The sequence below is a fragment of the Halorubrum sp. ARQ200 genome, assembly GCF_005435115.1.
Lineage (GTDB): Archaea > Halobacteriota > Halobacteria > Halobacteriales > Haloferacaceae > Halorubrum > Halorubrum tropicale.
In genome coordinates, this window is sequence record NZ_SGTZ01000004.1 from 1 (window position 1) to 55,342 (window position 55,342).

Sequence of the window (55,342 nt, forward strand, 5' to 3'; positions counted from 1 at the left end):
CTTTCGAGAAGTAGAACGACGAACCTCTTCGTTTTCAAACTGTTTTAGCCACGTCGATCCACCGACCGCGGAAACGTGGTTGCAAGCCCACGCCGTCTGGTGGAATCATGCTTAAGTTAACACGACGGATCGGCGGGCAGTGTTCAGATAAGCTGGTTCCATGCGAAGGCGAACGATCTCAGCCACTCGTTTGCTGTTTCTGCGTCGGCGTTGCTAAAACAGTTTGAGAAACAGATAGTTCTGCGTTTTACCTCACGAAAGACACGTTCAACGCTGTTCCGATTTCCATGTCGTTCGTATCTAAAATCGAGGTCATGTCTTCGACAGGCTCGCTGGAGTGGAGCTGCGCCATCAACGAGAATGATCGCGTCATCTACGTCGTGTTTCTCGCGGAGATCTGCGAAAAACTGATCTGCGATCGCATTGTTTCTTGTCGGTTCAAGCTGCGTGTGGAGCAGATCGTTCGTTTCTGGATCGACAGCAGCGTACAGCCAATATTGTTCATCGTTAAGTCGAATCACCGTCTCATCGACCGCAACGTGATTCGGGCTTCGCCCAGACTCTGGCTGTAGATCGGCCTTATGAACCCAGTTATGAACGGTGGAGCGAACTCTTTCAACACCGAATACATCAAGAAACGAAACAGTATTGGAAAGCGATAATCCAGCCAAATGAAGCTGAATACTGAGCTTCATCAACAGCCTCGGTGTTGCTTCTCTCTCCACAAACTCTAAGTTGATCTCGTCTAAACAGCCGCTGAGGCGGTCGTTTTCTGGCATAGAACACTTTGAAAACGCACCGCCTCACTTTCAAACCTTATCTGAACACCGCCGATCGGCGCCCGTCGTCGACGCCGTGGTCGCGATTGGCGAGGCCGTCTACGACCGGCTCGACGACGACGGCGAGGCCGCCGTCTCCGGCGACGAGGCGCTCGCCCGCTCGGTTATCGAGACCGACCACGAGATCGACGAGACGTACCTGGCCCTGGACGACGAGTGTACCGAGCTCTTAGCGCTCCAGCAGCCGGTGGCCGGCGACCTCCGGCTCGTCGCCGCCTCGGTCAAGATCATCACCGACCTCGAAAGCGCGGCCGACCTCGCGACGAACGTCGCGGCGCGGACGCTGTACACGATCGAGAACGACGGCGAGCTGATCTACTGAACGAAGCGCTCGCGGCTCGCCCCGTCGCGGGCGGTTCCCGGCCTCGTGACCCGTGACGAGACCGAACGCCGCGCGGTGACGGTCTTCGACGAGCGGTTCCGTGAGGGCGACGGCGGACGACGGGCGAGTGGGAGGGGACTCTCCGGATCGAGGGGCGCCCACCGATCGAAAAATCGCCCGGTCGCCGGCCGGATTCGACGGCCGGCCGGGCGTTCGGGGCGGCGTCCGGCGTCTCGGAGAGCGCTACGCGTCCGTGATGCTGATCAGCCGGGTGAAGTGCGAGTCGATGTAGTCGGTGTCGTACTCCCAGTTCGTCGACGGTCCCCTTCCGCCGCCGGCGGGGTTGAACGCGCGGCTGACGCCGCGGAGTCGGATCCGGTACGCGCCCTGTTGGTAGCCGGCCGGCACTTCGAACACGACCGTCTGTCTGTGGCTCCGGTCGCCGACCGACTCGTGCCAGTACGAGTAGCGGTTCGACCGGCCGCTAGACGAGGGCTGAACCAGCGTCGGATTCCGTCCGCAGCCGTGCGCCGACGCCTCCACGCTCCGGAAGTGTTTCCCCCACGCCCTGAACGTCACCCTGATACCGATGTCCTCACCCGACGGGCGTTCGATCCGCGGGCACGACTCGGTGATTTCGTTGTCCCACTCCTCGGGCGGCTCCGACGTCGGTCCCCAGACGATACCGCCGATGTCGAGGTTCGGCGCCCGGTTGTCGACCGTGATCGTCGAGGACGGCGACGTCACCGACAGGGGATCCATGTCCGAGTCACCGAGTTGGAGTCGCACCTCGTAGCTCCCGTCCCGGTAGCCGCGGGTGTTCCAGTTCAACACCCAGTACGGGAACAGAAGCGGGTTGTCGTTGAGATTCTCGCCGTAGTAGGACTCTAAGTACGGCACGTCGAGGATCGGATACCAGCCGTCGGTCGCGCTGGGCTGGACGTGAACCGGGTCGCGGCCGATCGCCGGCACGTGCCACTCGTGGCCGGTGAAGGGCCGCTCGGGGCCGCCCTCGTAGGAGTACAGCACGCGGTAGTACGACGCCTCCTCGAAGCGGTGACAGCCGTGCAGCTGTAGCGTGCCGGCGAACGGCGCGGTGCCGTCGGGGCGGGTCGACGAGCCGGGCGGTTTGGGTCGGTTGATCCGCCGAGCGTACCCGGTGGCGTCGTCGTAGATCGGGCTTCGGGTCGGCAGCAGGCCGATAGACTCGATCGAGGGCGTCTCGCACTCGACGTTCTCGGGGGTGAGCCCGTCGCAGGTCGGAATCGAGTTCGCGGCGTCGTCCGCCACGAGGTCGACGTCCAGGGACTGCTCCTCGTTCCAACGGACGTCGAAGAACCCCTCCGAGTAGATCGTCTCCTGCGTCCCGTCCCCGTCGAAGTCCTGCGTGACGCGGAAGGTGATATCGGGGACGTCGACGAAGGTCCGCCACTCGGGCACGAACACGTCGCGGCACCGGAGGAAGGGGCCGACGAGCCGGTCGGGGTCAACCGCGGCGATAACCTCGGGGTCGACCGGGAGTTCGTCGCCGAGCAGTTCGAGCCGCTCCTCGGGGTCCGGACGCAGGAAGCCTTCCGGCAGCGGCGGCTCGGGCGGCTCGGGGAACGCCGGCCGGTCGAGGAGCGTCGTCGCCTCGGGCTCGAGGTCACCGAAGTCGCCGCGCTCGGTGCCCGCGCCCAGCCGCAGCGCGACGTCCTCGCCGACCAGCTCGGCGGTGCGCTCGAAGACGCCCGGGTCGAACAGCCGCCCGAACCCGGGGTCGGGACGCGGTTCCGGCCGCGGCTCCGGCGGGTTCACCGGGTCCGGGAACTCCTCGGGTCGTTCCAGCACGTCCCGGATCCGGGGCCGGACGATCTCGGGGAGGCAGACGCGCTCCCGGCGGAAGTCGAGAACGCGATCGATGTCCCACAGCGGGACGTAGACGCAGAACTCCCCGCACTCGTTGGTCGTCGTCGTCGCGACCGTCTCCCGCGTACAGTCGAACGGGAAGAACCAGCCGTAGCCGAGGTCAGACGGGAACCGAGAGAGGAACGAGCAGTCGGTGTCCTCGACGTGGACGGTCGCGTTCGGAACGGGGTGGTACTCGCCCGTCGCCGAGTCGTGGGTGACGACGCGCCCGCAGACCTGCCGGAAGCCGAGCAGCTCGGGGGCCATCGCGAACTCCAGCTGGTCGCGGACGTCGAGCGCCGTCGTCCCGACCAAGTCCGACGGGGCGTCGTCGGTCAGCGTTCGAATGTGCGCCAGTTGCCGCTCGGTCACTCGCCAGTCGTCCGGCGTGACGACGTTGGGCTGTTTCACCGGGACGACGTCGTCGGCGTCCCGATTGAGCATCGCTTTGATGTCGCGAGCGAGGATGTCGTCGAACATCGCGACGTCCCGGAGGTCGGCTTCCGTCGCCGCCTCCAGGTCGTCGAGCGTCTCGTAGCCAGCAACGCGGAGCGCCTTCGCTCGCTTGGGGCCTATTCCGGGGATCTGCTCCAGTTCGGATGGGTCGTTCGTGGACATTGCTGGCACCCTTGGTCCTGTATCCGACAGGACAATTTAGTAATATATTTTAATGATATATATTTTTAACCCAAAATTTGACTTACAACATACCGAGCGTTCGAAGTTGTGACGGCCGGACTGCCGGGACCGCACCGCAGCGATCGGCCGGCGCGGCGGGAACGGCCGATCGGCTCCGGGCGCGATACCGGACTCCGGAAGCACTAATCCCCTCCGCGCACACCGTCACACCGTGACGTTACTCGGGGAGCTCATCGGCGACCAGTCGCTGTTCGTCTGGGTCCCGATCGGTCTCGTCGGGTTCCTGCTGACCTGGAAGGGCGCGAACGTCGTCGAGTCGACGACCTCGAAGATCAGCGACCACTACGGCGTCTCGCAGGCGATCCAGGGCGGGCTGATCGTCGCGGCCGCGACCTCGTTCCCCGAGCTCGCGATCATCGTCATCTCGGTGCTGGTCCTCGGCGAGTTCGGCGTCGGCGCCGGGGCGCTCATCGGGACAGCGGTGTTCAACATCTTGGTCATCCCGGCCGCCGTCGCGGTCACGAGCGGCGACACGACGACGACGCAGGGGATCGTCTACCGCGACGCCATCTTCTACATGGTCGCCGTCCTCGCGCTCTTCGGCGTGATCGCCTTGGGCGTCCTCGGCACCGACGGACGGGAACTCGCCCGGATCACCCCGCAGATGGGCGTCGGACTGTTAGTGTTGTACGGCGTGTACGTGATCCTGCTCGTCGGGGGCAAGAGCGGCGCGTCGGACATGGAGCGGACCGAGTCGACGAACGTTCCGAAGCAGCTCGGCCTGTTCGCGGCCGGGCTTGCCGTCGTGCTCGTCGGCGTCGAGTCGATGATCGGGATGACGCTCGAAGTCTCCGACGCGCTCGACGCGCCCCCGTTCCTGATGTCCGTCACCGTGCTGTCGGTGATGAGTTCGTTCCCCGACCTCCTCGTCGGCGTGAAGATGGGGCAGGCCGGCGACAAGCGCGCCGCGGTCGCCAACGTCTTCGGGACGAACACGTTCAACCTCGTCGCCGCGCTGCCGATCGGCGTCGTCCTCGCCGGCGGCGTCTCGATCGGGTTCCTCACGTCCGTCCCGCTCATGCTGTTCCTGTTTTACACCACCCTCGTCGTCGTGGTGATGGCCGCGACGGACTTCGAGATCACCACCGAGGAGGGGTACGTGTTCCTCGCGATGTACCTGATCTTCCTCGCGTGGATGACGACCGAGGCGGTCGGCGTCACCACGCTCCTGACCGAGTCGACGCTCCGGACGATCGTCGGGTGACCGGTCGGTGACTCGACCGGGGCCACCTCGGCGCCGGAACCTTCCCAATCGTCCGTTAGAATCAAACCCGCACGCGACCCAGTGTGGGACATGAGCGCCGAACAGCAGGAACGCGCGGTGCGGTGTCTGGTCGCGAAGGTCGGGCTCGACGGTCACGACCGGGGCGCACACGTCATCGCGCGGGCGTTCCGCGACGCCGGCTTCGAGGTCGTCTACTCCGGGCTCCACCGGGCGCCGGAGGACATCGTCCAGGCGGCGGTCCAAGAGGACGTCGACGTCCTCGGGATCTCGATCCTCTCCGGCGCGCACAACACGCTGGTCCCGAAGGTGATCGAGGGGCTGAAGGAGTACGACGCGTTCGACGACACCCTCGTCCTCGTCGGCGGGATCATCCCGGACGAGGACGAGGACGACCTGAAGGAACTGGGCGTCGCCGAGGTGTTCGGACCCGGGACCCCGATGGAGGAGACGATCGAGTTCATCCGGAGCAACGTCCCGGAGCGCGCGTAGATGGCCGGGCCGGACGCACCGGCGTTCGCGGACGCGCCGTCGCTCACCGACGCGGACGCCGCGCTCGTCGAGGACCTCCTCTCGGGGAGCCACCGCGCGCTCGCCCGGGTCATCACCAAGATCGAGAACCGAACGCCCGGGTACCGGGCGATCGTCTCCGCGCTCCACGAGCACACCGGCGGGGCGGACGTGATCGGGGTCACCGGCTCGCCGGGCGCCGGGAAGTCGACCCTCGTCGACAAGCTGGCGGCCGCCTACCGCGACCGCGGCGACACGGTCGGCGTGATCGCGGTCGACCCCTCCTCGCCGTACACCGGCGGGGCCGTCCTCGGCGACCGGATCCGGATGGGGTCGAACGTCGGCGATATGGACGTGTTCTTCCGCTCGATGAGCGCCCGCGGCCAGCTCGGCGGCCTCTCGACCGCGACCGCGGACGCCGTGAAGGCGCTCGACGCCTTCGGGAAGGACGTGGTCGTCTTAGAGACCGTCGGCGCCGGGCAGAACGAGGTCGACGTGGTCCGGACCGGGGACACGGTCGCCGTCCTGGTCCAGCCCGGCTCCGGCGACGACGTCCAGACGCTGAAGGCCGGCATCTTAGAGATCGGCGACGTGTTCGTCGTGAACAAGGCCGACATGGACGGCGCCCAGCGGACCGTCGCCGAGCTGGAGGAGATGGTCCACCGCCGCGAGGGGACGACGACGGCCCGCGACGCCGGCCACCACGGCGCGGCCTCGATGGCCTCGACCGGCGGCGCCGCGGGACAGCGCGACGGCGCCCGGTCGGGCGGTTCCGGGAGCGACGAGCCCGACGCGGACGACTCGGGGGGCGACGAGTCGTGGACGCCGGACGTGTTAGAGACCGTCGCGAACACCGGCGAGGGGGTCGAGGCGCTGATCGAGGCGTTCGACGCGCACGCGGCGTACCTCCGCGAGTCCGGCGAGATCGAGACGACCGAGCGCCGGCGGTACGCCGCGGAGATCCGCACGCTCGTGCGGGCGGACGTGGGAGGGCTCGCGACCGCCGAGATCGAGCGGCACGGCGGGATCGACCGCCTCGCGGAGCGGGTCCGCGACCGCGAGACCGACCCGTACGCGGTCGCGGAGGCGATCGTCGGACCGATCGCCGACTGCGTCGAGGAGGCGGCCGACCGGGACCGCGACGACTGACTGCGACGCCCCGCCGTCGCGGCCGCGGTCCGCCGGGCCGCGTCCCACGAGTATAAGTCGCCAGCGAACCAACAGTATTCCATGAAGCTCAGGAACCTCCTCGGCAGCGCCGTCCTCGGCGTCGGCGCGCTCGCCGCGCTCAACACCGGCCTCCGCTACGAGGGCGAGCTAGAGTCCCCGCTCGACGGCGACGACGGCGTCTTCCGCTGGCGCGGGATGGACGTCGCGTACACCGAGGCGGGCGACCCGGACGACCCGGACCTCGTCCTGCTCCACGGGATCAACGCCGCCGGCTCATCCGGCGAGTGGCGCGCGGTGTTCGGCGACCTCGCCGCCGACTACCACGTTATCGCGCCCGACTTCCCCGGGTACGGCCGGTCCGACCGGCCGCCGCTCCGCTACTCCGCGGCGCTGTACGAGGACTTCGTCCACGACTTCCTCGCCGCGTTCGACGAGCCCGCGGTGGTCGCCTCCTCGCTGTCGGCCGCGTACGCGGTCGCGGCGACCGACGGCGACGGCGAGGACGGCGTCGAGCTGCGCGGCTTCGTCGCCGTCTGTCCGACGGCGACCGCGGGCCCGAGCCCGGCGAAGGGGTGGCTCCGCGAACTGCTCCGCGCCCCCCTCGTCGGACGGGCGCTGTTCAACGCCATCACGGCGAAGCCGTCGATCCGCTACTTCAACGCCGACCACGGCTACGACGACCCCGCGAACCCGAGCGCCGAGTGGACCGACTACGAGTGGCGGACCACCCACGTCGAGAACGCCCGGTTCGCGCCCGCGTCGTTCGTCTCGGGGACGCTCAACAGCGAGGTCGACCTCGCGGCCGCGCTCGCCGACCTCGACGTGCCGCCGACGATCGTCTGGGGGCGCGAGGCGACGGTCAGCCCGCTCACCGAGGGCCGTGAGCTCGCCGACGCGGCCGACGCCCGCCTCGTCGTCTTCGACCGCGCGCGGCTGCTCCCGCACGTCGAACACCCGGACCGGTTCGTCGAGACGGTCGAGGAAGCGCTCGTCGCCGGCGCGACGGCGTAGCCCGGCGACGGTCCCGGTCGGCTACTCGTCGCGGCGCACGTACAGCGTCTTCTCGCAGGCCGCGTGGACCTCTCCCCCCTCGTCGACGAGCGAGACGAGGTACTCGCGGTCGGTCGACTTGCCCGGCCCGAGCGCCTCGCGGATCGCCGCCGTCTCCCGGGTGGAGAGGTCGAACTCCGCGTACAGCGTGTCGCGGCCGGGCTCGATGAACTCCAGCGCGGCCGACTTGTCCCAGACCGTGAAGCGGTCGCCGAGGACTCGCCGCAGCATCATCATGTACACCGGGTCGATCGCGCCGTAGATGCTGCCGCCGAAGACCGTCCCGACCGCGTTCCGGGTGCGCCAGTTGAGCGGGACGCGGATCCGGACGTAGCGCCAGTCGGCAGCGATGTGGTCCACGCGGGCGCCCGTCCCCCGGTACGCGGGCATGAGGTTGAACCCGAGGCGCCAGAGCCGCGTCCGACGGCTCTCCGCCGGGGGGTCCTCGCGTAAGGGTCGCGGGTCGGGGTCGCGGTCGACGCCGGTCGGGGAATCGCTCACGGCGATCCGCGACGGGCCGGCGACAAACCGGTGTCGGAACGGGCGACAACGCGCCCGGGGTTGTCGACGTTTACCGCTCGTTTACGCGGGTCTCATCGCGCGTGCCCGCGAGCGCTCGCCCTCGGTCCGTCCCGGTTCCGCGGCCCTCCTCGCGTAGGCGGCCCGAAACGGGTATCCCCGCGCGAGCGCAACCGGACACCGATGGAGTGCGACAAGTGCGGAGCCGACGCGATCCACCACGCCGCCTACTCCGGGGCGCACCTCTGCGGCGAGCACCTCCGGCTGTCGGTCGAGAAGCGCGTGAAGCGTCGGGTCCGCGAGGACGGTCTCCTCGACCCGGACGCGACGCCCGACGACCCCGACCGCTGGGTGATCGGCCTCTCCGGCGGGAAAGACAGCGTCGCCCTGACCCAGATCCTCGACGACGTGTTCGGGAAGGACCCTCGCGTGGAGATGCTCGCCCTGACGATCCACGAGGGCATCGAGGGGTACCGCGACGCGAGCGTCGACGCCTGCGTCGAATTGGCCGACGACCTCTCGATGCGCCACGAGCTGGTGTCGTACGAGGAGGAGTTCGACGTGCGGATGGACGACGTGGTCGAGGACGACCCGGAGAACATGGCGGCCTGCGCGTACTGCGGCGTGTTCCGCCGCGACCTCCTCGAAACGTACGCCGCCGAGTTCGACGCCGACAAGCTGCTCACCGGTCACAACCTCGACGACGAGGCGCAGACGGCGATGATGAACTTCCTCGAGGGCGACGTGCGACAGGTCGCGAAGCACTTCGACGCCTCGCTCGGCCCCTTCGACGAGCGCGCCGAGACCGACGCCTTCGTCCCGCGCGCCAAGCCCCTCCGCGACGTACCTGAGAAGGAGATCGCCCTGTACTGCCACGTCCGCAACCTCCCGACCCACATGGCCGAGTGCCCCCACGCCGAGGAGGCGTACCGCGGCGAGATCCAGTCGACGATCCACGCGTTAGAGGAGAACCACCCCGGCGCGCGCCACTCGATAATGGCCGGCTACGAGGAGCTGTCCGCGCTCGCGGCCGACGCCTACCGCGACGGGGACGGCGACGGCGAGAACCCCGACCTCGGCGAGTGCGAGCGCTGCGGCTCGCAGACGAGCCGCGGCGTCTGTCGGAAGTGCCGGCTGCTGGAGTCGCTCGAAGCGGTCTGACCGGACGCCTCTTCGCCGAACCGAGTCAAAAAAAGCGGTTAGCCGTCTGTCCTCCGGGGTGCGGCTCAGCGGATGACGTCGAGGCCGTTGTTCTTCTCGATGGGGTCGCTGCCGCCGTCGGACTCCCACGCGCCGCGGTCGGTGCCGCCGGAGACCGCCGCTTCGCCCCTGTCGCCCGCGACGCTCGGGCTTCCGTTCGCCTCGGCGGCGCGCGAGCGCGAGTCGCCGAGTTCCTCGCCGTTGACGGCCGCGCGGGACTTGTCCGCCTGCTTCTGAGTGGAGGGACCGAGAACCTGCGCGCTCTGGACGCCCGTCATGATCGCCATGACGCGCACCTTGCCCTTGTACTCCTCCTGGATGCGGGCGCCCCAGATCACGTTGGCGCTCGCCTCCAGCCGCTCGGTGATGTTGTTCGCGATCCCCTCGGCCTCCTTCAGCGTGAGGTCGGGGCCGCCCGTGATGTGGACGAGCCCGCCCGAGGCGCCGCGGTAGTCGACGTCCAAGAGCGGGTGGTTCATCGCGTCGTTGACCACCTCTTGGGTCTTGTTCTTGTCCTGCGTCTCGCCGACGAGCATGACCGCCACGCCGCCCTGGTTCATGATCGTCGACATGTCCGCGTAGTCGAGGTTGATGAGGCTCGGCTGGGTGATCGTCTCCGAGATTCCCTTCACCGTCTCCGCGATGATCTGGTCCATCACGGAGAACGCCTTCCCGATCGGCAGGTTCGGAACGTAGTCGAGCAGGCGGTTGTTGTCGAGGACGATGATCGAGTCGGCCTCGTTGCGGAGGTCTTCGAGGCCCTCCTCGGCCTTCACCGTGCGGGCGCGCTCGACATTGAACGGCGTCGAGACCATCCCGACGACGATGGCGCCCTGCTCTTTGGCGATCTTCGAGACCACCGGCGCCGCGCCGGTGCCCGTGCCGCCGCCCATGCCGGCGGTGACGAAGACGAGGTCCGCGTCGCCGAGCACCTCTTTGATCGTGCCCTGGGCCATCTCGGTGGCGCGCTCGCCCATCTTGGGGTCGCCGCCGGCGCCGAGCCCCTGGGTGAGCGACTTGCCCACGAGGATCTTGGTGTCGGCCTCGATCATCTTGAGGTGCTGTTTGTCCGTGTTGATGGCGACGGTGTCGGCGCCGTCGACGCCGATGTTGTACAGTCGGTTGACCGTGTTGTTCCCGGCGCCGCCGGCACCGACGATGACGATTCGGGGGTCCCCGAACTCGTCGTCGTCCATGTCGACGTCCATGTCGCGCTTCTCCGCTTCCGCGTTGTCGAGGGCGTCCTGAACGAGATCTTGCATCAGTTTACACCTTCGCCCAGTTGCGGTTGCGGCCGCGCTCGTCGCGCTCGCCGTCCTGTTCGTTCAACATGTCGCGGACGGCCGACCGGATCGCCTCGCTCCGGTTCGGGAACTCGCCCGTCTCCACCATCTGTTCGACCTCGTCGATCTGCTGTTTCGGGATTCGTAGTGTCACACGCTCCATTGGTATTCCCCCGGTAAGACGGCGACCACGCGACGCGTGTGTCTTACAGCGCGAGACCGCCCGAAACCGGGGTATCACCCCGACCGGACGGACGCTGTAAGACGGCCGTCTTACGCAACTCGTATCTCCGAGGCTACCATTATAAAACTATCGGAGGTTGTAAGACAACCTGCCGGTGAACGTGCCTCAGCGTATGCGCGAGGTCTTACGCCGGCTACTGATCGTTCAACACGTCCGCCGCCGGCGTCCGACGCCCGCACCCGGGGCAGAACGCCCAGTCGGTCCGGAGTTCGTCGCCGCACTCGCAGAAGGCCCTGTGCGACTGCTTTTCGCCGCAGTTCGGGCAGTACACGTGTTCGGACGGGACGATCTCTCCGCAGCCGCCGCAGGCGTTCTCGCGCGTCTTCGCGCCCGGGTCCGTCTTACGCGCCGCCGGCTCCGCGTCGCCGGCCGTCTCACGGGTTACACGCACGTCGTCGTCCCGGTCGTCGGACTCGGTCCCCGGCGCGTCGAGGGTGACGTTTACGTTGATGTCGCCCGGCGTTCCGGCCGCGTACGCCGGTGCCGCGGCACCGCCGACCGGACCGAGCCGCTCGTCGAGCGCGGCGTCGAGCCGCTCCGCGATCAGGTCGTCGACGCGGTCCGCGAGGGCGTCGTCGACGCTCCCGGCCGATGCGTCCGACGCGTCGGGCTCGTCTCCCGTCCCGTCGAGGTGGGTCCGGAGCGCCTCCCGCATCACCTCGCTCTTGGAGGCGTCACACGCTTCCAGCCGGTCGACGAGGTCGTCGTCCGCCCGGAAGGTGATCTTGCTCATACCGAACGTGTATCCTCGGTCAGTACAAGTATCTTCCCCCGGCGTCTGACACGTTTAACGGCGTCGAAACGTTCGCCGCTCGCCGGCCGAATCGAGCGACCGCCCGCCGAATCGTGTGGTTTGGTCACACGTGTGTCTGACGCAGATTTATACGCGTCGCGCGAGCATGCGTGTGTATATGAGTAACCGCGTCGAGGACCTCGAACGGCAGGTCGCGGAGCTACAGGCGGCGGTCAACGGGCTCACCGAGGAGCTCGTCGAGATGAAAGAGCGCGTCCGACAGCTGGAAGACGAGCGGTCGGTCGCGGTCGAGGCCGACGCCGCGGGCGCGGCGGCCGGCTCCGAGGCGAGCGCGGCCGGCGACGCGACGGACGACGAGCCCGCTGCCGACGACGCCGGGCGGGCCGGGGCCGGCGGCGAGCGGACGACGCACTCCGACGACCACGTCGACGTCTTCGAGTCCGTCGAGGAGTCGTCCGACGGCGCGGACGAGGCGGCCCCCGCCGACGCGGCCGAGGGAGACGACGTCATCGTCCCCGAGCAGTCGGCGACGACCCCCGACGCCGAGGAGAGCGCCGAGGACGACGAGGGCGAGTCGAGCGAAGGCGACGACATCATCGTCGCGTAAGCGGTCGCCTCCGACCCCATGCACATCACTGAAGTCGTTCTGGACGGGTTCAAGAGCTTCGGGCGTACGACGCGGATCCCCTTCTACGAGGACTTCACCGTCGTCACCGGGCCGAACGGCTCCGGGAAGTCGAACATCATCGACGGCGTGCTGTTCGCGCTCGGCCTCGCCCGCACCCGCGGGATCCGCGCCAAGAAGCTCACCGACCTCATCTACAACCCCGGCCACGACGACGGCGAGGCCGCGGACGGCCCGAACGAGGCCTCCGTCACGGTCGTGCTCTCCAACGAGGACGGCACCCTCGACCGCTCGCAGGTCGTCTCCGCGGCCGGCACGGAGAACGTCGGCGACGTCTCCGAGATCACGATCAAGCGCCGCGTGAAGGAGACCGAGGACAACTACTACTCGTACTACTACCTCAACGGGCGGTCGGTGAACCTCTCGGACGTCCAGGACCTGCTCGCGAGTGCGGGCGTGACGCCGGAGGGGTACAACGTGGTGATGCAGGGCGACGTCACCGAGATCATCAACATGACTCCCTACCAGCGGCGGGGGATCGTCGACGAGATCGCGGGCGTCGCGGAGTTCGACGAGAAGAAGGAGGCCGCCTACGAGGAGCTGGACACGGTCGAGGACCGGATCGGCGAGGCCGACCTCCGCATCGGCGAGAAGGAGGACCGGCTCGACCAGCTCGCCGACGAGCGCGAGACCGCCCTCCAGTACCAGGAGCTCCGCGACGAGTTAGCGGAGTACCGCGGGTTCCGGAAGGCCTCGGAGCTCGAAGAGAAGCGCGAGGCGCTCGCGGACGTGGAGGGCGACATCGACGCGGCGGAGTCCGACCTCGCCGAGCTCCGCGAGGAGCTCGACGCCAGGCAGGGGAAGCTCACCCGCCTCGAAGAGGACCTCGCGGACCTCAACCACGAGATCGAGACGAAGGGCGAGGAGGAACAGATCGAGATCCGCTCGGAGATCGAAGAGATCAAAGGCGAGGTCTCGCGGCTGGAAGACCGGATCGAGTCGGCCGAGTCGCGCGCGGAGTCGGCGGAGAACGACCGCCGGCAGGCGTTCGTCCAGATCGACCGGAAAGAGGAGAAGATCGAGGAGCTCGACGCGGAGATCCGCGAGACGAAGGTGGAGAAGGCGTCGGTGAAGTCGGAGCTGGCGACGAAGCGGTCCGAGCTCGCGGACGTCGAGGCCGAGATCGAGGGCGCCGACACGGAGTTCGACGAGCTGAAGGCCGAGCTGGCGGAGAAGAAGGAGGCGGTCGAGTCGCTCCGCGAGGAGAAAAACGAGACGCAACGCGAGAAGGACCGGCTGCTCGACGAGGCGCGCCGCCGCTCGAACGCGGTGAGCGAGGCCCGCGAGGAGCTGGAGGACGCCCGCGAGTCGATCCCGGAGCACAAGGCGCGGATCTCCGAGCTGAAAGGCGAGCTCGACAAGGCCGAGAAGAACGAGGCGACCATCGAGGACGCGGTCGCGGACCTGTTCGCCGAGAAGGGCGAGACGGAGGAGCGACTGGGGGAGATCGAAGACACCCTCCGGGAGAAGCAGAACGAGTACGCCAAGCTGGAGGCGGCCGCCGACGAGCGCGGCGACGCCTCCTGGCCGCGGGCGGTCACCGAGGTGAAGAACGGCGGCATCGACGGCGTCCACGGCGCGGTCGGCGAGCTCGGCTCGGTCGCGGCCGAGTACGCCGAGGCCTGCGAGACCGCCGCCGGCGGGCGGCTGGCGAACGTCGTCGTCGACGACGACGGCGTCGGCTCGACCTGTATCGACTACCTGAAACGGCGCAACGCGGGCCGGGCGACGTTCCTCCCGATCACGAAGATGGACGACCGGAGCCTCCCGCGGAAGCCGTCGGTGCCGGGCGTCGTCGACTTCGCGCGGAACCTCGTCGACTACGACGCGGAGTACGAGTCGATCTTCTCGTACGTGCTCGGCTCGACGCTCGTCGTCGAGGACATGGCGACCGCCCGCGACCTGATGGGCGACTACCGGATGGTCACCCTCGACGGCGACCTCGTCGAGAAGTCGGGGGCGATGACGGGCGGCTCCGGCGGCGGCTCCCGCTACTCGTTCACGAAGTCCGGCGGCGGCAAACTTGAGCGGCTCGCGACGGAGATATCCGAGCTCGAAGACGAGCGGCAGTCGGTCCAGTCGGAGATCGACGCGCTCGACGACGACATCGCGGACGCGCGCGACCGGAAGGCCGACGCGGCCGAGCGCGTCCGGTCGCTGGAGGCCGACGTCGAGCGCGCCGAGGACGACCTCGCCGAGGCGGAAGCCCGGATCGAGGAGTTGGAGGACGAACTCGAGGAGTTGGAGGCGGAACGCGAGTCCGTCGACGAGCAGATGACGGCGTTAGACGAGGAGCTCGCGGAGACGGACGCGGCGATCGACGATCTCGAAGCCGAGATCGACGACATCGAGACCGAGCTCGCCGACTCGAAGATCCCGGAGCTCTCCGAGCGCGCCGACGAGATCCGCGCGGAGATCGACGAGCTCGAAGACCGGATGGACTCGCTCGACGGGCGGATCAACGAGCTGGAGCTGGAGAAGGGGTACGCCGAGGACGCCTTGGACGGCCTCCACGACGACGTCGAGGAGGCGCAGAACGCGAAGGCGGAGGCCGAGGAGGCGATCGCCGACCACGAGGCCGCCATCGAGGAGAAGGAGGCGGAGCTGGCCGAGAAGAAGGAGGCGATCGCCGACCTCGAAGCGGAGCTCACGGAGCTGAAAGAAGAGCGCGAGGAGCTCCGCGAGGAGATCCGCGAGGCGACCCGGAAGCGAGACGAACAGCGCTCGCTCGTCTCCGAGGCGGAGTCGGACCTGTCGGACCTCACGGACCGCCGCGACCGCTTGGAGTGGGAGATCGACGAGCTGGAGTCGCAGGTCGGCGACTACGACGCCGACGAGATCCCCGACCTCGACGAGGTGGAGTCGCGGATCGAGGCGATCGAGAGGGAGATGGAGGCGTTAGAGCCCGTGAACATGCTCGCGATAGACGAGTACGACGAGGTCCAGGCGGCGCTCGACGAACTTCAGGAGCGCCGGGACGTGCTCGTCGAGGAGCGCGACGCCATCGAGGAGCGAATCGAGGGGTACGAGGCGGCCAAGAAGGAGACGTTCATGCAGACGTTCGAGTCGATCAACGACCACTTCCGGGACATCTTCGCGCGGCTCTCGGCCGGGACGGGCGAGCTCGTCTTGGAGAACCCCGAAGACCCCTTCGAGGAGGGGTTGACGATGAAGGCCCAGCCTGCGGACAAGCCGGTCCAGCGGCTCGACGCGATGAGCGGCGGCGAGAAGTCGCTGACCGCGCTCTCCTTCATCTTCGCCGTCCAGCGGCACAACCCCGCGCCGTTCTACGCGCTCGACGAGATCGACGCCTTCCTCGACGCGGTCAACGCCGAGCGCGTCGGCGAGATGATCGAGGAGCTGGCCGAGGACGCCCAGTTCGTCGTCGTCGGCCACCGCTCGGCGCTGTTGGAGCGCTCCGACCGCGCCATCGGCGTCACGATGCAGGGCGACAACCTCTCGGCGGTGACCGGGATGCAGTTCGGCGACGACGCGGACGAGGAGGAGGTGAGCGCGGATGACTGACGACGGCGTCCCCGACCTCGACCTGACGAGCGAGCGCGACGGCGCCGACCCGTTCGCCGACGACGCCCCAAGCGGCGACGGGACCGCGTCGGACGCCGGTTCCGAGTTCTCCGACAGTTCCGACTCGGCGGACCGACCCGCGTCGACGGCGGCCGACCCCGGGTCGGACGTGACCGACATCTCGCCCCCGGACGAGACCGACGAGGACGAGGTCGAGCCCGTCGAGCTGCTCGTCCAACTGGCCGAGGAGGGCGAGATCGAGCCGTGGGACATCGACATCGTCCGGGTGACGGACGCCTTTCTCGAGAAGCTCGACGAGACGGACCTCCGGACGACGGGGCGGGCGCTGTTCTACGCCAGCGTCCTGCTGCGCATGAAAAGCGACGGCATGCTGGCGGACGACGACGAGGACGAGGAGCCCGAGCCGGAGCCGTGGGAGGCCGCGATGGAGGGCGGCGCGCCCGACCCGGCCGCGGACGGGTTCGACCCGGTCGACAAGCTGGAAGCGGAGATCGACCGCCGGCTCGACCGCAAGAACACCCGGGGCTCGCCGGAGACGCTCGACGAGCTGGTCCGCGAGCTCCGCGAGGCCGAGCGCGGCTCCTGGTGGAAGGACTCCCGCGAGTACGACACCTCGGAGTCGCCGCACGGCCACGCCCGCGGCACGCAGACGCTCGACTACCACGCGGACGACGAGTTCCGACAGGACGGGGAGCCGACTGCCGGAGAGGCGACCGACCGCACCCACGACGAGGACATCGAGGAGGTCATCGTGGAGATCGACAACGCCCTCCGCACCCGCTTCGACCGCGGGCGCACGGAGGTGCTGTTCGCGGAGATCGAGACCGCCGGCGGCCGCCCGTTCATGACGTACCTCGCGCTGCTGTTCATGGCCCACCGCGGCTCGGTCCGGCTCCAGCAGGACGACCTGTTCGGCGACCTGTGGGTGAAGGACCCGGCGGCGATGACCGGCGAATCGGAAGCGATCGCGGACTAAGTTACCGGCGGACCGCTCGGTCTCACCGGTTCCGAGTCGCGAGAGATAGCGTTCCGACACGCTCTTGTCGATCTCGCGACACACACCGGTAGTGATCTCGTTCGCGACCGCGAACCCCGCGCTCGCTGCCGTCGTCGCGGCGCTGTGGATCGCGCTCCTGCTGTACGGCGCCTCGGCGCTCTGGTGGCTCTTCGAAGCGACGGTGCTCGCTCGCGGCGGTCGCGTCGACCCCGACGAGGTCGAGTGGGGGTACGACGACATCCAGGTCCGGATCCTGACGATCGACGCCGAGGAGGTGGTACAGGCGACCGTCAACGCGGTCCCGCAGGCGCTTGACGACGTGCGCGTGATCGCCGAGAAGCCGATCGACGTCGAGGGCGCGGACGTCCACGTGGTCCCCGAGGAGTTCGAGTGCGACGCGACGAACAAGGGGCGCGCCGTCGAGTGGGCCCGCCGGGTGGTGCCGTGCGATCGCGAGTACGTCCTCTACCTGGACGAGGACACGATCATGGCCGGCTTCGAGGGGCTACCGGACGCCGACGTGGTCCAGTTCACCGAGAAGCCATTGTACACCGGCTCACGGGTCGCGTACCTGAGCGAAATCTTCCGCGTCGGCTACCAGTACGAGCAGTTCGCGTTTCACAGGCTCCGCTACCCGCTGTACGCGTGGGGCGGCGGGGTCGCGGTTCGGCACTCGCTAGAGCAGTCGATCACGTGGGACGTCGCGACCATCACCGAGGACACGAACTTCATCTGGCGGGCCGCGGACCAGCTCGGCGTCTCCTTCGCCGTGCTCGACGTGCGCTTTCGGAACCAGGCGCCGCCGTCGCTGCGCGCGATGGCCAAGCAGCGCCGCCGGTGGATCTCGGGGACGCGCGCCGACGGCGGCCTGCTCCCACTCAGGTACCGACCGGTGTATTACACGCGGGTCATCGCGTGGTCGCTCTCCCCGCTGGTGCCGCTCCTCGTCTTCGCGTCACTCGTCTTCCCCGGCACCGCGCCCGGCATGGAGTGGTACCGCACTGCGTCACTGGCGCTTTTCGGGATCCTGTTCGTCTACACGCTCGTCGGCGCGGCCGCGTACGACAAGCATCCCCTCACGTGGCCGATCTACCTCCTCTTGACGCCGCTCGCCTTCCTCACGCACTCGGCCGGCGCGCTGTGGGGACTCGTCTCGCCGGTGACGACGTTCGAGGTGACCGAGAAGGTGACGCCGGACGCGGTCGAGCGGGTTCACGAGTCGATGGAACCGGGGACGGTCACCGACCACGACGGCTCCGAACGACTGGTCCGAGAGTCCGACGAGGAGCTCACGTTCGACGTGTTCAACGACTGACACGTGGTTAGAGCGATTTTCGTCGATACGTAGTTGCCTCCGCAGAGAAAACGTCCAAAATCTCAGTTGCTCGTTTATAAATAGCCACTACTAGATCGACGGCCGACACCTCCAAAGTCCTAGCCGTGAGGCGGGCGTACGTTCGCTGCGCTCCTCACTCGGTCGCTGACTTCGTTCGCTCCCTCGCTACGGTGCTTGCGTCGCCTGCGCCCGCCTCACGGCTGGGGCTTTGAGTTCCACCCGGCCGCCCCGCACCGAAGCCTCGCGCATCCCCAGCCTCGTCAGTCGCCTCCGCTTCGCTCCGGCGACTGACTCCCTCGCACGCGCTCCTCACGCCCTTCGGGCGTTCGGAGGCGCGCGCCGCCGCACCGCAGATCCGTTTATAAGTACTCGCCCAGCAGCGGCTCCACGCGCTCCGTCGTCTCCTCCGGGATCGCCTCGGTCGGCGTGTTGACAGTGCCTTCGAGCGCGGTGTGCGCCTCGCACTCTAGGTCCTCGGGGAGCGTCCGCACCGCCTCCTCGACGGCGGCCTTGATCGCTTTCTGATTCTTCTCGGCGTTTTCGAGCACCTCTTCGAGCGTCACCTCGCTGTCCGCTTTCCAGACGTCGTAGTCGGTGACGCCGGCGATCGTCGCGTACGCGATCTCGGCCTCCCGGGCCAGCTTCGCCTCCGGGATCGCGGTCATGCCGACGAGGTCCCACCCCTGCGACTTGTAGAACTCCGACTCCGCGCGCGTCGAGTACTGCGGCCCCTCGATGCAGACGTAGGTGCCGCCCTTCACCACGCCGGTATCCTCGGGCGCGGCCGACTCCGCGGCCTCGGTGAGGTGGTCGACGAGCTCCGGACTGTACGGGTCCGCGAACGGCTGGTGGACGACGACGCCGTCGCCGTAGAAGGAGAGGTCGCGGTGTTTCGTCCGGTCGTAGATCTGGTCCGGGACGACGAGCGTCCCCGGCTCCAGCTCCTCTCTCAGGCTCCCGACCGCGTTGGACGCGAAGACGTGCGTGACGCCGGCCTGCTTCAGCGCGTACATGTTGGCGCGGTACGGGAGGTCGGTCGGCGAGACGCCGTGGTTCGAGCCGTGACGCGGGAGGAACGCGACCTCGCGGCCCGTGTCGCCGAACTCGCCGATCGTCACCGCGTCGCTCGGCTCGCCGTACGGCGTGTCGAACTCGACCTCGCGCACGTCGTCGAGCGGGAGCGCCTCGTAGATGCCGCTGCCGCCGATGAATCCGATGGTGCCCATACCCTGAGTGCGCCCGCTCGCTACTTATATGACGTGAACCCGTCCGACGCCGGCCCGTCGACGCGGCTCACAGCAGCCAGCGCACCGCCGCGAGCGCGACCGCGCTCACGGCGAGCAGGTGGACCAGCACCGCGCCCACGGGCGCGGCGCCCACCGCGCGCATGTCGCCGATCCGGATCGAGAGCCCGAGGCCGACGAACGCCAGCGCGAACAGCGCGTCCGAGACGCGCCCGATCGACGCCAGCGCGGCCGGCGAGAGCAGCCCGCTGTTTGCGACCGCCGCGACGATCAGGAAGCCGAGCAGGAACTTCGGGAACTCCGCCCACAGCCGCCGCACGCCCGGATCGGCCGCGGAGCGCGCCGTGTACGCGACCGAGTACGCGACCGCGACCCCGCCCAGCAGCGAGTTCCGCGCCAGCTTCGTCACCGTCGCCCATTGGCCCGCCTCGGGGGAGTAGGCGAACCCCGCGGCCGCGACGGGGCCGGTCGAGAACATGCTCACGCCCGCCCAGACGCCGAACTGTCGGCCCGTGAGGCCGAGCCACTCGCCCGCCAGCGGGAACGCGACGAGGGTCGCGGCGTCGAACAGCAGGATCGTCGCGGCCGCGAAGGTGATCGCGGCGCCGCGCGCGTCCAGCACCCTCCCGATCGCGACGACCGCGGAGACGCCGCAGACGCTCGCTCCCGCGGCCAGGAGCGACGAGGTGGGCGACCCGATCCGGAAGAGGCCGCGCGCGACGGCCTCGGCGAACAGGAGCCCGCCGGCGACGACCGCCACCACGAGGCCGAGGACCCGCGGGCCGGCGGCCAGGAACTCCTCGACCGCGACCGCGGCGCCGAGCAGCACGATCCCGGTCTCCAGGAACAGCTTGTCGACGCCGACCCCCGGCTCCGCGACCGCGGGGATCCCGACGGTGTTCCCGACCCCGACGCCGAGCGCGACGGCGACGACGAGCGGCTGGAGGCCGGGCACCGCGTCCGCGACGAGCGTCGCCGCGACCGCGCCCCCCGCGAGCAGCGCGAGGCCGGGCAGGTACGCCCGGACCGCCTCGACGACCCCCGTCACAGCGCCTGGCCGACGAGGTGCGCGGCGACGATCCCGAGCCCCAGCGCGAGCGCCTGCCAGCCGCGGTCGAGCGCGGTCCAGCGGTCGACGAGCGAGGGGCCGGCCGCGCCGGCGTCGCCCGCTCCCGCGTCCGTCCCGTCGGCGGCGTCCGATACCATACCCGTGGCTCGGCGCGCTCGCATTTATGCCGTGTGACTCGGGGCGTTCTCCGAGGGTGGGACCCGGACGGCCGTCGCTCGACCGGCGACCGAAAGAGGCACGGCGCGGGAGGGTGTGGTGACCACAATCGATGCCCACCACGCAGATCAAAGACTCCGTCCACGGCTACATCGAGCTGCCGGACGCGCTCGTCGAGGGCGTCGTCGACACGCGACCGTTCCAGCGGCTGCGGTACGTCCGCCAGCTCTCTGCGACCCACTTGGTGTACCCGGGCGCGAACCACACCCGGTTCGAGCACTCGCTCGGCGTCTACCACCTCGGACGGACCGTCTTCGAGAACCTCCGCCGCCAGTCATACTTCACCCGCGACGCGGCCGTCGAGGAGCTAGAGGAGATACAGCGGACACTGTCGTGCGCCTGCCTGCTCCACGACGTGGGGCACCCGCCGTTCTCGCACCTCTCCGAGGGGTTCCTCGACGAGGGCGTCCTCCGGGAGCGCGTCGCGGAGACCGGCCTCGTCGACGCCTTCGACCGGGCCGGCGTCGGCGGCGCGCCGCTCCGCTCGGCGAACCCCCACGAGCTGCTCGGCTGCGTGGTTATCGTCGAGGAGTACGGCGACGCCCTCCGCGCGTTCGACGTGGACCCATTCGAGGTGTGCGCGTACGTCCTCGGGTACAGCCTCGCGTACGAGCGGGGCGAGCCGTGGCAGTACGGGGTCGGCGCGCAGCTGCTCCACTCCCCCGTCGACGTGGACCGGCTGGACTACATCACTCGCGACAACGAGATGACCGGCGCGGGCGTGTTGAGCTTCGACGTCGAGCGCATGGTCGACGCCTACACCGCCCACCCGGAAGCGGGCCTCGCCCTCTCGGAGAAGGCGCTGTCGACCATCGGCAACTACCTCGAAGGCCGGATCGCGCTGTACATGTGGGTCACCCAGCACCACAAGTCGGTGTACGCGAACCGGCTGCTCCAGGCGATGCTCGGCGAGTACGAGCGCGTCACCGGCGAGAGCCCCGTGACGGTGGACGGCATCATCGACCGCGAACTCGACGACAACGCGGTGCTCGAACGGCTCCGGGTCGCGGCCCGCGAGCACCCCGACTCGACGCTCGCGTCGATGTACGACCGCTTCCGCGGGCGGCGCTTCCCCGCCACCTACTGGAAACACCGGATCGCGCTCGCCGACCGGATCGGCGGCGACATCGGCGACGACCTCCCGGTGGACGGCGACCCGCTCGACGAGTTCACCGCGTGGCTCACGGCCGGCGACGACCGCTTGGAGCGGCTCCTCGCCGACGCCCTCGACGTGCCGGTCCACGAGGTGTGGATCGACCGCTCGTACGTCCCCGCATACGACCCCGACGAGCTGGAGGACATCCCCATCGCGTACGGCGGCACGACGCGGTCGGTCGCCGACTGGGGGCTCTACGGCGACCGAGCGTTCGACGTGCCGATCCCCTTCGTCTTCGTCCCCGACGGGACGAAGCGGCGGGCGATCCGCGTGCTCCGAGAGGCGTTCGAGCGGGAGGTCGCGGCGGACGAGGCGGCGTGAGTCGGCGTTCGATCGTTCGGAGAAAGGTTCGGATCGGGGGCCGGTCGGATCAGTCGTCGGCTTCGGCGGGAACGGGGCCCTCGGCGTCGTCGGCCTCGGCGTCGGACTCCCCGTCGGCCCGCGGGAAGTTCTCGATGGTCGCGTCGCGGAAGGCGGCCTCGTCGAACTCGTAGTCGCCCTCGAAGAAGCCGAGGACGGTCTCGACGTCGGTCATCGCGTTCTTCAGCGCGGTCGACGCGCCCGGGGAGGGCGTGATGTTGAACAGGATGCCGTCCTCGACGATCTTCGCTTCGCCCATGTCCAGTTCCCTGCTCTCGGTGTCGACGATCTGGGGGCGCACGCCGCCGTACCCCTTCGCGCGGTCGATGTCGTCGACGTCGACGCTCGGCACGACCTTCCGGACGTTCGGCAGGAACGCGCGCTTCCCGACGCCGGGGAGGTCGTACACGAGGTTGCGGACGACGTACGGGAAGAGGATCCTGTCCGAGAGGATGTTGACGTAGCTCAGCACGGAGTCGGGGTTGAACCCGAACACGTCGACGAAGTCGCTCACCGTCGAGAGGTGGCCGCGCTCCAAGGCGGGCACGAGCTTCGCCGTCGGGCCGAACCGGGTGACGCTCCCGTCGTGGACGTCGGCGTCGCCGTGGACCGCCGCGAACGGGAGCTTCTTCATTTGGAGCGTGTACACCTTCCCGTTCAGCAGGTCGTCGGCGAGGAAGAAGCTCCCCGCGACGGGCAAAAGCGACATCCCCTCGCCGTACCCCATCTCCTTGGCGAACTGGAGGCTGTGCGAGCCGGCGGCGACGACGACCGCCTCGGCGTCGAACGCGCCGTCGTCGGTGTCGACGCGGAAGCCGTCGCCCCGCTCGTCGACGCCGGTCACGGTCGTCCCGAGGTGGACGGAGACGGCGTCCTCCTCGCGGGCGGCCTCGACGAACGACTCGGCGACCGCGCCGTAGTCGACGACGTAGCCGTCGGGCGTCTGGAGCGCCTTCAGCTCGATGCCGGGGTCGCGCCCCTCGACGACCTTCGGCTCCAGCTCGGCGATCTCCTCGCGGCCGATCTCGCGGAGCTTCGGGAACAGGTCGCCGAACCCCTCCTCGCGGTAGCGCTCCTCCAGCTTGGCGACCTCCTCGTCGCCCACGCCGAGGACCATCTTGCTCCGCTTGCTGTGCATCTCGCGGTCGGGGTCCGCCCCTTCGAGGTACCCCGCGAGCAGCTCGGCGCCCTCCTTGACCTCCTCGGCCTTCTCCAGGGTGTAGTTCGTCTCGATGTCCCCGAAGTGGAGGGTCTGGGAGTTGTTCGTCCGGTGTGAGTTGATCGCCGCGATCTCCCGTTCCTTCTCGATCAGCGTGACGTCCTCGACGTCGGTGAACTTCGCCACCGTGTACAGAAGCGACGCCCCGCTTATCCCGCCGCCGACGATTACGAGATCGGTGTCAGACATGCGTGGTGAAAGCTCACCTTGCGAGACGCCCTCCCCCGTTAACCCTTTTACCATCCTCGCGCGAAATCGCGGGGTAGAGCCCCTACGAACGTCTATCTCGAAAACGACGATCGTCGAACAGCTGTCGGCGCCGCGGTTCGGGCCCCTCCCGAGTTACCCGTCGCGCGCGGCGCGGTACCGCTCGCGGACCGCCGCGAACAGTTCCCTCCCGGCCTCGGTCCGGAGCCGCGGCTCGGCCGTCGCGAAGAACTCGTCGAGACCGTCGTACTCGCGGAACGCGTCGGGCTCGCCCCGCTCCGGGTCGTACCGGTCGTCCCGCTCGTACAGCAGGGCCTGGAGACAGACATCGAGCAGGTCGCACTCCTTGACGAGGACCGCTTCCGGCGACTCGCGGGCCTCGTACGCCTCCCAGGCGTCGGCAACGCGTTCGGGGAGCGGGCCGGCGAGGTCCGACATCGCCTCGCGCTCCGCCGCCGCCTTCGCCCCGCGGTCGACCGCGTCCGCGGTCGAGTCGGCCCGGGTCGCCACGTCGCCCGTCTCCGCCTCCGCGACGTCGTGGACGACGGCGAGCCGGAGCGCGCGGTCGAGGTCGACGCCCGGGAGGTCCTCGCGAAACCGATCGCCGAGGGTCACGACGAGGTAGGCGACCCCCCACGAGTGGGCGGCGACCGACTCGGGCGCGTCGACCCCGCGGAGCTGCCAGCCCGTGCGCCGCTCGTCTTTCAGGTCGTAGGCGGCGAGGACGGCGTCGAACGCCCGTTCAGCGTCCGCGTCGCGCTGTTCGTCGGCCATCGCTCCGGGCCGCTACTCGGCGAGCGCCCAGCTGTCGTCGCCGACGGGCTCGGCCACGTCCCGGCGGACCATCTCGTCGATGACCTCGTCGAGGCGGTCGGGCTGGGCGACCTCCATCTCGATCCGGCCGATGCCGTGGTACTCCTCCAAGTAGTGACGCAGGTCCTCCCGCGAGAACGCCGACTCGTCGGCGCGCTCCATCGCGCCCTCGGTGAGGTCGATCATGTCTTCGAGGAAGTTCCACGGGTAGACGACCCACGTCCACTGTTCGAGCCGCTCGCCCACGAAGTCGGGCTGGAACTCGGAGGTGCCCAGGAGCTGGAGCGTCGCGGTGCGGATCTCGGCCGCGTTCCGGTCGTCGACGTACTCCTCGGCGCGGCGGATCGAGCCGCCCGTGTCGGCGATGTCGTCGATGATGAGGACGTTCTTCCCCTCGACGCTCCCTTCCGGCATCGGGTAACGGATCTGGGGCTCGCCGCTCTTCTCGGCGGTGCCCACGTAGTGTTCCATCTTGAGGCTCGTGAGGTCGTTGAGCCCGAGGAAGTCGCAGACGCAGCGGCCCGCGAACCAGCCGCCGCGGGCCAGCGCGACCACCATGTCCGGCTCGAAGTCGGCCCGCTTCACCGCGTCGGAGACGTTGCGGCAGAGCCCGTAGATGTACTCCCAGTTGGTGAGCGTGCAGTCGAAGTCGTCCGGGAGGTCGCTCATACGACCGTACCTGCCACCCGCGCGCTGATAAGGGTTTAGCTCCGGTGTCGCGGGCCTCACCGCAGCGCCGAGATCAGCGCGATACCGCCGGCCAAAAGCAGCGCGAGCGCGGCCACGGGCTGGCCGCCGCCGACCGCGAGGGAGACGCCGTAGACGAGCCCGGCCGCGAGCGCGCCGACGAGCAGGCTCAGCCCCGCGTGGACCGCGACGTTGCGCCGGACCCGCGCGCCCCGGCCGACCTGTTCGCCGAGGCCGACGCCGTGGTCGGCCACGTCCCACGCGACCGCCAGCCCGACGGCGGCGACGAGCAGCGGCTCGGCGGTCGCGCCGCGGTACCCGGCGACCGCGAGCCCGACCACGCCGACGGCTGCGCCCCACGTGAGGACCCGCGTCGACCGCCGGAGCGAACCGCCGAGGAACCCGAGCGCGGCGACGCCGAGCAGCGCGCCGCCGACCGGACTCGCGACCAGCCCCGCGGTCGCGGCGACACCCGCGGCCGCGAGGCTCGCGACGACCGCGACCGTCGGCGACCGCGCGTCCGTCTCGTGGAAGTCGCCGTGCGCGTCGTCACCGGTCGGTCGGACCGCCGAACCGTCGCCGCTCATCGCGACCACCGCCTCGTCGCGGCCGCGACGGCGACCGGGAAGGAGTCGTCGCCCCACTCCACCGCGCGGATCCCTCCCGACCGGAGCGACCGCAGCCGCTGGCGCCGCTCGAAGGTCGTCAGCCGCTGGCCGACCGTTCCGGTCGCGGTGGGGTCCGGCGAGAGGACCGTCACGAGGTGCCCGTGCGCGTCGATCCGGCGGGCGAGCGTCGCCGCGGTGTCGTCGACGAGCGGCGTGAAGAACAGCACCTGCGCGTCGGCCGGGAGCCGCCGCCGGAACCGCCGGAGCCACAGCGACCGGTAGAACCGCTCGTCGCTCGGCGTCGGCGCCAGCGCCGGGGCGGTCGCCAGCGTCTCCCGCCCGCGAGCGGCGTGGACGGTCCCGCTGCCGGGCGGGAGCCAGCAGTCCATCGGCGACAGCGCCGCGATGCCGACCCGGTCGCCGCCGTCGAGGAGCGCCGAGAACGCCTGGCCGGCGGCCGCGACGCTCGCCTCCACCGCGGTCTCGGCGTCGGGGTCGGACGCGGCGTACGCGGACTCGCGGGCGTCGACGAGCAGCACGACGGTGGCCGAGCGCTCCTCGCGCAGTTCGACGGTCGACAGCTCGCCCGTCCGCGCCCGGCGGTTCCAGTCGATCCGCTTGAGCGGGTCGCCCCGGCGGTACTCCCGGGTCGCGTGGAACTCGACGCCGGCGCCGCCCACGTCGGTCGGGACCCGCCCGTGGTGGACGGTCGTCAGCCCGCGGAGGGGGAGGTCCCCGCCGGCGGCCAGTTCGGGGGTACAGGCGATTGCGGTCGGCGCGTCGAGGGCCGTCGCTCGCTCGCGGGCGCCCGCGGCGTCGCGCGTGACCGCGGTCATCGGCTCCCACTCGTGGTCGCCCCGGGCCGCGCGCACCGTGTACTCGAACGTCACCGCGGCCCCGGGCCGCAGCGCCGTGGCGACCCGCGCGGGGCCCTCGGCGACGGCCAGCCCCGGCGGGACGCCGTCGACGAGGCGGAGGTCCGGGAGCGGCGCCTCCCCGAGGTTCTCCGCGCGGACCGTCACGCGCACCTCGTCGCCGGGCGCCGGGGCCTCGTCGCTCACCGTCCGGGTGACCGCGAGCGTCGGCGTCGGGGCCTCCCCGGCCCGGGCGTACACGGCGTAGCCGACCCCGACCGCGCCGGCGAGCACCAGCGACGACTGGCGGACGAGCACGCCCAGGCCGACGAGGGCCAGCGCCGCCCCGGCGATCCCCAGCCAGCGGTCGGTCGCGACCTCGCGCCGGCGCTCGCGGTCGGTCGGCGCCGCGGCCGGCCGTCCGGCCGCCGCGGAAGCGTCTCCGATCGCCTCGCCAGTTTCTTCGGCCGCCTCGTCTTCGGACTTTGGCGCGTCGGACCCCGACTCGTCGACACGGTCGGCCGTCGGCCCGGGTCGGTCGTCCCGTTCCGGACCGCTCGTCTCGCTCCCGCCGCTCGCGGCCGCGTCCGAGCCGGCCGCCACCTCGGCGCCTCGCGGGTCGCTCACCCCGCACCCCCCTCGATCCGTTCGATCTCGTCGACCGCGGCCCGGAGCCCGTACCAGTAGTTCGAACGCCCCCGGATCCCGGCCGACAGGCGGACGCGGACCGGGTACCCGCTCCGGGTGTCGAAGAAGGCGGCCGCGGTGGGGTCGTCCGTCCACGTCCCGTCGTCGACGGCCGCCGCCGCGGCCTCTGGCGGGCAGTTCCGGTCGCGGGCCACGGCGTCGACCGCGACCTCCCGGATCCGGTCGCGGAGGTCCCGCCGGTCCCGGTAGCCCCCCGGCGCCGGGCTGACGACCCGCGCGATCCGCTCGTCGAGGTCCGTCCCGGGCACCGCGGCGGGCGCGCGCCGCTCCGGTTCGCCGGGGTCGGTCAGCAGCCGCCGCCGGTCGCGGCGCGCGTTCGCGTACCGCACTCCCTGGACCACGCCGAGGACGCCGAGCAGCGTCACCACGGCCGAGGTGGGGGAGATGGCCGCCGCGACGCCGCGGTCGAGCGCCGCGAGGACGCCGACGGCGACCGCCGCCACCCCGACGATCGCGAGCGGTCGCACTACGGCTCACCCCCGTCGGGTCCGGCGGCCGCGGTCGCGGACCGGTCGCGCGTCACGAGTCGCCCCCGTGTCGCTCCTCGATCCGGCGCAGCGCCTCGACGGCGCGGCGCTCGCGGTCGTCTGTCGCGTCCTCGCCGCCGTACCGCACGCGCTCGAACACCTCGGTGAGCGCGGTCACCGGCTCCTCGTCGACGCCGGCGTCGACCGCGGCGGTCGCGAACTCGGCGGGCGTCGAGGAGGCGGGCCGGTCGACGTCGAGCACGTCCGTCATGTCCCGCCACGCGCGGTACACCTCGTTGTCCGCGTCCGACGACTCGATCCGGTCGGCGGCCTCGCCGGCGGTCCGACCGATCGCGTCGAGGTCCGGCGGCTCCTCGGCCGGATCCTCGGCCCGCGCGGCCGCGTCCCCGTCCGCCTCGTCGTCGCCGCCGGCGAGGAGCAGCGCGGCGACGCTGGCGATCACCGCGACCACCACGACGAGCGCGAACAGGATCTGCGGCGCCGACGCCGCGCCCTCGCCGCTGCCGACGCCTGCGCCGCCGACGGCGCCGGCCGGTAGGATGCTCGTCCCGTTGCCGCCGAGGCCGAGCGAGACGGTGACGCTCTCCGCGACCGAGCGGCACGTCGACAGCACCCAGAAGAGGACGCCGACGGGGGCGCCAATCACGCTCGCGACGGCGACGCTCGCGAACGGCGACGCGGTGTCGCGGTAGGTGATCGCGGCGAGCAGCGCCAGTCCGACGAGCAGCGCCAACACGGCCGGCGGCTCCCGCAGCGACGGGAAACAGAGCCCCGACGCGGAGAACTCGCCGGCCTCGCCCGACGAGGAGAGCACGCCTGGGTCGCCGGTGTCCGATCCGACGCTCGGGGCCTCGCCGCCGCCTCCGCCGAAGCCGCCGCTACCCGTGTCGACGGCGGTGTTCAGCGTCGCGGCAGCGACGCCGAGCGCGACGAGGGCGAGGAGGGCGACCGCGACCGCGACGAGGGCGTCCCGCTTCACGTCCCCGAATACGCCGGCCGCCGGGAATAGCTTACGGCGTCGGCCACCCGGGCTGTGGCTCACCGCTTCGGGCTGGCCTCATCGGCCGGGCTGGCCTCATCGGCCGGGCTGGCGTCACCGGCGCCTCCGTGCGGGCGGCTCGGTCGACCGTCGGACCGCTCCCTTACGCGTCCTCGCTCCCGTCGACGAGGTCGTCGAGCGGCGTCGTCGGGAACAGCGCGTCCACGTCGGGCTCGGGGTCGACCAGGCGGTACGCGGTCCCGTCGCGCTCGACGACGCCGGCGGCCGCCAGGTGATCGAGGTGCGAGAACGCCTCGCCGGGGCCGTGGAGCACGTGGATGTCCTCCAGCGAGCCGAACAGCGCCGCCGACACCTCCCACGCGGTCGCGGGGCCCGACTCGTCGAGCACGTCGATCACCCGGCGGGTCCGGTGGCGGTGGTGGTCGAGGATCGTCGCCGCGCGGCGCCCCGGCTCGTCGATCCGCCAGCGATGACCGGGGTGGGCGGCGTCGAAGTCGCGCGCGACGAGCCGCGCGAGGCTCTCGGCGTAGGCGGCGAGCGCCCCCTCGACGCGCACGTCCGCGCCGCCGACGTTCGGTGTGTACTTCGGGAGCAGCGCGTCCCCGGTGAACACCTCCTCCGTCGCGTCGTCTCCCGCCACGGGCTCGTGGTCGGGGACGGTCCGGGGGTCGAACGCGAACCCGGAGAGGCCCGCGGTGTGGCCCGGCAGGTGGAGGACTTCGAGCTCGACGCCGCCGGCCTCGATCACGTCGCCGTCGCCGAACGTCGTCACGTCCGCGGGGTCGCCGGAGAGGTCCGCGCTGACCGCGTCGAAGAACCCCGTCAGGCGCTCGCGGTCGGCCGCGGGCATCCCCCAGCGCTCGAACGTCTCGCGCTGGAGGTCGCGGTCGGCGAACAGCGGCGTCTCGGCCCCGTCGACGAGGCCGGCGTCCGCCTCGTGGACGTACACGTCGGCGCCGCCCGCGGCCTGGACCTCGCCCGCGAGCCCCGCGTGGTCCGGGTGCCAGTGGGTGAGCACGACCGCGTCCACGTCGGCGAACGAGCGGCCGTGCTCGGCGAGGCCGTCAACCAACTCCCCGCGCACGCCCGGGAGCGCGACGCCGGTGTCGACGAGCGCCGTCGTCTCGCCGTCGAGCAGGTACACGTCGTTTTCGCCCTCGAAGACGGTGTTGCCGAGCTGGATCCGTTTCACACGACTCCGTCGGCTGCCGGGCATTTCACGGTTTCTACCGCGGCGCGACCGACCGCCGCTCGCCGCCCTCCCGTCCGTCCGCGGACGCGACCGTTGGGGCTTTGCTTCTCCCGCCCGTTCCGGTGATATGGAGTATCAACCGGGCGTGTGTAACATCGGACCGACCCAACAGCGACGGCGGCTGCTCCTCGGCGTCGGGTCGCTGCTGGCCGCGGCGGCGTACGTCGCGGCGGTCGTCTCGCTCGCGTGGCCGCGGTGGGCGCTGATCGCCGCCGTGGTCCCGTTGTACGGCGCCGCGATGGGCGCGTTACAGTACCGCGAGCGCTTCTGTATCGGCTTCGCGGGGATGGGCGTCTTCGACGTGGGCGACGGGGCGAACGAGATTCAGAACGAGGAGGCGCTCGCCGCCGACCGCAAGAAGGCGGTCCGCCTCAACGCGAAGGCGATGGCGCTCGGCGCGGCCGGAACGGTGGTCGTCTTCGCCGCGGTGACCGTCTTTCTATAGATAGCCGTACCGTTACGGACCGTTCGTTTATTACTGATTGCGAGCGGGTCGGCGGCGAACACCGCCAAAGATCCAGGCGCACGGCTGCCCCTTTGAGTCTCCCCCGACCGCACAGCCCCGCGCCTCACACCTCCCCGGCCTCGCGGTTCGCTCGGGGCTCCCTGCGGTCGCCCTCCCTCACCGCGTCCAGCGAGAATCGGAGATTCTCTGGCAGCCGGCGCGTCGCGCCGGCGACCTCGCGCGCGCCGCCTCGCGGCCTCCGCTTCGCTCCGGCCGCTCGCAGGCATGCGCCGCCGCACAGCACCGCAATTTGTGTGGGATCTCGGTAGAGTATCAACACGAACGTGCGTATAGAAAAGCATTAGACCCGGCTTGGTGACCACGTAAGTGAATGAGTCTGTCCGATGCGGACCACGAGCTCGTGACCGCGGAGCTCGGTCGGGAGCCGACGGCGGCCGAGGCCGCGTTGTTCGAGAACCTCTGGAGCGAGCACTGCGCGTACCGCTCCTCGCGGCCCCTGCTGTCGGCGTTCGACAGCGAGGGCGACCAGGTCGTGGTCGGCCCCGGCGACGACGCCGCGGTCCTCGCGCTGCCCGAGCCCGACGCGGCCGACGCCCCCGCGGCCGAGCGCGCCGCCGACGACTACGGCGACACTTACGTCACGTTCGGCGTCGAGAGCCACAACCACCCCTCCTTCGTCGACCCGTTCGACGGCGCGGCGACGGGCGTCGGCGGCATCGTCCGCGACACGATGAGCATGGGCGCGTACCCGGTCGGCCTCCTCGACTCGCTGTACTTCGGCGGCTTCGACCGCGAGCGCTCGCGGTACCTCTTCGAGGGCGTCGTCGAGGGCATCTCCCACTACGGCAACTGTATCGGCGTCCCCACGGTCGGCGGCAGCGTCGCCTTCCACGGCGGCTACGAGGGGAACCCCCTCGTCAACGTCGCCTGCGTCGGGCTGACGAACGAGGAGCGACTCGTCACGGCCACCGCGCAGGAGCCGGGCAACAAGCTGGTCCTCGTCGGCAACGGCACCGGCCGCGACGGGCTCGGCGGCGCCTCCTTCGCGAGCGAGGACCTCGCCGAGGACGCGGAGACCGAGGACCGCCCCGCGGTCCAGGTCGGCGACCCCTACGCCGAGAAGCGGCTGATCGAGTGCAACGAGGCGCTGCTCGACGAGGACCTCGTCCGCTCGGCCCGCGACCTCGGGGCGGCCGGGCTCGGCGGCGCCTCCTCCGAGCTCGTCGCGAAGGGCGGCCTCGGCGCCCGCATCGAGCTCGACCGGGTCCACCAGCGCGAGCCGAACATGAACGCCACCGAGATCCTGCTCGCCGAGAGCCAGGAGCGGATGTGCTACGAGGTCGCGCCCGCGGACGTCGACCGCGTCGCCGCGCTCGCCGAGCGGTTCGACCTCGGCTGCTCCGTCATCGGCGAGGTGACCGAGGGGAACTACGTCTGCGAGTTCGCGGGCGACGCGGACGGCGACGGGGAGCCGGAGGTCGTCGTCGACGCGCCGGCCGAGTTCCTCGCCGACGGCGCGCCGATGAACGACCTGCCGAGCGAGCCGCCGAGCGAGCCCGAGCGCGACCTCCCGGACGACGCGCCGCCGCTCGACGAGGCGGTCGCCGCCGTCCTCTCGGCCCCCTCGACCGCGAGCAAGCGCTGGGTGTACCGCCAGTACGACCACGAGGTCGGCACGCGAACCGCCCTGAAGCCCGGCGACGACGCCGCGCTGCTCGCGATCCGGGAGACGGAAGCGGAGGACGGGGCCGACGGCGGCGCGGATGAGTCCGCCGACGGCGTCGGCCTCGCGCTCGCCTCCGGCGCGAACCCGAAGTGGACCGCGGCCGCGCCGTACGAGGGCGCCCGCGCCGTCGCCCTGGAAAACGCGACGAACCTCGCCGCGACCGGCGCGGTCCCGCTCGCCGCGGTCGACTGCCTCAACGGCGGTAATCCGGAGAAGCCGGACGTGTACGGCGCGTTCGAGGGGATCGTTGACGGGCTCGCCGACGCCTGCGCCGCGCTCGACGCCCCGGTCGTCGGCGGGAACGTCTCGCTGTACAACGACAGCGTCGAGGGCCCGATCCCGCCGACCCCGACGCTCGCGGTGCTGGGGACGACGCGCGGCTACGACGCGCCGCCGGCCGCGCTCGACGCCGGCCGCGCGGCCGACTCCGAGCTGCTGCTCGTCGGTGCCGCCGGCGACGCGCTCGGCGGCTCCGAGTACCTCGCGCACGCCGGCGGCAGCGACCGGTTCCCGGCGCTGCCAGACGACTCCGGCGGCGCCGATGACCTCGCCGGCCTCGTCGCGTCGCTGGCGGCGGCCGCCCGCCACGAGTCGACGCTCGCGGCCCACGACGTGAGCGAGGGCGGGCTCGCGGTCGCGCTCGCCGAGCTGGTGACCGACGACGCCGGCGTCGACGCGACCCTCCCCGACCGCGTCGCGGCCTTCGACGAGACGCCCGGCCGCCTCCTCGTCCAGACCACCGACCCCGAGGGCGTCGCGGCCGAGGCCGGCGACCTCCCGGTCTTCCGGCTCGGCGAGGTGACGACGGACGGGACGCTCTCGCTTTCGGTCGGCGACGAGTCGGTCGCGCTCTCCGCCGACGCGATACGGGACCGCCGCGACGTGATCGACCGCGAACTGGCCTGAACCGCCGAGACGCGGCACGCGGGGGCTTCGACCGTCCGCGGTCCGTCCCCGCGACCGCCCGATTTCGACGCCGCGAGAGCGAGCGATACGCTTTTAGGCACTCCTAAAGTATGTGGCGGTAACCGCGGGACGCCGGTCGGCCCGGCGCCCGCCCCTCACCGATGGCATCCACGGAACCAGTCGGCACGACGCGCTCGGTCGAGTCGGACGACGCGACGAGCGAGCGACCCCGCGACGACTCGGACGACCGGCGGTCGGCCGGCGACGACGCCGACCACGTCCTGTCGCTGTCGGACGTGACGAAGGCGTTCGGCCCGGAGACCGCGGTCGAGGACGTCTCGCTCGACGTCCGGTCGGGCGAGCTGCTGACGTTCCTCGGGCCGTCCGGGTGCGGGAAGACGACGACGCTGCGCACCATCGCGGGGCTCGAAGAGCCCACGGAGGGCCACATCACGCTCGGCGACGAGGTCGTCGCCGGCGACGGGTCGTTCGTCCCGCCGGAGCGGCGCGACGTGGGCATCGTCTTCCAGAACTTCGCGCTCTTCCCCCACCTCACCGTCCGCGAGAACATCGCGTTCGGGCTGTCGGACGCCGACGCCGCCGAGAGCGAAGCGCGCGTCGACGAGCTCTTGGAACTGGTCGAAATGACCGACCACGGCGAGAAGACGCCGGACCAGCTCTCGGGCGGGCAGAAGCAGCGCGTGGCGCTGGCCCGCTCGCTGGCCCCCGAGCCCGAGGTGCTCCTCTTAGACGAGCCGTTCTCGAACCTCGACGTGCGCCTCCGGGTGGAGATGCGCGAGGAGGTGCGCCGCATCCTGAAGGAGGCGGGCGTCACCGCCGTCTCGGTCACCCACGACCAGGAGGAGGCGCTCTCCATCTCCGACCGCGTCGCCGTGATGAACGACGGGCAGATCGAGCAGGTCGGCCGCCCCGAGTCCGTCTTCGAGCGCCCCGAATCGAAGTTCGTCGCCTCCTTCCTCGGCCGGGCGTCGTTCCTCGAGGGCGAGCTCCGCGACGGGAAGGTCGACACCGGTATCGGCCGCTTCGACGCCGTCACGCTGGAGGGGTACGACACCGTCTACGACGGGGCGCCCGTCGACGTCTTGGTCCGCCCCGACGACCTCCGCGCGACGCCGGCGAGCCCCGAGCTCGCCGACGGCGTCGTCACCTCGCGGCAGTACGTCGGCCCCTCGTTCGTCTACCGCGTCGAGCTCGACTCCGGCGAGGCGGTCCACTGCCTCCACAACCACGTCGAGGAGTTCGACCTCGACGAGCCGGTCTCCCTAGAGCTCACCGCGGACCACCCGCTCGCCTGGTACCCGCGCTGAGCGCGCCGCCGCCGGCGATCTCGTGTCGGTAACTGTGCCCGAAGAGCGCCGGCGGCGCTCAGAAGGTGGCGAGGAACGGAACGGCGTACGCGATCAGCAGGCCGATCACGGTGACGGCCGCGCCGATACCGACCTCACGGGTCCCGAACTCCTGCATCGGAGCGGTCACGCGCGCGTCCGGGTCGGGCTCGTGTGAGTGGTCGTCCATGCCCGCGACTCCGGTCGGGGGATACATAAGCCCACCTGAAGCCGACGGCGTCGACCCGCCCGGAGCCGGGCGCACCCGCCGTCCCGGGCCGCCCCCCGTACGCGGTTTCTCGACGCGATATGTACCGCCCGTTCGGCCACGGAGGACGCTCTCGTGCCCCGATCAGCTCGGGAATATCGTCAGAAAAGAAACTTACATATGGTTCGTTGCGGGACGGCAATATACGGTCAACTGACACAACTATGACAACCGTCCTCACGCTAGCGTTCGTCGGCGTCATTCCGATCGCCGTCGCGTTCGTCCTGCTCGCCGGACTGCGGTGGTCGGCCGCCCGCGCGATGGGCGTCGGGTGGCTGCTCGCGGGCGGGATCGGACTGACGTACTGGGGCATGGAGCTCGACTGGCTGGTCGCGTCGGCCGTCTACGGCGCGCTCCAGGCGGTCGACATCATCCTCATCGTCTTCGGCGCCATCCTCCTGATGAACTACCTCGAGGGGAGCGGCGCCATCGCCACCATCCGCTGGTACTTCGGCCAGATCGAGGAGGACAGACGCATCCAGGTCCTGCTCATCGGCCTCGGCTTCATGACGATCATCGAGGGCGCGGCCGGGTTCGGCACCCCCGGCGCGCTCGCCGCGCCGCTTTTCATCGGGCTCGGCTTCCCGCCGCTTGCGGCCGCGGTGTTCGGCCTCTTCTTCAACGCGCCGAACCCGCCCTTCGGCGCGGCCGGGACCCCGGTCATCGGCGGCACCGGCGCCGTCATCGAGCCGGCGCTGTCGGGCTCGATGAGCGTCGGCGAGTTCCTCTCGATGGTCTCCGCGTGGTCCGGCGTCGTCACGGGGGTGACCTACGTGTTCTGGGGCCTGCTCGGCGTGTTCTTCCTGACGTACTGGTTCGGCGATGCCGACGGCGGGCGAAGCGTCGGCGGCGCCGTCCGCGACACGCTCCCCATCGCGCCGTTCGCGCTCCTGCTCGGCGCCGTCACGGGCGGGACGCAGCTGGCCATCGCGTGGGTCGTCGGCCCCGCGCTCCCCGACATCGCGGCCGGGTTCGTCGTCCTCGGCGTCGGGCTCCTGCTCGCGAACAACGACGTCCTCGTCCCCGACCGCGAGTGGGACTTCCCGAGCGACTCGCGGTGGAGCGACACCTGGCTCGGCGGGCTGGACCTCGACGAGATCTCCCGCGACCAGCCGAAAAAGGAGATGTCGGTGCTGCTCGCGTGGACGCCGTACCTGCTCGTCGCCCTCGCGCTCCTCGTCACGCGGTGGCCCGACCTCACCGTCGCCGGGACCGAGGTGCTCGCGTGGATCCAGAGCTTCTCCGTCAGCATCGACTCGATCCTCGGCACGGAGCTCGGCTACACGCTCCAGTACCTCTACCTCCCGGGGACGATGCCGTTCATCCCCATCGCCGTCCTCACGGGGCTCCTCCACAAGATGGACCTCGACGAGATGGGCGCCGCGTGGCGGCGCTCGGTCGAGCAGGTCGCGCCCGCCGCGCTCACGCTGATCATCGCGGTGTCGATGACGCAGGTGATGATCCAGTCGCAGACGAACACCGCGGGCCTCCTCGGCATGATGGAGGCGCTCAGCCGGGCGCTCGCCATCGGCGCGGGCGGCCTGCTCCCGCTGATATCGCCGTGGATCGGCGCCATCGGCTCGTTCATGACCGGGAGCAACACCTCCTCGAACATCCTCTTCAGCGTGCTCCAGTACAACGCCGCCGAGACGGTCGAGCTCTCGCGGACGGTCGTCGTCAGCCTCCAGAACGTCGGCGGCGGCCTCGGCAACATGGTCTCGGTGCTGAACGTCGCCGCGATCTGCGGCGTCGTCGGCATCACCGGTCGCGAGGGCGACCTGCTCCGCAAGGCCATCGTCCCGATGGCGCTGTTCGCGCTGTTCGCCGGGCTGTTCGGGATGCTCCTGAGCTACGTCCTCGTCCCCGGACTGTTCTGACCCGCGCCGGGTCGGTTCGGGGCCGATATTTTATATAAGCGCTGACGCAATACACACGTATGTCTGAAACGGGTACAAACGCCCCCGACGTCGACGACCCCGAGACGACGACGATCAACGTGCGCGTCACCGAGCGCCAGCTGGCGGAGATCGACGCGGCTTGGAAGGAGGAGGGCTACACGTCGCGGAGCGAGTTCCTCCGGCACGCGATCCGGGACGCGACTGAGCATCCGGGCGCGTCACGCGATATGCTGGCGAGCATCGCCGCCGAGGAGTACGCGATGCGAAAGGGTGACAGCGAGGCCGTCTCTCGCGACGAGGTCGTCGAGATGATCGATGACGAGGAGTGACGACTGGACGTGGGAGTTTCGACCGCCCGCCACGAGCGCGTTCGAGGGGCTCGACGCGCCGACGCAGCAGCGGATCGTCTCGAAGCTCGACGACATCGTGACCGAGGCGGGACCCGCCCGAATACGTCGAACCGCTCTCCGGTGTTCCACACGGGAAGATCCGTATCGGTGATTTTCGCCTCGGGGCCGACGCTGATTGCGACCGTGAGGTCGTGGTGATCTACGACATCGAGCATCGGTCGGGCGCGTATCGCCCGGGCGACGACTGAGCCTCGATTCGGACGGAACGACCGACTCACAGACACCTGAAGAGGGCTCGGCCGGAAGCGATGACGGCCCAGAGCGACCGCCGCGCTACGAGCAGGTGATCCGGTGGGCGGAGTGCATCAAGTCACAGCCGCCGGAAGTGTGGGGCCCGCAACAGAACGCGGTCGTAAACGGCCAGATCGAGAGCGCGCAGGCGGTCGACGTGAGCGCCGAGGAGAAACGGGCGATTCGGGAGTTCGCGAGGGTAGAGTTGCGCAGAACTGAACAGGACGCGGATGACTGATGATATGCTCTTTTTGTGCTCTGTTCGCCTCACTCGATACGGGATCCAGTATAAAATTCGCGAATAACTTCGACAGACACTCCCTTTCGTATGTGTGCTTACTGAGCTGTATGGTAATATATAAAATTGTATGCGAAAATCAAGCTATCGTAAATATTTGTTCGTTGTACACCGATAACTTAGCAAATCCTCGATGGATTTACTACTCTAGCTCGTCAGGGTTGGCCGCGTAGATGGTCACGTTATTAAGAATTGTCTCGTCAGTGCTGATACCGCGGGTATCAACAATCATAGCGAAGGACCAACTCTGACCGCTGCCGAATTCTATTCGGCCACCACTGTTCTTTCCAACTCTTCCATTAGTGTACCGTACTGCTGCATTATCTGATTCTGCATTTAATGAATCAGCACTAATCGTCGGCGGGTCAGATTGTCGTAGGGTCGCTTGCGAGTCATTCGTGTACCCATTCCGGACGAAGACGACGCGATCTGCATAAGGACCACTCGGCTCTCCCCATACATTTACTGAATCAGAAGAATTATTTTTTATTTTGAATAATTCATTAATACCAGTAACTGAATTAGAATTTATATTGTTAAAGCTGATCTCAAGCTCACCACCTACCCCATCATCATTCACGTACTCTCCGTCAATTCCCTCAAGTGCTAACTGAGCACTCGCGTCGCCGCTGGTGCTCACACTAAAGCTGCGTTCTGCTTGAGCGGATGAGAATGCTCCGGTACCCACCGCTGCTGCGCTACCTGATGCCAATGCCCCTGCGCCGATGATGAATTTGCGTCGTTGCATCGTTGGTCTCCCTCGTAACCGCACACGACCTGCCGGAGACACGAGACATCCCGTATCACCCTGGGTCGCTCTACTACTTTCATAGGGCGTATCCCATATCGTTATGAGCGACCGGAAGAACCACTGCTGAACCCTGAAACACGTTCACAGGCACTCTGCCACCGTTCAGGAACCTCCTTCAACCGCTCTTGCCCAGCCAGAACCGTCGTGTTAGCGCCCGCTTCGGCATCAACAGGTCTCTGAAACAGTGTCGAGCCGACATCGGGAGGAATGAGACCGGACGGGCACGACGCTCTTGCGCGTGGTACTCGAAGACGCCGCAGATCCGATCGAGCCTCAGTCGTCGACGAACTGCTCGTAGAAAGAAGCGTCCTCTAGCTTGACTGTCCCGTCCGTCGTCCCGCTGTAGTTGTCGCTGTTCCCGGACGCCGAAGTCTGCCCGCGGTCGAACACGCCGCTGATCCCCTTGACCTCGATCCCGACGATTCGTTTGCCGTTGTCGAGACTGTCGTCGAAGTCTTTCAGTTTGATCTTCTTGTCGGCTGAGACCTCGGCCTCGTCAGTCTTCTTGACTTCCCCACCGTCCTCATAGTAAGCGAATGCCGTGATTTCGGTGCTACTGTTGCCTCCAGCTGACGCGGTTCCCGGACTGTTGTCGCTCTGTTGCGTGTTGAGAACGACGCCTGAGCTCCCAGACCTGAACTCCACGCCAGAGACGGTAGCAGTCCCGCCGTCGTCGTCCGCTTCGATCCTGAGTTTGAACGCTCGCGTGTCCCCGAAAATACTCGCCGAGACACCCGTGTCCTCGGTACCGCGGACGCGGATCGTGATCTCGATATCGTACGGGCCTGGGTCTCCGTGTACGTCCGCCGTCACGTAGGCGTACTCTCCGGGACCGAACGCGTACTCGTCACGAACCGGCCCGCCGTCCTCGAAGGGCCCGCGACGGACCTCGCTGTCGCCCATCTGTTCGTACTCGTCGTCGGTCGACAGCTCGACCGCCAGGTCGCTGAATAGGTCCTTGTTGTCTGCGAAGTCGATACCCACGATACCGATCCCGGAATTTTCCGGGAACCGATTCGCGACTCTGAGGAGCGTGACTCGATCGCCGTCTTCGACGGTGATCGACTTCTTCTCTTTGTCGTCACTCTGCTCCTTGTCTTCCTTGACTTCCGGGAGAGCCTTGTACCCCACGTACGCGTTCTCGTCCTCGACGACGGACATCTCCACGGAGCGGTCGGCGCTCGCGCTGGAGAACGCGCCGGTCCCGGTACTCAGCGCCGCTGATCCGCCGCCGCCGAGCAGGAGGATGAGGTTGCGTCGTTTCATGATGTGCGTGGGTCCGACACTCGCTTACTGGTTGACAACACGTGTCGCACACTTAATGTTATGAGCTGTCGGAAGCGGGTATCGCACCGCCTGAACTCCCGTGACATTGGCTTGAACCCCGTTCTCGCCGCCGACCGCTGAACCACGCCGCGCGCGCTCCGATCCGACCGCCGGTCGCTCACTCGCGGTTCACTTCGGGCGGCTCCTCGCCGCGGCCGACCTCCATCTCCGCGGTGTAGTACTTGTGCGCCAGCGCCGAGAACGCGAACGCGACGACGATCGCCAGCGTCCACGCCATCTCGGGGAGGAGCGTGAACGGCCACACGCCGATCCACACCGCCGACACGAGCGCGGCGGCGACCCCCGAGAGCCCGAGGTAGTACTCGCTCCACGGGATCTCTCGCCCCTCGACGACGTCCAAGTACACGTCCACGTCCGTCAGCGCCGGCGTCGGCTCGACGACCCCGCGCGCCTTGTTGAAATCCACGACCCCCGCGTCGTCCATCTTCGGTAGGTGCGACTGCTGGAGGGCCGTGTACACGCGCTTTCGCTCGCTGCTGGATATCTCGGCGGTGTCGATCCCGTTTTCCCAGGCCGCGATCTGCTCCGCCATCTCGCCGATCTCGACGGCGTCGTCCGGCTCGCGTTTCAGCAGGTGGACCGCGAACCGCCGCCGCTGGTTGGCCAGTACGTCGAACAGGTCGTCCTCGGAGATCTCCGCCGCCGGCTCTGCCCCTCCCGTCTCGACCTGCTGTGCCGACGCCATTTACGTCAGACAAATATGAATACGCCAACATAAAACTACGGGTTGTGATAACTCGACAACGTTTATTCGCGTTCACGACTCTCAGCATTTATCCGCTCTAACTCCTGATTTCGGGAGATAGAAGGTCTGCTATAGCATTTCAAATGTTTAACACCGTCTGTCGGGCCCCGGCGGTGCGCTAAATTATCAGGGCTCGGATTCCTTCGACTGACGCTCGATACGGGATCACGCGCCGCTCTTCGCCCGCGCGATGACTCGTTGAGGAGCTTCAAGCACCGCATAACCAAGGGCGTCGGACGCCAACCTGCGATCAGACAGGTATGTCCACGGTCCGTCGAACGCTGATCCTCGCCGCTCTCGTCGCCGCCGCCGGAGGCCTCGCCTTCGCGACCGGGGCGGCGGTGGTCGACGGGCCGGCGGACACGTTCGCGGAGGAGCGCCTCGCGGTCCAGCCGGTCGCGGGACCCAACGGCGCCTACGCCTTCCTGAACGACGACGACGAGATAGTCGTCGACGTCTCGGGGTCGAACCCGAAGCTGCCGAGCGACTTCGAGGGCGTCAATCCGGGGACGCTCGCGTCGGCCGACGGCGTGTTCACGATCACCTACACGGCCGACGAGTACGCCCGGGTCTGGATCGAACACCCCGAGGAGAACGTCACCTTCGTCGCGGACGGCGAGTCGATCGAGGGCGCGTCGAACAACATCACGCTCGGCCCGGACGAGACCGTCGCCGTCGGCCTCGAGGTCGACGCGCGCGGCGCCGTCGCCGGCACGCAGCTGGGCGGCGACGACTTCGACATCCGCGCACAGGTCGCCGACCCCGAGTCCGTCGACTCGCCCGACACCGCGGGCGACGGGGACGAGGCGGACGGGGGCGACGGCGCCAGCACCACGGTCAGCAGCCCCGTCCCGACCCGGAGACAGTTCCAGGGCTCGGACTTCCCTCGGGGCGAGTGGGTCACCTTCGACGCGGGCGCGATGGAGATCGTCGGCGGCGACGTGACGCTCGACCGCGTCCGGATCGAGAGCGCGAACGGCCGCGACGTCGCGTTCGAGACCGTCGGGCGACCGGAGCCGTTCGCGTCGGCCGGACCGCTGAACGACTCTCGGGGGGCGGCGCCGGTCGGCTACTTCGAGTTCGACCACTCCTTCGCGGACGAGGACGTGTCCCGCGTCATGTTCTCGGTGAGCGTCGACCGCGACTACCTCAACGAGACGGGCGCTGACCCCGACGACGTCTCGCTGTACCGCCGGTCCGCGTCGGCGCCCGACGGCTGGAAGCGGCTGGAGACGGAGCGCGTCGACCCGGCCGTCCGTCGCCTGCTCGACCTGCCCGAGGACCGGGTTCACCTCACGGCCCCGACAGACGACTTCTCGGTGTTCGCCGTGGCGACCGACCGGGCCCGCATCCGCGCGGCCGACGCCTCGCTCGACCGCGGGGCCGTCAGTGCGGGCGAATCGGTCGTCGTCCGCGCGACGGTCGCGAACGGGGGGCGGGCCGACGGCGCGCGCGACGTGACGCTCACGGCGGACGGCGAGCCGCTCGCGACGCAGCGGGTCGAGCTCGACCCCGGCGAGCGCACCGTCGTCGCGTTCGAACCGACCTTCGACGAGCCGGGCGAGTACGACGTCGCGGTCGACGGCGCCTCGGCGGGGACGCTCGCGGTCGGCGACCCGGCGAACGGCGACGGGGACGACACCGCCTCGGTGGGAGACGGGACCGACGACGCGGCGGCGACGACCGACCCGCCGACGGAGGAGCCGAGCGGGATCGACCCGTCGAACGTCGTCGGGCTCGCCGTGTTCGTCGCCATCGTCCTCACGGCCGTCGCGCTCGTCCGGCGGATGCCGCGGTCGTGACGCGCGCTCGCGGCCGGCTCCGCGCTCCTCGCGCGACCGCCGGGCGACAGTTATCACCGCTGGATCGCGGGACCACAGAAATTAAGCGACCGTCACCGGAGGGAGACCCGTGAGCGACCTCTCGTCCGAGACGGACCGCTCGGTCCCCGGCCGCGGCGGCAGCGACGGCCCCGTCCGCGACCGCGACGCGGGCGCTCGCTCGGGCTACGCGGCGTTTGCCGACGAACTGGTCGCCCGCGCCCGCGTCGTCGACCTCCTCGCGCTCTGCGTCCCGCCGATCGCCCTCGCCGCCGTGTTTGCGCTCCCGCGGGCGACCCGGCGCTCGCTGGCGTTCGCGTACACGGACCCCACGCTCCTGTCGGCGTTCACGGCGCACTACGTCCACCTCGGCGCCGACCACCTGCTCGGGAACCTCGCCGGGTACGGGCTGCTCGCCGGGGTCGGCTATGCGCTCGCGGTCCTGGGCGGGCGCCGGCGGCTCTTCTTCACCGCGTTCGTCACCTACCTCGCCGCCCTCCCGTTCGCGCTGTCGGCGCTGAACCTCGCCGTCCCGCGGAACGCGATCGGGTTCGGCTTCTCCGGCGTCAACATGGCGCTCGCCGGGCTGCTCTCCATCCTGTGGTACTGTTACGCCCGCGAGCAGTTCGCGCCCGGGGCCTCCGTCGCCGCGCTGCCGGCGGTCTTCTTCGCGCTCGTGGGGTGGATCGCGCTCCTCGCGCTGCCGGTCTCGACTGAGGGGGTCGGGATCGCGGGGCTGTCGGTCGGCGTCGCGGGCCCGCTCCTCGCGCTGCTGTACGCGGCCAGCAGCGAGGTCCGGCTCCCGCGACCGCTCCGGGCGCACGCGAAGTCGGTCGCGGCGCGCCCGGGCTACGGCGACCTGCTCGCGGTCGGCGCGGTGATCGCCGTGGGGTACCCCGTCGTCGGCTTCCCGTCTGACCCCGCCGGCGGCGGCAGCGTCGTGAACCTCTACGTCCACCTCCTCGGGTTCTGCCTCGGCTTCATCGCCCCCTTCGCGCTGTTGGCCGCCGGCGTCTTCGACGAGTGACGCCGCCGTCGACCGCCCCGATTCGCCTCCACCCACGAACTTATTAGGGCACGCCGACGTTCAGCGATCGACGGCTACCTGACGATCGGGCGACAGGAATCGCCGCGCGGCGGCGGCCCCCCCGAGACCGTTCCCGGCCCGTCTCCGAGCCGAGTCCGACACCATGTCCATCAAACGAACGCTGTCCGTGGCCCTTCAGGCGGCCGCGGTGCTGGTCGTCGTTTCGCTCGTCGTCGGTCAGTTCCTCGGACAGCCGATCCTGCTCAGCTACGTCGAGACCGGGAGCATGCAGCCGACGCTCTCGCCCGGCGACGGGTTCGTCGCGATCCCGGCGCAGATCGCCGGCGGGATCGGGCCGGGCGACGTGGTGACGTTCGACGCCCAGGAGATCCAGGGCGGCGGGCTGACGACCCACCGCGTCGTCGAGGAGACCGAGCGGGGGTACATCACCCGCGGGGACAACAACCCCTTCACCGATCAGGACGGCGGCGAGCCGGTGGTCCAAGACGCGGACGTCGTCGCGAAGGCGCTCCAGGTCGGCGGGGGCGTCGTCGTAATCCCGCACCTCGGCACCGTCGCCATGGGCTTCCAGTCCGCGTTACAGTCCGTGCAGACGTGGCTCGCGGTGACGTTCGGCGTTCGGTCGTTCCAGGGGACGCAGGGGCTCGCGTACATCGTCTTCGGGCTGTCCATCATCGCGTACGCGGTCGACTGGTACCTCGACGCCGGCTCCCGCGACCGCGAGTCGCGCGACCGGTCGCGCGACGACGGCACCTCCGTGTTCGCGATCCTCGGCGTGCTGGCGCTGGTGCTGATGGCCACCGCGACGGCCGCGATGGTCGTCCCGGGCGGGACCCAGGAGTACGGCGTCGTGAGCGCCGAGTTCGAGTCCGAGAACCCGACCGTCATCGAGCGCGGCACGAGCCAGGAGATCGAGTACGGCGTCCCCAACGCCGGGCTCGTCCCGGTGTACGCGTACGTCACCCCGGCGAGCCCCGGCGTCGGCGTCGAGCCGCAGCGCCTCGCCGTCGGCAGCCGCGGCGAGGCGTCGACGACGGTGACGCTCTCGGCGCCCGACGAGACCGGTTACTACCGCCTGTTCGTCGTCGAACACCGCTACCTCGCGGTGCTGCCCTCGGGCGTCGTCGACGAGCTGTACGGCGTCCACCCCTGGGCGCCGTTCGTCGCGATCAACGGCCTGCTCGGCGGCGGCATCGTCGGGATCGGACTGCTGCTGCTGCGCGGCGAGCCCGCCCGAATCCGGTCGCGCGGCTCCCGCGAGCGCCCCCCGCTGTACAAGCGACTCCTCCGCGAGCTCTACAGGTAACACATGTCTTCAGCGCCCGACGAACGTCGACTCCGACTCCGCGCCGTACTGAACGCACAGTCCACCGCGATCCTCGCGGTCTGTCTCCTCCTCGTCGCGGTCGGGACGGGGCTCGTGTACACGACGCACGTCGACCCCGGGACGGAGACGGAGCAGCGGACGGTCTCGTCGCTCACCGTCGAGAGCGAGTACCGCCACAGCGCGACGGTGACGGAGCCGAACGCCGTCTTCGAGACCGGGCGCGTGCTCGACGGGCGCGACACGTACTTCACGCGGGTGGCGCCGGAGCTCGACGTGAGCGTGGCGACGAGCTACCGCGCGTCGACCGCGGAGAACGTGACCGTCCAGGTCGACTCCGCGCTCGTGATCCGCAACGTCGGCGAGGAGGGGACCGTCTACTGGCGCGAGACGGAGCCGATCGCGTCGGAGACGGCCTCGGGCGTCGCGCCCGGCGAGACCGTGAACGCCTCCTTCACGCTCAACAGCACGGCGATAGACGGCCGCGTGGCCGCGATCGAAGAGCAGCTCGGCGCCTCGCCGGGCGAGACGGAGACGTTCGTCACGACCGAGGTCGCGGTCGACGGGTCGATCGGGGGCGTGCCGACGGCCTCGACGCAGACGCTCGACATGACGGTCACCCACGGTGGCGACACCTACTCGGTCTCCGAGCCCGGCGTCCAGTCCGACACGACCGAGCGGACCGAGCCGGAGACCGTCGACCGGGAGTACGGCGCGCTCCGGTCGTTCGGCGGCCCCCTCCTCCTGCTCGTCGGCCTCGCGGGCGCCGGCGGCGTCACCTACGCGAGACGGGAGTACGACCTCGCGCTCACCGAGGCGGAGCGCGCGTACCTCTCGTACCGCGACGACCGCTCGGAGTTCGCGGAGTGGATCACGACGTTCCGGCTCCCCGCGTCGGTCCACGAGCGTCCGACCGCCGAGGCCGGGTCGCTGCGCGACCTCGTCGACTTCGCGATCGACAACGACACCGGCGTCGTCGAGGACCCCGAGACCGGCGCCTTCCACGCGGTCGCCGGCGAGTTCGTCTACACCTACCGCCCGCCTGCGCCGGCGACGGGCGACGGCCCCGCCGACGGCGAGGCGGTCGCCGGCCCCGACCCGGGAGCGACGGCCGCGGTCAGTCCGGACTCGGCCGCGACCGCCTCGACGCCGGCCGAGGACGGCGACTCGCCGGACGCCGACCTCGACGCCGCCGACCTCGACGGTTCCACCGCCGACGCGACGGGGTCCGATGGGCGGGACGAGCGGGACTGACCTCCTGGCCGCACTCGCCGTCACCGACCGCGATTCAGCCGTTTTCGTCCGCGTTCGCCTCGTCGTCGCGCCAGGAGTGTTCCGGCTCCCACCCGAGCAGCCGCTCCGCCTTCGTACAGTCGAAGACGGACTCGTCGCCGTCGAGGTCGCAGTCAGCGGGGAGGTCGCCGCGGACCGCCTCGATCGTCGCGGCGGTGTCGCGGCCGAGGAAGTTCTCCGCGGCGACGATCAGCACCGCCTCGTGGCCCTCGATATCGGTCTCTGGGTCGATCGCGGCCTCGATCGCCGAGACCGCGTCCCGCACGTCGACGTACGACCAGCAGTTGCCGCTCGGCTCGGCGGTCGCGGGGTCGAACGTCTCCCGCGCCTCGTGGCGCCGCTCGCCGCCCGGGTAGGTCACCCACGAGAGGCGCAGCGAGACGACGGGGACGCCGTGGCGGCGGGCGGCCGCGGCCGCGACCTCCTCGCCGACGACCTTCGAGAGGCCGTACGGGTCCTCCGGCTCCGTCGGCGTCACCTGGTCGATCGGGAGGCGCTCGGGGAGCCAGTCGTCGTCGGCGAAGACGGTGCCGTAGCAGCTCTCGCTCGACGCCCACGCGATCCGGGCGCCCGCGGCGCCGGCTGCGTCGAAGACGTTGTACGCGCTCTCGACGTTGTTCGCGAACACCCGCGAGCCGGCGTGGTCCTCGGGGTGCGGGATCGCGGCGAGGTGGACGACCGCGTCGGGCGCGGCCGCCCCGATCACCTGTCGCGTCTCCCCGTAGTCGGTGAGGTCCGCCGCCGCGTAGTCGACGCCGTCGCGGCGCTCGTCGCTCGGGGGCGTCCGCCGGTCGACGGCGACGACCTCGCGGCCCGCGTCGGCGAGCGCGTCGACCGTGCGCGCGCCGACGCCGCCGGCGCTTCCCGTGACAAGTACGGTGTCCATGTCACCGCGAGCGCGACTCCGGGACATAGGTGCGGCGATCCCGGGACGCTCGGTCGCGCCGGTCGCACCGGTCCCGCCGGGCGCAAGGGCTATGCTCGCGGTGTGCGTGTGTAGGTCATGGCAACGAGTAGCAACGGCACGATCGCGCTCGGGCTCGGACTCGGCCACGCGCTCGGCGCCGGCACCGGACTCGCGGTGGGCGCGACGACCGGCGACCTCGCCTTCTGGACGGGGCTCGGCATCGGTCTCGGGGCGGCGTTCGGCACCGCCGTCGGCGTCGCGACCGCCCGCGAGCGCCCCTCGGCGGGCGCCGAGCCGACCGACCGGTCCGGCTCCGTCTGAGCGGGCCGCCGAGGCGAGCGCCGACGCTCCGCGGGCTCGACGCCGTCGCCTACGCCGATGCCTCGTAGCCGGCGTCCTCGATGGCGGCCACGACGGCGTCGACGTCCACGTCGCCCTCGACGGTCGCGGTCCCCGCCTCGTGGTCGGCGCTCGCGGACTCGACGCCCGGCAGCTCACCGAGCGCGTCGGTCACGTTGTCCTCGCAGCCGGTACACGACATGCCGTCGACGTTTACCGTCGTCATGTCCGGGCGTAGCCGCCGCGGACACAACTGCCTTTCCGTCGTCCCCGCAGGCGACCGGTTCCCGGGGTCGCTCTCGCGTCGCTCGACCGTCGGACCGCTTTTGACCGCGCCGGTCGAACGCCCGCCCATGCGCACCCTCGACGAGACGGACCGAGAGATCATCCGGCTGCTGCTGGCCGACGCGCGGCGCCCGTACAGCGACATCGCCGAGCGCGTGGACCTGTCGGCGCCCGCGGTGTCCGACCGCGTCGACCGCCTCCGCGAGGTGGGCGTGATCGAGGGGTTCACCCTCCGGATCGACGGCGACGCGCTCTCCGACGGGCTGCGGGTCCTCGCGACGCTCGCCGTCGCGCCCGCGGACGCCGAGCGCGTCCATGAGTCGGTCGCCGCCCACGAGCGCGTCGAGCACGCCTTCCTCACCGCCGACGGCGAGGTGACGGTCGTCGCGCGCGTCGAGGAGGGGACCGCCCGCGACCTCGTCGACGACGCGGTCGGCCTGGACGCCGTGACCGGGCTGTCGGTCCGCCCGCTCGACGCCCACGACTGGTCGCCCGCCGTCGGCGACGCGGACCTCGCGGTCGAGTGCGTCGAGTGCGGGAACACCGTCACCGCCGAGGGGGAGTCGGCCCGGATCGACGGGACGCTGTACCACTTCTGTTGCGGCTCCTGCCGGGAGAACTTCGAGGAGCGCTTCGACCGGATCGAGGAGGGCGCGTAGTCGGGGGACGCCCCCGACGCGCCGCGGAGAGTAACGTACTTGAGTGCCCGCCGGTTAGCCGAACTTGCAGTCCCGTGGTGTAGTGGCCAATCATAATGGCCTTTGGAGGGAATCCGTCCGCGTTCGCGGCTCAAACGCGGCTGTTGGGCGTTTCTGCTGGAACGCCCCGTCGGATACCCGAAGTCAGCCATTGACGGCGGTTCGAATCCGCCCGGGACTACTTTGCGCCGAACAATCTCGTGAGGCGCAAATATCCGCAGCGGTTCGAACCCAGCGGATGAGCGCAGCGAGTCCTCGCGGTTCGAATCCGCCCGGGACTATTTCCGGCCGACTTGTGGGCCCCGCCGTTCGACACCCCCTACGCCTCGTCGAAGAACTCGTCGAAGAGGGCGACGACTCGCCCCTCTATCTCGTCGCGGATCTCGCGGACGCGCTCGATTTCCTGCCCGTGCGGGTCGTCGAGCGCCCAGTCGCGGGCATCGACGCCGTCGGCGAGCGTCAGCGTCGAGCACCCCATGGTGGCGACGACGTCGCAGGCGTTCAGCTCCGCGGTCGAGACCTCGCGGGGGACGCGATCGGAGAGGTCGATATCGAGCTCTCCCATCGCTTCCACGACCTCGGGATGGACCTCGTCGGCCGGATGCGTGCCGCCGGTGACGACCTCGACGCGGTCGTCGAGGCCGCGCTCGCGGCGCTCGCGCTCCGCGAACGCCGCCGACATCTGGCTGCGACCGGCGTTCTGGACGCAGACGAACCCGAACGTCACGACGTCGTCGTCGTTCATACCCGTGCGTCCCGGCGCGCCCGATTAACGCTTCCTAAGAGGGCTATAGAGCGCTATGTATTCCGCGCGTCGGCGCCGAGGGGCGGGCATCGGCGACGGGCACTCACTCCAGCACTACCGAGAACCCCCACGCCGCCGACGACCGGGGCTCGGCGTCGTCGGACACGACCGCCATCGTCGTCTCGAACCGGTACTCGCCCACCGGGAGGCAGGCGTCCTCGCCGGGCGTCGCGTACAGGCCGACGAGCCGCTCGCTCGACTCGCCGGGGTCGAGCGCGAACGTCCGGGACTCCTCGGTCGTGGCGATCGCGTCGGTCAGCCGCCAGCAGTCGGGTTCGGCGGGATACTCGCCGTCGGCCGGCAGGCAGACGAGCGCGTTGCTCCCGTCGGAGACGTACTCGAAGTGGACGGCGCGCCCTCTCGCCGACGCGCACCCGTTCGTCGCCCGCGTTCGTCAGCGTCGTGCGTAGCTGCGGCGGGTGGTCGGTCGTCGCGGCCTCGCTCGTGACCTCCACGCTCGGCTGGACCGGGAAGTCCATGTCGCCGTCGGTGGCGACGATCAAGACGCCCGGGCCGCCGGTCCCCTCGGGGCGCGTCCCGCCGGCGTCGCCGTCGTTCCCGTCCGACCCCGGTAGGCCGTCGCTGTCGGACCCGTCGCCGTCCGAGCCCGTCGACGCACACCCGGCGAGCGCGATCAGTCCGCCCGCGCTCGCTCCGCCCACACCCCGGAGGTACCGCCGTCGAGTCGGTGTCATCGGTCCGACAGCACCAGTGAGGGTATAGCGTTGTTGTCGGGGATCCGCCCGCCGATCGTGTGTGTCATTTTTTACCATGCGGATCGTGGGTGTCCCATGGACATCTCCGATTACCGGGCAGAGGTCGCGGCGAACCGGCGCGAACACGGCTTAGAGGCGGTCGACGGGCGGACGGACGAGTTCGACCGGCTGTGGACGGCGAGCGAGACGGACGACACGGTCGGCGAGGTGGTCGTGCTGGCGACGCTCGTCGAGGCCGACAGGGCGGACGCGGAGACGCTGCTCGACGCCGCGGCGGCGTTCCGCGACGTACTGGCCGACACCGTCGACCCCCGACCGGGACGCGCCGACGGCGGCGAGGCGCCGACGCCCGTCGGCTACGTGACGCTCCCGACGCCGGACCCGGACGCGTCGCTGCTCGACGCGATGTCCGGGTTCACGGTCGCGAAGCGACGGACGAACGTGTTCCCGCTCGTATACGACACCGAGGCGGAGCGGCTCCACCGTCACAAGGTCCCGCGGCTGAAGGGTCGCGGCATCTACCGCCGACAGGCGATCGACGCCGAGCGCCTCTTTGGCGTATAACTAGTCGATTCCCGATTGTTCCGCCCTCGGTCCGCTGCGTACGGCGACAATTATGCTGGGTGGCTCGTGCCGGTAATCGTCACGAACCGGCCGTCACGAGAGACCGCTATGTCCTCCCACGAGCGCATTTGCTCCGACTGCGGGTCAGCGGCGAACGTCTCCGCGTCCTCCCGGGTCTCGAACGCGAGAACTCGTGTGGCATTCTCCGTCTCGGCACTCGTGTGAGCGGTGCCGCTCGCCGCCGGTTCCCCGTCGGCGTCGGCGACCTCGACGCCAGGTGGCTCGGCGCGGACAGTCATCCCGGTGCCAAGTCGACGGACAACACCCGCCAGCGTTTCGTCCGTGGCAGTGTACCGTCCCTCGCCGTCACGGGCATCGATGATCGCCTCGACGGCCGCACGCTTATCGCCCAGCGGGTCGGGTGCCATACTGGCGAAGGCCTCGACAACGACCCCGGCCTTGATGCCGACGACCCAGTCGGTGTCGGGGGCACCGAACAGGCGATACCCTTCGTACTCGTCGAGCGGTTCGAACGCCTTCTGAATGGGCTCACCCGATTCGGGGGTCTGGAACTCTTCGACGATTTCCTCGGCGAGGAGGTCCGTCTCCAGTACGGACAGTCCTCGTCCGCCGGCACGAATCTCCATTGCTGCTCGGCTCGGCTCGATGTCGAGTACCGGGTGCGCTTTGCCGTCTTGATACAGCGCCGTCGACTCGAAGGACGCTCCCCGGTCCTGTAGATACGTTGCTAGCTCGTCGAAACGCCGGACGCGGAACGGGTACCAGCGTTGGGCCGGGTCGGTGTCCGAAGCGAAGACGCGATCAGGCGCTGGGAGCCACGTGGCGGGGTAGGGAATGTCGGGGCTCCCGTCGATGACTGACCCGACCCCCGAACAGCCAGCCAGGCCGACGAGCGTTGCCGTCGTGGCGGCCGTCTTCCCGCGACGGAGCAGGGTTCGACGCGTCCAGGAGGGCTTTTCCATATGTGCGGCAATGCCTGCTCTCCCGGCAAGTCTCTTGTGGACGGCGTTGCCGGCGAGTCCGCTGGAAGGGTCGCCTGGTTCGCCTCGTACCGGTACCGCCCCCCTGTCTATCGCTCTAGGCTCCCGTGAGTAACGAGTGACCACTGACCGATACGCGCACTGTATTCGGCACGGCTCGAAGAACATATCACCTGCTGAAGATCTCACCAGAGCTGAATAATTGATAGTGGATCGACCGCGAACACCTCCAAAGCCCCAGCCGTACCGCACAGCCTCACACCTCCCCAGCCTCGCGGTTCCCTCTGCTTCGCTCCGGTCGCCGCAGTCCCCCGCACGTGTCTGCGAGCGCCACCGCGTTGGCCTCGATCGGCGGAGCGCGGATCGGCCGCTGTGAGAATTAAAATTGGTAAAAAAACCGGACCGCTCGCGCGCCGCTCAGACGAGCCGCGCCGCGATGCGCGCCGCGCCGTCCGCGGCCGCGGTCGCGGGGTCGTCGGGCGAGACGACCTCGACGTCGCGGTCGAGCTCCTCGCTGAGGCGCTTCTCGAACTCCTCGGTGAGCCCGGGGATACACGCCATGCCGCCGGTGATGGCGAGCGGGCGCCCGAGCGCCAGCTGGTAGGGCTTCATGTGGTCGTTCGCGAGCTCGGGGAGGAACTCGTTGGCGACGACGTCGACCGCCTCGTCGATGTACCGGTCGATCGGCTCCTGGACGCCGCGGTCGACGGTGAACTCGTGGCTCCCGCCGCCCGGCTGCTGGACCACGTCGGTGAACGGCTCGAAGTCGTACACGTCGCCGTGCTGCTCCTTGTACTCCCGAGCGGTCGTCCGGTCGATGTGGACGCGCCCCTGCGTCTCCTCCTCGACGGCCGCGACGATGCGGCGGTCGACCTCGTTGCCCGTCACCGAGCCGGTCGAGAACGGCGAGAGCTGCTCGCCGCGCCGGTAGGCGCACGCCTCCATCGTCGTCGAGCCGAGGTTCACTGACACGAACACCTCGTCGATCGCGTCGAGGTCGTCGCCGTAGGCGGGGATCGCCCCGCACAGCGACTCGGGGTAGCTCCGCGTCTCGACGCCGCCGATGGAGGAGCCTTCGATCACCGACTTGAGGTTCTCGACGCCGGCCTCGTTGTCGATGGTCGGCACGGCGTAGACGACCGCGCTGTCCTCGGGCACGTCGTGGGCGTCCACGACCGCCTCGAAGAAGCGCTCGGCGTCGGCGACGCTGTCGTCGTCCTCGGGGAGCCCCGAGCGCAGCATGAAGCGCACGCGGTCGGGGTACTCGACCGCCGCCTCCTCCCCGAACAGCACCTTCTCCTCGCCGGTGATGGCGTCCTCGTAAGTCGCCAGGCAGGTCAGCACCGAGTGGCGTTCGCGGCCGCCCCGCCCGTCGGGGATGTCGAGCACCGTTCGGGTGCTGCCTAATTTCACGCCGACCGCCGCCGATTCGTCCGATTCGTTGATGTCCGTGGATTCGTCGTCGCTCATTGGTCACTCGCACACGAAGCGATCCGGACGATGGAGACGAGGCTGATCCGGTGGTCCGCGGGCGTGAACGGCCGGTCGCGCGTCGGGGCGTCGAACCCCTCGAGGCGGCGCGTCAGCGCCGCGACCGCGTCGTCGCCGACCCAGTCGAGCTCGCCGTAGTAGGACAGCGCGTCTCGGGCCCGCACGTGACCGCCGACGTCGACGAGGTAGCCGAGCCACTCGCCGAGCTCGCGTTCCGCCGCCGGCGACGCCGGGATCGCCGTCAGGTACGGCTTCTCTCCCGCGCCCCCGCCGTTCAACCGCGCACCACGCCGACGCTGGAGCAGCTCCGTGAACACCGCCGAACGCGCCGCCTGCTCGGCTCGGTTCCGGTTCGGCCGCCGGAGCGCCCGCTCCCGAGGCGCTCCGTCCGCACCGTCTCGCGGTGCGTCCGCGATCCGGCGCAGCTCCCGTACGTCGTACCGTCGTGGATTCAGACTCATGTTCCGTCCGTCGTTCGCGTCCGTACCGGCACTGTCACGGCGGGGTTATATGATAGTTGGCCCTCAGTTATCAGCGGTGAGAAACTACCGCGCCGGCGGGCCCGACGGCGAGCCGGTTCGGGCCCTGCTCACGGCGAGCCGGTTCGGATCCCCCGCTCACGGCGAGTCAGCCGCCCCGCCGCTCAGCCGACGATCCGGTTCGCCGCCGCGACGCTCCCCGCCGCGAGGACGCCGCCGGCGACGACGTCCGTGACCCAGTGGATGCCGAGGAACACGGTCGCGACGACGATGCTGCCCGCCAGCGCCCCCGCGACGTAGGTCCACCACGGGAACTCCTCGTGGGTCGAGACGGCGGCGAGGAACACGGTCACAGACAGCGCGGCGTGGAGGGAGGGGAAGACGTTCGTGGCGGCGTTCACCTGCGAGGTGAGCTGGGTGACTCCCCCGAACCAGTCGAGGAGCAGCGGCTCGACGGGGGCCGCGCCCGGGTCGGCGCCCGGCGCGGTCGGGTAGTTGCGCGGACCGTACGCGACGACCCCGGCGTAGCAGGCGATCGCCACCGCGTAGTTGACCGCGTACGCCGCGACCAGCCGCTTCAGCGGGCGCAGCCGTTCGGCGAACGCGTACGCCGCGACCGGGAACGCGACCAGCACGACGTAGCCGACGACGTACATCGGGCCGAAGTAGTACACCGCGGCCCGCGGGACCGCGTCCTGTATCGCGGCCACGAGGTCGCCCTCTATCGCGTAGACGGCGGTCGTCGCGCGGTAGCCGTACTCGAAGGAGAACGCCTCGATCCGCCGGATCGACCCCTTGTTGACGGCGAGGACGAGGGCGAGCCCCGCGACGTACGGCGCGATCCCGACGGCGCGCTCGCGGAGCAGGTCGCGGTCCGAGAGGACGGCCCGCATGCGGTCCGGACCGACGCAGACCGGAAGCAGCACCGCGAACGCGGCGAGCGCGGCGCCGCCGACGAGCCCGGCCACCCCGACGAACCCGGCGGCCGACGCGGTCATCGGGACTCACCGGTCATCCGTTCACGGGCACGCGGGGCGGCGGAGCAATCAGTCTCTCGGTAGCGGTGGGACCGTCCGCGTCACCGGGCGTCCGACTCGGCCCACGGGAGCGGCTCGGTACACCAGTGACAGAAGTCGAGGTCGGCGTCGACCTCCTTGCCGCAGTTGGGACAGGACACCTCCAGCGTCTCGCCGTCCTCGCCGGTCGCGGCCGCCGGCGGCGGGGACTGGCCGCCTCCCGGGCTCTCGTCGCCGTCGGCGCTCGCGGCCCGCCGCCGCATCGCCTCGGCGGCGGCCTCGGCGCGATCGCGTTCGGCGGCCTCGGCGCGGCCGACGAGGTACGCGTCGAGCGCCGACAGCGCGGACAGGAGCACGATGGGCAGCGTCACGTCGGTCGGGACCGCCGCCGTCAGCGCCGCGGGGTCGGCCAGCGGGTCGACGGGCTCTACGTCGTACAGCGCGAACAGCGCGACCCCGCCGCCGACGATCGTCAGGTGCCACAGCAGCGCCCGCCCCCACCGGCGCAACGCGAGGTGGCCGAGCCCCGGGAAGACCAGCGCGAGCAGGGCCGCGAGGACGGGGCGCAACTGGTTTCGCATACGGCCCGGCTTCGACCGGCCGGTACTTAGGCCTGCGGTGTCGCCCCGAGCGCCCCCGCCGGCCGAGCCGTCCCCCGGTCCGCGACCGCTCCGGTCGGGATAACAACCGTTAATCGCGGCCCGCTCGTCGGCGGGCACATGAGCAGCCAGCGGGCGACCGCGTTCGTCCCGGGCCACGTCACCGCCTTCTTCAGCGCGCACCCGGCCGACGACCCGTCGGTCGCCGGATCGCGCGGCGCGGGCCTGACGCTCACCGACGGCGTGACCGTTCGGGTGTCGGCGCCGGACGGCGCGGTCGACGCGACGGCGGAGAACGGCGAAGCGGACGACGGTATCACGGCCGACGCGAGCGATCGCGACGCGAACGCGGACACCGGTT

General features: G+C 70.0%; 52 protein-coding genes, 1 tRNA gene and 3 pseudogenes (1 of these 56 cut by a window edge). 26 read left to right on the top strand and 30 right to left on the bottom strand.

Annotation, left to right across the window (positions count from 1 at the left end):
- Positions 1-115 (top strand): annotated as a pseudogene (locus tag EXE50_RS07025) (IS6 family transposase); the annotation flags it as partial.
- Positions 116-143: 28 nt separating this feature from the next.
- On the opposite strand, the gene EXE50_RS07030 reads toward EXE50_RS07025, so the two are convergent.
- Complete coding sequence (locus tag EXE50_RS07030; RefSeq protein WP_137704709.1) at positions 144-779, bottom strand: IS6 family transposase; 636 nt, start codon at positions 777-779, stop codon at positions 144-146.
- 76 nt (positions 780-855) lie between these two features.
- On the opposite strand from EXE50_RS07030, the pseudogene EXE50_RS07035 reads away from it, so the two are divergent.
- Positions 856-1,116 (top strand): annotated as a pseudogene (locus EXE50_RS07035) (phosphate signaling complex PhoU family protein); the annotation flags it as partial.
- A 288-nt stretch (positions 1,117-1,404) separates the two neighbouring features.
- Here the strand turns inward: EXE50_RS07035 and EXE50_RS07040 are convergent.
- Positions 1,405-3,666, bottom strand: a complete 2,262-nt coding sequence (locus tag EXE50_RS07040; RefSeq protein ID WP_137704710.1) for a helix-hairpin-helix domain-containing protein — start codon at positions 3,664-3,666, stop codon at positions 1,405-1,407.
- A 232-nt stretch (positions 3,667-3,898) separates the two neighbouring features.
- On the opposite strand from EXE50_RS07040, the gene EXE50_RS07045 reads away from it, so the two are divergent.
- The 4 genes from EXE50_RS07045 (at position 3,899) to EXE50_RS07060 (ending at position 7,660) form a co-directional block, all read left to right on the top strand.
- Positions 3,899-4,951, top strand: a complete 1,053-nt coding sequence (locus EXE50_RS07045) for a sodium:calcium antiporter (RefSeq protein ID WP_053771808.1) — start codon at positions 3,899-3,901, stop codon at positions 4,949-4,951.
- 90 nt (positions 4,952-5,041) lie between these two features.
- Positions 5,042-5,461, top strand: a complete 420-nt coding sequence (locus tag EXE50_RS07050) for a cobalamin B12-binding domain-containing protein (RefSeq protein ID WP_053771807.1) — start codon at positions 5,042-5,044, stop codon at positions 5,459-5,461.
- Positions 5,462-6,628, top strand: coding sequence for a methylmalonyl Co-A mutase-associated GTPase MeaB (gene meaB, locus EXE50_RS07055; protein WP_137704711.1), 1,167 nt, complete (start codon positions 5,462-5,464; stop codon positions 6,626-6,628). It abuts the gene before it with no gap.
- Positions 6,629-6,709: 81 nt separating this feature from the next.
- Complete coding sequence (locus EXE50_RS07060) at positions 6,710-7,660, top strand: alpha/beta fold hydrolase (protein ID WP_053771805.1); 951 nt, start codon at positions 6,710-6,712, stop codon at positions 7,658-7,660.
- Between the two features lie 21 nt (positions 7,661-7,681).
- Here EXE50_RS07060 and EXE50_RS07065 read toward each other — a convergent pair whose 3' ends face one another.
- Positions 7,682-8,200 carry a DUF4442 domain-containing protein gene (locus EXE50_RS07065; protein ID WP_137704712.1) on the bottom strand — a complete coding sequence of 173 codons (519 nt, stop codon included), beginning with the start codon at positions 8,198-8,200 and terminating at the stop codon, positions 7,682-7,684.
- 201 nt (positions 8,201-8,401) lie between these two features.
- Here EXE50_RS07065 and EXE50_RS07070 point away from each other — a divergent pair, with 201 nt between their 5' ends.
- Positions 8,402-9,379, top strand: a complete 978-nt coding sequence (locus tag EXE50_RS07070; protein ID WP_137704713.1) for a TIGR00269 family protein — start codon at positions 8,402-8,404, stop codon at positions 9,377-9,379.
- Between the two features lie 65 nt (positions 9,380-9,444).
- Here EXE50_RS07070 and ftsZ read toward each other — a convergent pair whose 3' ends face one another.
- The 3 genes from ftsZ to EXE50_RS07085 all read right to left on the bottom strand — a co-directional run bounded on the left by ftsZ (position 9,445) and on the right by EXE50_RS07085 (position 11,678).
- Positions 9,445-10,680, bottom strand: a complete 1,236-nt coding sequence (gene ftsZ, locus EXE50_RS07075) for a cell division protein FtsZ (RefSeq protein ID WP_137704714.1) — start codon at positions 10,678-10,680, stop codon at positions 9,445-9,447.
- A 4-nt stretch (positions 10,681-10,684) separates the two neighbouring features.
- The gene (locus EXE50_RS07080; protein WP_004595187.1) at positions 10,685-10,864 is read right to left on the bottom strand and encodes a ribbon-helix-helix domain-containing protein; all 180 of its coding nucleotides are present in this window, start codon (positions 10,862-10,864) and stop codon (positions 10,685-10,687) included.
- A 214-nt stretch (positions 10,865-11,078) separates the two neighbouring features.
- On the bottom strand, positions 11,079-11,678 hold the full coding sequence (locus tag EXE50_RS07085; protein WP_053771801.1) for a zinc ribbon domain-containing protein: 600 nt from the start codon (positions 11,676-11,678) through the stop codon (positions 11,079-11,081).
- Between the two features lie 178 nt (positions 11,679-11,856).
- Between EXE50_RS07085 and EXE50_RS07090 the strand changes: the two genes are divergently transcribed.
- The 4 genes from EXE50_RS07090 (at position 11,857) to EXE50_RS07105 (ending at position 18,242) form a co-directional block, all read left to right on the top strand.
- A complete protein-coding gene (locus EXE50_RS07090; RefSeq protein WP_053771800.1) occupies positions 11,857-12,306 on the top strand; it encodes a hypothetical protein in 450 nt (149 codons plus the stop codon).
- A gap of 18 nt (positions 12,307-12,324) precedes the next feature.
- On the top strand, positions 12,325-15,909 hold the full coding sequence (gene smc / locus EXE50_RS07095) for a chromosome segregation protein SMC (protein WP_137704715.1): 3,585 nt from the start codon (positions 12,325-12,327) through the stop codon (positions 15,907-15,909).
- Positions 15,902-16,906 carry a ScpA family protein gene (locus EXE50_RS07100; protein WP_137704716.1) on the top strand — a complete coding sequence of 335 codons (1,005 nt, stop codon included), beginning with the start codon at positions 15,902-15,904 and terminating at the stop codon, positions 16,904-16,906. Before smc ends, EXE50_RS07100 begins: the two co-directional genes overlap by 8 nt.
- Before the next feature lie 91 nt (positions 16,907-16,997).
- The gene (locus tag EXE50_RS07105) at positions 16,998-18,242 is read left to right on the top strand and encodes a glycosyltransferase family 2 protein (RefSeq protein ID WP_053771797.1); all 1,245 of its coding nucleotides are present in this window, start codon (positions 16,998-17,000) and stop codon (positions 18,240-18,242) included.
- A gap of 380 nt (positions 18,243-18,622) precedes the next feature.
- On the opposite strand, the gene mtnP is transcribed toward EXE50_RS07105, so the two are convergent.
- The 3 genes from mtnP to EXE50_RS17385 form a co-directional block, all read right to left on the bottom strand.
- On the bottom strand, positions 18,623-19,489 hold the full coding sequence (mtnP, locus tag EXE50_RS07110; RefSeq protein ID WP_137704717.1) for an S-methyl-5'-thioadenosine phosphorylase: 867 nt from the start codon (positions 19,487-19,489) through the stop codon (positions 18,623-18,625).
- A 67-nt stretch (positions 19,490-19,556) separates the two neighbouring features.
- Positions 19,557-20,555, bottom strand: coding sequence for a YeiH family protein (locus tag EXE50_RS07115; RefSeq protein ID WP_053771795.1), 999 nt, complete (start codon positions 20,553-20,555; stop codon positions 19,557-19,559).
- On the bottom strand, positions 20,552-20,713 hold the full coding sequence (locus tag EXE50_RS17385; protein ID WP_199241335.1) for a hypothetical protein: 162 nt from the start codon (positions 20,711-20,713) through the stop codon (positions 20,552-20,554). Before EXE50_RS17385 ends, EXE50_RS07115 begins: the two co-directional genes overlap by 4 nt.
- A 131-nt stretch (positions 20,714-20,844) precedes the next feature.
- Here EXE50_RS17385 and EXE50_RS07120 point away from each other — a divergent pair, with 131 nt between their 5' ends.
- Entirely contained in the window at positions 20,845-22,269 is a 1,425-nt protein-coding gene (locus EXE50_RS07120) for an HD domain-containing protein (protein ID WP_137704718.1), read from the top strand.
- A gap of 49 nt (positions 22,270-22,318) precedes the next feature.
- On the opposite strand, the gene EXE50_RS07125 is transcribed toward EXE50_RS07120, so the two are convergent.
- The 8 genes from EXE50_RS07125 to EXE50_RS07160 all read right to left on the bottom strand — a co-directional run bounded on the left by EXE50_RS07125 (position 22,319) and on the right by EXE50_RS07160 (position 30,084).
- Positions 22,319-23,716, bottom strand: coding sequence for an FAD-dependent oxidoreductase (locus tag EXE50_RS07125; RefSeq protein ID WP_053771793.1), 1,398 nt, complete (start codon positions 23,714-23,716; stop codon positions 22,319-22,321).
- Between the two features lie 153 nt (positions 23,717-23,869).
- Positions 23,870-24,508 carry an HD domain-containing protein gene (locus tag EXE50_RS07130; protein WP_053771792.1) on the bottom strand — a complete coding sequence of 213 codons (639 nt, stop codon included), beginning with the start codon at positions 24,506-24,508 and terminating at the stop codon, positions 23,870-23,872.
- A 12-nt stretch (positions 24,509-24,520) separates the two neighbouring features.
- Positions 24,521-25,216 (bottom strand): phosphoribosyltransferase, encoded by a 696-nt coding sequence (locus EXE50_RS07135; protein WP_053771791.1) that lies wholly within the window; start codon positions 25,214-25,216, stop codon positions 24,521-24,523.
- Between the two features lie 56 nt (positions 25,217-25,272).
- Positions 25,273-25,878 (bottom strand): hypothetical protein, encoded by a 606-nt coding sequence (locus tag EXE50_RS07140; RefSeq protein WP_053771790.1) that lies wholly within the window; start codon positions 25,876-25,878, stop codon positions 25,273-25,275.
- Positions 25,818-27,323, bottom strand: a complete 1,506-nt coding sequence (locus EXE50_RS07145) for a DUF58 domain-containing protein (RefSeq protein WP_137704719.1) — start codon at positions 27,321-27,323, stop codon at positions 25,818-25,820. Before EXE50_RS07145 ends, EXE50_RS07140 begins: the two co-directional genes overlap by 61 nt.
- Positions 27,320-27,871 carry a hypothetical protein gene (locus EXE50_RS07150; RefSeq protein ID WP_053771788.1) on the bottom strand — a complete coding sequence of 184 codons (552 nt, stop codon included), beginning with the start codon at positions 27,869-27,871 and terminating at the stop codon, positions 27,320-27,322. The genes EXE50_RS07145 and EXE50_RS07150 overlap by 4 nt, the downstream gene beginning before the upstream one ends.
- A 52-nt stretch (positions 27,872-27,923) precedes the next feature.
- The gene (locus tag EXE50_RS07155; protein WP_137704720.1) at positions 27,924-28,871 is read right to left on the bottom strand and encodes a DUF4129 domain-containing protein; all 948 of its coding nucleotides are present in this window, start codon (positions 28,869-28,871) and stop codon (positions 27,924-27,926) included.
- 163 nt (positions 28,872-29,034) lie between these two features.
- Positions 29,035-30,084 carry an MBL fold metallo-hydrolase gene (locus EXE50_RS07160; protein WP_053771786.1) on the bottom strand — a complete coding sequence of 350 codons (1,050 nt, stop codon included), beginning with the start codon at positions 30,082-30,084 and terminating at the stop codon, positions 29,035-29,037.
- A 127-nt stretch (positions 30,085-30,211) separates the two neighbouring features.
- Between EXE50_RS07160 and EXE50_RS07165 the strand changes: the two genes are divergently transcribed.
- From EXE50_RS07165 to EXE50_RS07175, 3 genes are all read left to right on the top strand, one after another.
- Entirely contained in the window at positions 30,212-30,589 is a 378-nt protein-coding gene (locus EXE50_RS07165; protein WP_053771785.1) for a hypothetical protein, read from the top strand.
- Positions 30,590-30,980: 391 nt separating this feature from the next.
- Complete coding sequence (gene purL / locus EXE50_RS07170) at positions 30,981-33,242, top strand: phosphoribosylformylglycinamidine synthase subunit PurL (protein WP_137704721.1); 2,262 nt, start codon at positions 30,981-30,983, stop codon at positions 33,240-33,242.
- 161 nt (positions 33,243-33,403) lie between these two features.
- Positions 33,404-34,570: an ABC transporter ATP-binding protein gene (locus EXE50_RS07175; protein WP_053771783.1), complete on the top strand. Its 1,167-nt coding sequence runs from the start codon at positions 33,404-33,406 to the stop codon at positions 34,568-34,570.
- A 58-nt stretch (positions 34,571-34,628) separates the two neighbouring features.
- Here the strand turns inward: EXE50_RS07175 and EXE50_RS17390 are convergent, their stop codons facing one another.
- The gene (locus tag EXE50_RS17390) at positions 34,629-34,778 is read right to left on the bottom strand and encodes a hypothetical protein (protein WP_167551902.1); all 150 of its coding nucleotides are present in this window, start codon (positions 34,776-34,778) and stop codon (positions 34,629-34,631) included.
- 242 nt (positions 34,779-35,020) lie between these two features.
- On the opposite strand from EXE50_RS17390, the gene EXE50_RS07180 reads away from it, so the two are divergent.
- A complete protein-coding gene (locus EXE50_RS07180; protein WP_137704722.1) occupies positions 35,021-36,733 on the top strand; it encodes an L-lactate permease in 1,713 nt (570 codons plus the stop codon).
- A gap of 59 nt (positions 36,734-36,792) precedes the next feature.
- A complete protein-coding gene (locus tag EXE50_RS07185; protein WP_137704723.1) occupies positions 36,793-37,083 on the top strand; it encodes a ribbon-helix-helix domain-containing protein in 291 nt (96 codons plus the stop codon).
- Between the two features lie 752 nt (positions 37,084-37,835).
- Here the strand turns inward: EXE50_RS07185 and EXE50_RS07200 are convergent.
- From EXE50_RS07200 to EXE50_RS07210, 3 genes are all read right to left on the bottom strand, one after another.
- Complete coding sequence (locus tag EXE50_RS07200) at positions 37,836-38,441, bottom strand: hypothetical protein (RefSeq protein ID WP_137704725.1); 606 nt, start codon at positions 38,439-38,441, stop codon at positions 37,836-37,838.
- A 336-nt stretch (positions 38,442-38,777) separates the two neighbouring features.
- Complete coding sequence (locus tag EXE50_RS07205; RefSeq protein ID WP_137704726.1) at positions 38,778-39,770, bottom strand: hypothetical protein; 993 nt, start codon at positions 39,768-39,770, stop codon at positions 38,778-38,780.
- Positions 39,771-39,948: 178 nt separating this feature from the next.
- Positions 39,949-40,536 (bottom strand): hypothetical protein, encoded by a 588-nt coding sequence (locus tag EXE50_RS07210; RefSeq protein ID WP_137704727.1) that lies wholly within the window; start codon positions 40,534-40,536, stop codon positions 39,949-39,951.
- A 320-nt stretch (positions 40,537-40,856) separates the two neighbouring features.
- Here EXE50_RS07210 and EXE50_RS07215 point away from each other — a divergent pair, with 320 nt between their 5' ends.
- From EXE50_RS07215 to EXE50_RS07230, 4 genes are all read left to right on the top strand, one after another.
- Positions 40,857-42,398 carry a CARDB domain-containing protein gene (locus EXE50_RS07215; RefSeq protein ID WP_137704728.1) on the top strand — a complete coding sequence of 514 codons (1,542 nt, stop codon included), beginning with the start codon at positions 40,857-40,859 and terminating at the stop codon, positions 42,396-42,398.
- A 109-nt stretch (positions 42,399-42,507) separates the two neighbouring features.
- Positions 42,508-43,443: a hypothetical protein gene (locus tag EXE50_RS07220; protein ID WP_053771777.1), complete on the top strand. Its 936-nt coding sequence runs from the start codon at positions 42,508-42,510 to the stop codon at positions 43,441-43,443.
- A 163-nt stretch (positions 43,444-43,606) separates the two neighbouring features.
- Entirely contained in the window at positions 43,607-44,770 is a 1,164-nt protein-coding gene (locus EXE50_RS07225; protein WP_137704729.1) for a signal peptidase I, read from the top strand.
- Positions 44,771-44,773: 3 nt separating this feature from the next.
- Positions 44,774-46,042, top strand: a complete 1,269-nt coding sequence (locus EXE50_RS07230; protein WP_137704730.1) for a DUF5305 domain-containing protein — start codon at positions 44,774-44,776, stop codon at positions 46,040-46,042.
- A gap of 34 nt (positions 46,043-46,076) precedes the next feature.
- On the opposite strand, the gene EXE50_RS07235 is transcribed toward EXE50_RS07230, so the two are convergent.
- Positions 46,077-46,967, bottom strand: coding sequence for an NAD(P)-dependent oxidoreductase (locus EXE50_RS07235; protein WP_137704731.1), 891 nt, complete (start codon positions 46,965-46,967; stop codon positions 46,077-46,079).
- A gap of 117 nt (positions 46,968-47,084) precedes the next feature.
- On the opposite strand from EXE50_RS07235, the gene EXE50_RS07240 reads away from it, so the two are divergent.
- Complete coding sequence (locus EXE50_RS07240; RefSeq protein WP_137704732.1) at positions 47,085-47,309, top strand: hypothetical protein; 225 nt, start codon at positions 47,085-47,087, stop codon at positions 47,307-47,309.
- Positions 47,310-47,358: 49 nt separating this feature from the next.
- Here the strand turns inward: EXE50_RS07240 and EXE50_RS07245 are convergent, their stop codons facing one another.
- Positions 47,359-47,553, bottom strand: coding sequence for a heavy-metal-associated domain-containing protein (locus tag EXE50_RS07245; protein ID WP_053771772.1), 195 nt, complete (start codon positions 47,551-47,553; stop codon positions 47,359-47,361).
- Between the two features lie 127 nt (positions 47,554-47,680).
- Between EXE50_RS07245 and EXE50_RS07250 the strand changes: the two genes are divergently transcribed.
- Entirely contained in the window at positions 47,681-48,271 is a 591-nt protein-coding gene (locus EXE50_RS07250; protein WP_137704733.1) for an AsnC family transcriptional regulator, read from the top strand.
- Positions 48,272-48,339: 68 nt separating this feature from the next.
- Positions 48,340-48,491: transfer RNA gene (locus EXE50_RS07255), tRNA-Gln, on the top strand.
- Positions 48,492-48,629: 138 nt separating this feature from the next.
- Here EXE50_RS07255 and EXE50_RS07260 read toward each other — a convergent pair.
- Both EXE50_RS07260 and EXE50_RS07265 read right to left on the bottom strand, forming a co-directional pair.
- The gene (locus tag EXE50_RS07260) at positions 48,630-49,055 is read right to left on the bottom strand and encodes a low molecular weight phosphatase family protein (protein ID WP_121599283.1); all 426 of its coding nucleotides are present in this window, start codon (positions 49,053-49,055) and stop codon (positions 48,630-48,632) included.
- Positions 49,056-49,158: 103 nt separating this feature from the next.
- Positions 49,159-49,810 (bottom strand): annotated as a pseudogene (locus tag EXE50_RS07265) (hypothetical protein).
- Between the two features lie 96 nt (positions 49,811-49,906).
- Between EXE50_RS07265 and EXE50_RS07270 the strand changes: the two are divergent.
- Entirely contained in the window at positions 49,907-50,395 is a 489-nt protein-coding gene (locus tag EXE50_RS07270; protein WP_137704734.1) for a hypothetical protein, read from the top strand.
- A 50-nt stretch (positions 50,396-50,445) separates the two neighbouring features.
- On the opposite strand, the gene EXE50_RS07275 is transcribed toward EXE50_RS07270, so the two are convergent.
- From EXE50_RS07275 to EXE50_RS07295, 5 genes are all read right to left on the bottom strand, one after another.
- Positions 50,446-51,378 (bottom strand): hypothetical protein, encoded by a 933-nt coding sequence (locus tag EXE50_RS07275; RefSeq protein WP_137704735.1) that lies wholly within the window; start codon positions 51,376-51,378, stop codon positions 50,446-50,448.
- A 435-nt stretch (positions 51,379-51,813) separates the two neighbouring features.
- Positions 51,814-52,866, bottom strand: coding sequence for a cell division FtsA domain-containing protein (locus EXE50_RS07280; protein WP_053771767.1), 1,053 nt, complete (start codon positions 52,864-52,866; stop codon positions 51,814-51,816).
- Positions 52,863-53,348, bottom strand: coding sequence for a FlaD/FlaE family flagellar protein (locus EXE50_RS07285; RefSeq protein ID WP_053771766.1), 486 nt, complete (start codon positions 53,346-53,348; stop codon positions 52,863-52,865). The genes EXE50_RS07280 and EXE50_RS07285 overlap by 4 nt, the downstream gene beginning before the upstream one ends.
- A gap of 182 nt (positions 53,349-53,530) precedes the next feature.
- Complete coding sequence (locus EXE50_RS07290; protein WP_053771765.1) at positions 53,531-54,364, bottom strand: phosphatase PAP2 family protein; 834 nt, start codon at positions 54,362-54,364, stop codon at positions 53,531-53,533.
- An 80-nt stretch (positions 54,365-54,444) separates the two neighbouring features.
- Complete coding sequence (locus EXE50_RS07295) at positions 54,445-54,963, bottom strand: zinc ribbon domain-containing protein (protein ID WP_137704736.1); 519 nt, start codon at positions 54,961-54,963, stop codon at positions 54,445-54,447.
- 138 nt (positions 54,964-55,101) lie between these two features.
- Between EXE50_RS07295 and EXE50_RS07300 the strand changes: the two genes are divergently transcribed.
- A protein-coding gene (locus EXE50_RS07300; RefSeq protein WP_137704737.1) for a pantoate kinase crosses the window boundary here: on the top strand, positions 55,102-55,342 show its beginning. 683 nt of this gene lie beyond the right edge of the window; 241 of the gene's 924 nt are visible here — the first part of the coding sequence; it begins with the start codon at positions 55,102-55,104; its stop codon lies off the right edge, out of view.

Excerpts from the sequence above, each read along its gene's own strand:
- EXE50_RS07030 (WP_137704709.1), bottom strand. The coding sequence starts at position 779 with ATGCCAGAAAACGACCGCCTCAGCGGCTGTTTAGACGAGATCAACTTA.
- EXE50_RS07040 (WP_137704710.1), bottom strand. The coding sequence starts at position 3,666 with ATGTCCACGAACGACCCATCCGAACTGGAGCAGATCCCCGGAATAGGC.
- EXE50_RS07050 (WP_053771807.1), top strand. The coding sequence starts at position 5,042 with ATGAGCGCCGAACAGCAGGAACGCGCGGTGCGGTGTCTGGTCGCGAAG.
- meaB (WP_137704711.1), top strand. The coding sequence starts at position 5,462 with ATGGCCGGGCCGGACGCACCGGCGTTCGCGGACGCGCCGTCGCTCACC.
- EXE50_RS07060 (WP_053771805.1), top strand. The coding sequence starts at position 6,710 with ATGAAGCTCAGGAACCTCCTCGGCAGCGCCGTCCTCGGCGTCGGCGCG.
- EXE50_RS07070 (WP_137704713.1), top strand. The coding sequence starts at position 8,402 with ATGGAGTGCGACAAGTGCGGAGCCGACGCGATCCACCACGCCGCCTAC.
- ftsZ (WP_137704714.1), bottom strand. The coding sequence starts at position 10,680 with ATGCAAGATCTCGTTCAGGACGCCCTCGACAACGCGGAAGCGGAGAAG.
- EXE50_RS07080 (WP_004595187.1), bottom strand. The coding sequence starts at position 10,864 with ATGGAGCGTGTGACACTACGAATCCCGAAACAGCAGATCGACGAGGTC.
- EXE50_RS07085 (WP_053771801.1), bottom strand. The coding sequence starts at position 11,678 with ATGAGCAAGATCACCTTCCGGGCGGACGACGACCTCGTCGACCGGCTG.
- EXE50_RS07090 (WP_053771800.1), top strand. The coding sequence starts at position 11,857 with ATGAGTAACCGCGTCGAGGACCTCGAACGGCAGGTCGCGGAGCTACAG.
- smc (WP_137704715.1), top strand. The coding sequence starts at position 12,325 with ATGCACATCACTGAAGTCGTTCTGGACGGGTTCAAGAGCTTCGGGCGT.
- EXE50_RS07100 (WP_137704716.1), top strand. The coding sequence starts at position 15,902 with ATGACTGACGACGGCGTCCCCGACCTCGACCTGACGAGCGAGCGCGAC.
- mtnP (WP_137704717.1), bottom strand. The coding sequence starts at position 19,489 with ATGGGCACCATCGGATTCATCGGCGGCAGCGGCATCTACGAGGCGCTC.
- EXE50_RS17385 (WP_199241335.1), bottom strand. The coding sequence starts at position 20,713 with ATGGTATCGGACGCCGCCGACGGGACGGACGCGGGAGCGGGCGACGCC.
- EXE50_RS07120 (WP_137704718.1), top strand. The coding sequence starts at position 20,845 with ATGCCCACCACGCAGATCAAAGACTCCGTCCACGGCTACATCGAGCTG.
- EXE50_RS07125 (WP_053771793.1), bottom strand. The coding sequence starts at position 23,716 with ATGTCTGACACCGATCTCGTAATCGTCGGCGGCGGGATAAGCGGGGCG.
- EXE50_RS07130 (WP_053771792.1), bottom strand. The coding sequence starts at position 24,508 with ATGGCCGACGAACAGCGCGACGCGGACGCTGAACGGGCGTTCGACGCC.
- EXE50_RS07135 (WP_053771791.1), bottom strand. The coding sequence starts at position 25,216 with ATGAGCGACCTCCCGGACGACTTCGACTGCACGCTCACCAACTGGGAG.
- EXE50_RS07165 (WP_053771785.1), top strand. The coding sequence starts at position 30,212 with ATGGAGTATCAACCGGGCGTGTGTAACATCGGACCGACCCAACAGCGA.
- purL (WP_137704721.1), top strand. The coding sequence starts at position 30,981 with ATGAGTCTGTCCGATGCGGACCACGAGCTCGTGACCGCGGAGCTCGGT.
- EXE50_RS07175 (WP_053771783.1), top strand. The coding sequence starts at position 33,404 with ATGGCATCCACGGAACCAGTCGGCACGACGCGCTCGGTCGAGTCGGAC.
- EXE50_RS17390 (WP_167551902.1), bottom strand. The coding sequence starts at position 34,778 with ATGGACGACCACTCACACGAGCCCGACCCGGACGCGCGCGTGACCGCT.
- EXE50_RS07180 (WP_137704722.1), top strand. The coding sequence starts at position 35,021 with ATGACAACCGTCCTCACGCTAGCGTTCGTCGGCGTCATTCCGATCGCC.
- EXE50_RS07185 (WP_137704723.1), top strand. The coding sequence starts at position 36,793 with ATGTCTGAAACGGGTACAAACGCCCCCGACGTCGACGACCCCGAGACG.
- EXE50_RS07200 (WP_137704725.1), bottom strand. The coding sequence starts at position 38,441 with ATGCAACGACGCAAATTCATCATCGGCGCAGGGGCATTGGCATCAGGT.
- EXE50_RS07205 (WP_137704726.1), bottom strand. The coding sequence starts at position 39,770 with ATGAAACGACGCAACCTCATCCTCCTGCTCGGCGGCGGCGGATCAGCG.
- EXE50_RS07210 (WP_137704727.1), bottom strand. The coding sequence starts at position 40,536 with ATGGCGTCGGCACAGCAGGTCGAGACGGGAGGGGCAGAGCCGGCGGCG.
- EXE50_RS07215 (WP_137704728.1), top strand. The coding sequence starts at position 40,857 with ATGTCCACGGTCCGTCGAACGCTGATCCTCGCCGCTCTCGTCGCCGCC.
- EXE50_RS07225 (WP_137704729.1), top strand. The coding sequence starts at position 43,607 with ATGTCCATCAAACGAACGCTGTCCGTGGCCCTTCAGGCGGCCGCGGTG.
- EXE50_RS07230 (WP_137704730.1), top strand. The coding sequence starts at position 44,774 with ATGTCTTCAGCGCCCGACGAACGTCGACTCCGACTCCGCGCCGTACTG.
- EXE50_RS07235 (WP_137704731.1), bottom strand. The coding sequence starts at position 46,967 with ATGGACACCGTACTTGTCACGGGAAGCGCCGGCGGCGTCGGCGCGCGC.
- EXE50_RS07240 (WP_137704732.1), top strand. The coding sequence starts at position 47,085 with ATGGCAACGAGTAGCAACGGCACGATCGCGCTCGGGCTCGGACTCGGC.
- EXE50_RS07245 (WP_053771772.1), bottom strand. The coding sequence starts at position 47,553 with ATGACGACGGTAAACGTCGACGGCATGTCGTGTACCGGCTGCGAGGAC.
- EXE50_RS07250 (WP_137704733.1), top strand. The coding sequence starts at position 47,681 with ATGCGCACCCTCGACGAGACGGACCGAGAGATCATCCGGCTGCTGCTG.
- EXE50_RS07260 (WP_121599283.1), bottom strand. The coding sequence starts at position 49,055 with ATGAACGACGACGACGTCGTGACGTTCGGGTTCGTCTGCGTCCAGAAC.
- EXE50_RS07270 (WP_137704734.1), top strand. The coding sequence starts at position 49,907 with ATGGACATCTCCGATTACCGGGCAGAGGTCGCGGCGAACCGGCGCGAA.
- EXE50_RS07275 (WP_137704735.1), bottom strand. The coding sequence starts at position 51,378 with ATGGAAAAGCCCTCCTGGACGCGTCGAACCCTGCTCCGTCGCGGGAAG.
- EXE50_RS07280 (WP_053771767.1), bottom strand. The coding sequence starts at position 52,866 with ATGAGCGACGACGAATCCACGGACATCAACGAATCGGACGAATCGGCG.
- EXE50_RS07285 (WP_053771766.1), bottom strand. The coding sequence starts at position 53,348 with ATGAGTCTGAATCCACGACGGTACGACGTACGGGAGCTGCGCCGGATC.
- EXE50_RS07290 (WP_053771765.1), bottom strand. The coding sequence starts at position 54,364 with ATGACCGCGTCGGCCGCCGGGTTCGTCGGGGTGGCCGGGCTCGTCGGC.
- EXE50_RS07295 (WP_137704736.1), bottom strand. The coding sequence starts at position 54,963 with ATGCGAAACCAGTTGCGCCCCGTCCTCGCGGCCCTGCTCGCGCTGGTC.